Source organism: Rhodoferax sp. ZS1R8, from assembly GCF_056521325.1.
The window spans coordinates 339,519-395,354 of sequence record NZ_JBWMBA010000003.1 but is presented as its reverse complement, the minus strand read 5'-3'; the positions used below and the strand labels follow the sequence as shown (position 1 = coordinate 395,354).

Annotated in this window: 55 protein-coding genes (1 of these 55 cut by a window edge); 22 read left to right on the top strand and 33 right to left on the bottom strand. The window is 62.4% G+C overall.

Going from position 1 to position 55,836, the window contains the following annotated elements; genetic code table 11:
- A protein-coding gene (locus AC097P_RS12755) for a hybrid sensor histidine kinase/response regulator (protein ID WP_479610792.1) crosses the window boundary here: on the top strand, positions 1-668 show its final stretch. Its footprint begins 2,944 nt before the window's first position; only the last 668 of its 3,612 coding nucleotides appear in the window; its start codon lies off the left edge, out of view; its stop codon occupies positions 666-668.
- Positions 658-1,689 (top strand): response regulator, encoded by a 1,032-nt coding sequence (locus AC097P_RS12750; protein WP_479610791.1) that lies wholly within the window; start codon positions 658-660, stop codon positions 1,687-1,689. Before AC097P_RS12755 ends, AC097P_RS12750 begins: the two co-directional genes overlap by 11 nt.
- Before the next feature lie 65 nt (positions 1,690-1,754).
- Here AC097P_RS12750 and AC097P_RS12745 read toward each other — a convergent pair whose 3' ends face one another.
- Both AC097P_RS12745 and AC097P_RS12740 read right to left on the bottom strand, forming a co-directional pair.
- Positions 1,755-4,562, bottom strand: coding sequence for a GGDEF domain-containing protein (locus tag AC097P_RS12745; RefSeq protein ID WP_479610790.1), 2,808 nt, complete (start codon positions 4,560-4,562; stop codon positions 1,755-1,757).
- 67 nt (positions 4,563-4,629) lie between these two features.
- Complete coding sequence (locus tag AC097P_RS12740; protein ID WP_479610789.1) at positions 4,630-5,631, bottom strand: MerR family transcriptional regulator; 1,002 nt, start codon at positions 5,629-5,631, stop codon at positions 4,630-4,632.
- A gap of 91 nt (positions 5,632-5,722) precedes the next feature.
- On the opposite strand from AC097P_RS12740, the gene AC097P_RS12735 reads away from it, so the two are divergent.
- Genes AC097P_RS12735 through AC097P_RS12725 form a run of 3 tightly spaced genes read left to right on the top strand, consistent with a single transcriptional unit; the run spans position 5,723 to position 7,133 of the window.
- Positions 5,723-6,019 (top strand): hypothetical protein, encoded by a 297-nt coding sequence (locus AC097P_RS12735; protein ID WP_479610788.1) that lies wholly within the window; start codon positions 5,723-5,725, stop codon positions 6,017-6,019.
- Between the two features lie 44 nt (positions 6,020-6,063).
- Entirely contained in the window at positions 6,064-6,399 is a 336-nt protein-coding gene (locus AC097P_RS12730) for a high-potential iron-sulfur protein (protein ID WP_479610787.1), read from the top strand.
- A 32-nt stretch (positions 6,400-6,431) separates the two neighbouring features.
- A complete protein-coding gene (locus AC097P_RS12725) occupies positions 6,432-7,133 on the top strand; it encodes an SDR family NAD(P)-dependent oxidoreductase (protein ID WP_479610786.1) in 702 nt (233 codons plus the stop codon).
- 7 nt (positions 7,134-7,140) lie between these two features.
- Here AC097P_RS12725 and AC097P_RS12720 read toward each other — a convergent pair whose 3' ends face one another.
- From AC097P_RS12720 to AC097P_RS12700, 5 genes are read right to left on the bottom strand one after another with little or no spacing between them, the layout of a single operon-like run.
- Positions 7,141-8,301, bottom strand: a complete 1,161-nt coding sequence (locus tag AC097P_RS12720; protein WP_479610785.1) for an FAD-binding domain-containing protein — start codon at positions 8,299-8,301, stop codon at positions 7,141-7,143.
- Entirely contained in the window at positions 8,288-9,871 is a 1,584-nt protein-coding gene (locus tag AC097P_RS12715) for a cryptochrome/photolyase family protein (RefSeq protein ID WP_479610784.1), read from the bottom strand. Before AC097P_RS12715 ends, AC097P_RS12720 begins: the two co-directional genes overlap by 14 nt.
- Entirely contained in the window at positions 9,868-10,032 is a 165-nt protein-coding gene (locus AC097P_RS12710) for a DUF2256 domain-containing protein (protein WP_479610783.1), read from the bottom strand. Before AC097P_RS12710 ends, AC097P_RS12715 begins: the two co-directional genes overlap by 4 nt.
- A 17-nt stretch (positions 10,033-10,049) precedes the next feature.
- Positions 10,050-11,636 (bottom strand): FAD-binding domain-containing protein, encoded by a 1,587-nt coding sequence (locus AC097P_RS12705; protein WP_479610782.1) that lies wholly within the window; start codon positions 11,634-11,636, stop codon positions 10,050-10,052.
- 5 nt (positions 11,637-11,641) lie between these two features.
- The gene (locus tag AC097P_RS12700; protein WP_479610781.1) at positions 11,642-11,935 is read right to left on the bottom strand and encodes a TIGR03643 family protein; all 294 of its coding nucleotides are present in this window, start codon (positions 11,933-11,935) and stop codon (positions 11,642-11,644) included.
- Positions 11,936-12,096: 161 nt separating this feature from the next.
- Here AC097P_RS12700 and AC097P_RS12695 point away from each other — a divergent pair, with 161 nt between their 5' ends.
- Together AC097P_RS12695 and AC097P_RS12690 are read left to right on the top strand one after the other, a co-directional pair.
- On the top strand, positions 12,097-12,516 hold the full coding sequence (locus tag AC097P_RS12695) for a BLUF domain-containing protein (protein ID WP_479610780.1): 420 nt from the start codon (positions 12,097-12,099) through the stop codon (positions 12,514-12,516).
- 211 nt (positions 12,517-12,727) lie between these two features.
- Complete coding sequence (locus AC097P_RS12690) at positions 12,728-15,100, top strand: putative bifunctional diguanylate cyclase/phosphodiesterase (protein ID WP_479610779.1); 2,373 nt, start codon at positions 12,728-12,730, stop codon at positions 15,098-15,100.
- On the opposite strand, the gene AC097P_RS12685 is transcribed toward AC097P_RS12690, so the two are convergent.
- The 3 genes from AC097P_RS12685 to AC097P_RS12675 are packed head-to-tail and all read right to left on the bottom strand — an operon-like array spanning position 15,097 to position 18,485.
- A complete protein-coding gene (locus AC097P_RS12685; RefSeq protein ID WP_479610778.1) occupies positions 15,097-16,959 on the bottom strand; it encodes a M48 family metallopeptidase in 1,863 nt (620 codons plus the stop codon). The genes AC097P_RS12690 and AC097P_RS12685 overlap by 4 nt on opposite strands.
- A 39-nt stretch (positions 16,960-16,998) precedes the next feature.
- Positions 16,999-17,805 carry an MBL fold metallo-hydrolase gene (locus tag AC097P_RS12680; RefSeq protein WP_479610777.1) on the bottom strand — a complete coding sequence of 269 codons (807 nt, stop codon included), beginning with the start codon at positions 17,803-17,805 and terminating at the stop codon, positions 16,999-17,001.
- 17 nt (positions 17,806-17,822) lie between these two features.
- Positions 17,823-18,485 (bottom strand): DJ-1/PfpI family protein, encoded by a 663-nt coding sequence (locus AC097P_RS12675; protein ID WP_479610776.1) that lies wholly within the window; start codon positions 18,483-18,485, stop codon positions 17,823-17,825.
- A 190-nt stretch (positions 18,486-18,675) separates the two neighbouring features.
- On the opposite strand from AC097P_RS12675, the gene AC097P_RS12670 reads away from it, so the two are divergent.
- Both AC097P_RS12670 and AC097P_RS12665 read left to right on the top strand, forming a co-directional pair.
- Positions 18,676-19,614, top strand: coding sequence for a GlxA family transcriptional regulator (locus AC097P_RS12670; RefSeq protein WP_479610775.1), 939 nt, complete (start codon positions 18,676-18,678; stop codon positions 19,612-19,614).
- Positions 19,615-19,664: 50 nt separating this feature from the next.
- On the top strand, positions 19,665-20,144 hold the full coding sequence (locus AC097P_RS12665; RefSeq protein WP_479610774.1) for a pilin: 480 nt from the start codon (positions 19,665-19,667) through the stop codon (positions 20,142-20,144).
- A 27-nt stretch (positions 20,145-20,171) separates the two neighbouring features.
- Here the strand turns inward: AC097P_RS12665 and AC097P_RS12660 are convergent, their stop codons facing one another.
- Together AC097P_RS12660 and pdxR are read right to left on the bottom strand one after the other, a co-directional pair.
- Positions 20,172-20,741: a hypothetical protein gene (locus AC097P_RS12660; RefSeq protein WP_479610773.1), complete on the bottom strand. Its 570-nt coding sequence runs from the start codon at positions 20,739-20,741 to the stop codon at positions 20,172-20,174.
- Between the two features lie 114 nt (positions 20,742-20,855).
- Positions 20,856-22,319 carry a MocR-like pyridoxine biosynthesis transcription factor PdxR gene (gene pdxR, locus AC097P_RS12655; RefSeq protein WP_479610772.1) on the bottom strand — a complete coding sequence of 488 codons (1,464 nt, stop codon included), beginning with the start codon at positions 22,317-22,319 and terminating at the stop codon, positions 20,856-20,858.
- Positions 22,320-22,390: 71 nt separating this feature from the next.
- Between pdxR and AC097P_RS12650 the strand changes: the two genes are divergently transcribed.
- Genes AC097P_RS12650 through AC097P_RS12640 form a run of 3 tightly spaced genes read left to right on the top strand, consistent with a single transcriptional unit; the run spans position 22,391 to position 23,760 of the window.
- Positions 22,391-22,858: an OsmC family protein gene (locus tag AC097P_RS12650; protein ID WP_479610771.1), complete on the top strand. Its 468-nt coding sequence runs from the start codon at positions 22,391-22,393 to the stop codon at positions 22,856-22,858.
- A 30-nt stretch (positions 22,859-22,888) separates the two neighbouring features.
- Positions 22,889-23,530 (top strand): FMN-binding negative transcriptional regulator, encoded by a 642-nt coding sequence (locus AC097P_RS12645; protein WP_479610770.1) that lies wholly within the window; start codon positions 22,889-22,891, stop codon positions 23,528-23,530.
- Positions 23,527-23,760: a hypothetical protein gene (locus AC097P_RS12640; protein WP_479610769.1), complete on the top strand. Its 234-nt coding sequence runs from the start codon at positions 23,527-23,529 to the stop codon at positions 23,758-23,760. The genes AC097P_RS12645 and AC097P_RS12640 overlap by 4 nt, the downstream gene beginning before the upstream one ends.
- Positions 23,761-23,771: 11 nt before the next feature.
- Here the strand turns inward: AC097P_RS12640 and AC097P_RS12635 are convergent, their stop codons facing one another.
- The 3 genes from AC097P_RS12635 to AC097P_RS12625 all read right to left on the bottom strand — a co-directional run bounded on the left by AC097P_RS12635 (position 23,772) and on the right by AC097P_RS12625 (position 26,150).
- Positions 23,772-24,383, bottom strand: coding sequence for a class I SAM-dependent methyltransferase (locus tag AC097P_RS12635; RefSeq protein ID WP_479610768.1), 612 nt, complete (start codon positions 24,381-24,383; stop codon positions 23,772-23,774).
- A gap of 45 nt (positions 24,384-24,428) precedes the next feature.
- The gene (locus AC097P_RS12630) at positions 24,429-25,598 is read right to left on the bottom strand and encodes an HD-GYP domain-containing protein (RefSeq protein WP_479610767.1); all 1,170 of its coding nucleotides are present in this window, start codon (positions 25,596-25,598) and stop codon (positions 24,429-24,431) included.
- A gap of 111 nt (positions 25,599-25,709) precedes the next feature.
- Positions 25,710-26,150: a hypothetical protein gene (locus tag AC097P_RS12625; protein WP_479610766.1), complete on the bottom strand. Its 441-nt coding sequence runs from the start codon at positions 26,148-26,150 to the stop codon at positions 25,710-25,712.
- Positions 26,151-26,505: 355 nt separating this feature from the next.
- On the opposite strand from AC097P_RS12625, the gene urtA reads away from it, so the two are divergent.
- From urtA to urtE, 5 genes are all read left to right on the top strand, one after another.
- Positions 26,506-27,777, top strand: coding sequence for an urea ABC transporter substrate-binding protein (gene urtA / locus AC097P_RS12620; RefSeq protein ID WP_479610765.1), 1,272 nt, complete (start codon positions 26,506-26,508; stop codon positions 27,775-27,777).
- A 161-nt stretch (positions 27,778-27,938) separates the two neighbouring features.
- Positions 27,939-29,507 (top strand): urea ABC transporter permease subunit UrtB, encoded by a 1,569-nt coding sequence (gene urtB, locus AC097P_RS12615; RefSeq protein WP_479610764.1) that lies wholly within the window; start codon positions 27,939-27,941, stop codon positions 29,505-29,507.
- On the top strand, positions 29,504-30,628 hold the full coding sequence (gene urtC, locus AC097P_RS12610) for an urea ABC transporter permease subunit UrtC (protein WP_479610763.1): 1,125 nt from the start codon (positions 29,504-29,506) through the stop codon (positions 30,626-30,628). Before urtB ends, urtC begins: the two co-directional genes overlap by 4 nt.
- Positions 30,625-31,506: an urea ABC transporter ATP-binding protein UrtD gene (gene urtD, locus AC097P_RS12605; RefSeq protein ID WP_479610762.1), complete on the top strand. Its 882-nt coding sequence runs from the start codon at positions 30,625-30,627 to the stop codon at positions 31,504-31,506. The genes urtC and urtD overlap by 4 nt, the downstream gene beginning before the upstream one ends.
- A 2-nt stretch (positions 31,507-31,508) precedes the next feature.
- Positions 31,509-32,201 carry an urea ABC transporter ATP-binding subunit UrtE gene (gene urtE, locus AC097P_RS12600; RefSeq protein ID WP_479610761.1) on the top strand — a complete coding sequence of 231 codons (693 nt, stop codon included), beginning with the start codon at positions 31,509-31,511 and terminating at the stop codon, positions 32,199-32,201.
- Here urtE and AC097P_RS12595 read toward each other — a convergent pair.
- The 6 genes from AC097P_RS12595 to AC097P_RS12570 all read right to left on the bottom strand — a co-directional run bounded on the left by AC097P_RS12595 (position 32,198) and on the right by AC097P_RS12570 (position 39,450).
- Positions 32,198-33,856 (bottom strand): response regulator, encoded by a 1,659-nt coding sequence (locus AC097P_RS12595; protein WP_479610760.1) that lies wholly within the window; start codon positions 33,854-33,856, stop codon positions 32,198-32,200. The genes urtE and AC097P_RS12595 overlap by 4 nt on opposite strands.
- A gap of 82 nt (positions 33,857-33,938) precedes the next feature.
- Entirely contained in the window at positions 33,939-34,769 is an 831-nt protein-coding gene (locus AC097P_RS12590; RefSeq protein ID WP_479610759.1) for an urease accessory protein UreD, read from the bottom strand.
- Between the two features lie 6 nt (positions 34,770-34,775).
- Positions 34,776-36,002, bottom strand: a complete 1,227-nt coding sequence (locus AC097P_RS12585) for a M20 family metallopeptidase (RefSeq protein ID WP_479610758.1) — start codon at positions 36,000-36,002, stop codon at positions 34,776-34,778.
- Positions 36,003-36,034: 32 nt separating this feature from the next.
- Complete coding sequence (gene uraD / locus AC097P_RS12580; protein ID WP_479610757.1) at positions 36,035-37,846, bottom strand: 2-oxo-4-hydroxy-4-carboxy-5-ureidoimidazoline decarboxylase; 1,812 nt, start codon at positions 37,844-37,846, stop codon at positions 36,035-36,037.
- 6 nt (positions 37,847-37,852) lie between these two features.
- The gene (puuE, locus tag AC097P_RS12575; protein WP_479610756.1) at positions 37,853-38,803 is read right to left on the bottom strand and encodes an allantoinase PuuE; all 951 of its coding nucleotides are present in this window, start codon (positions 38,801-38,803) and stop codon (positions 37,853-37,855) included.
- Positions 38,800-39,450, bottom strand: a complete 651-nt coding sequence (locus AC097P_RS12570; RefSeq protein ID WP_479610755.1) for a GntR family transcriptional regulator — start codon at positions 39,448-39,450, stop codon at positions 38,800-38,802. The genes puuE and AC097P_RS12570 overlap by 4 nt, the downstream gene beginning before the upstream one ends.
- A gap of 79 nt (positions 39,451-39,529) precedes the next feature.
- On the opposite strand from AC097P_RS12570, the gene uraH reads away from it, so the two are divergent.
- A complete protein-coding gene (gene uraH, locus AC097P_RS12565; RefSeq protein ID WP_479610754.1) occupies positions 39,530-39,883 on the top strand; it encodes a hydroxyisourate hydrolase in 354 nt (117 codons plus the stop codon).
- A gap of 25 nt (positions 39,884-39,908) precedes the next feature.
- Here uraH and AC097P_RS12560 read toward each other — a convergent pair whose 3' ends face one another.
- Complete coding sequence (locus AC097P_RS12560; protein WP_479610753.1) at positions 39,909-40,199, bottom strand: hypothetical protein; 291 nt, start codon at positions 40,197-40,199, stop codon at positions 39,909-39,911.
- 95 nt (positions 40,200-40,294) lie between these two features.
- Here AC097P_RS12560 and AC097P_RS12555 point away from each other — a divergent pair, with 95 nt between their 5' ends.
- The gene (locus AC097P_RS12555; protein ID WP_479610752.1) at positions 40,295-41,263 is read left to right on the top strand and encodes a LysR substrate-binding domain-containing protein; all 969 of its coding nucleotides are present in this window, start codon (positions 40,295-40,297) and stop codon (positions 41,261-41,263) included.
- Between the two features lie 35 nt (positions 41,264-41,298).
- On the opposite strand, the gene AC097P_RS12550 is transcribed toward AC097P_RS12555, so the two are convergent.
- The 7 genes from AC097P_RS12550 to AC097P_RS12520 all read right to left on the bottom strand — a co-directional run bounded on the left by AC097P_RS12550 (position 41,299) and on the right by AC097P_RS12520 (position 48,083).
- The gene (locus AC097P_RS12550) at positions 41,299-42,570 is read right to left on the bottom strand and encodes a hypothetical protein (protein ID WP_479610751.1); all 1,272 of its coding nucleotides are present in this window, start codon (positions 42,568-42,570) and stop codon (positions 41,299-41,301) included.
- Between the two features lie 3 nt (positions 42,571-42,573).
- Positions 42,574-43,341, bottom strand: a complete 768-nt coding sequence (locus tag AC097P_RS12545; protein ID WP_479610750.1) for an outer membrane lipoprotein-sorting protein — start codon at positions 43,339-43,341, stop codon at positions 42,574-42,576.
- A 107-nt stretch (positions 43,342-43,448) separates the two neighbouring features.
- Positions 43,449-44,675, bottom strand: coding sequence for an ABC transporter permease (locus tag AC097P_RS12540; RefSeq protein WP_479610749.1), 1,227 nt, complete (start codon positions 44,673-44,675; stop codon positions 43,449-43,451).
- Positions 44,672-45,361 carry an ABC transporter ATP-binding protein gene (locus tag AC097P_RS12535; RefSeq protein WP_479610748.1) on the bottom strand — a complete coding sequence of 230 codons (690 nt, stop codon included), beginning with the start codon at positions 45,359-45,361 and terminating at the stop codon, positions 44,672-44,674. The genes AC097P_RS12540 and AC097P_RS12535 overlap by 4 nt, the downstream gene beginning before the upstream one ends.
- Positions 45,358-46,014, bottom strand: a complete 657-nt coding sequence (locus tag AC097P_RS12530) for a hypothetical protein (protein WP_479610747.1) — start codon at positions 46,012-46,014, stop codon at positions 45,358-45,360. Before AC097P_RS12530 ends, AC097P_RS12535 begins: the two co-directional genes overlap by 4 nt.
- A 250-nt stretch (positions 46,015-46,264) precedes the next feature.
- Complete coding sequence (locus AC097P_RS12525) at positions 46,265-47,482, bottom strand: alpha/beta hydrolase family protein (RefSeq protein ID WP_479610746.1); 1,218 nt, start codon at positions 47,480-47,482, stop codon at positions 46,265-46,267.
- Positions 47,483-47,567: 85 nt separating this feature from the next.
- Entirely contained in the window at positions 47,568-48,083 is a 516-nt protein-coding gene (locus AC097P_RS12520) for a hypothetical protein (RefSeq protein WP_479610745.1), read from the bottom strand.
- Between the two features lie 101 nt (positions 48,084-48,184).
- On the opposite strand from AC097P_RS12520, the gene xdhC reads away from it, so the two are divergent.
- The 3 genes from xdhC (at position 48,185) to AC097P_RS12505 (ending at position 52,438) form a co-directional block, all read left to right on the top strand.
- Complete coding sequence (xdhC, locus tag AC097P_RS12515; protein WP_479610744.1) at positions 48,185-48,985, top strand: xanthine dehydrogenase accessory protein XdhC; 801 nt, start codon at positions 48,185-48,187, stop codon at positions 48,983-48,985.
- A 68-nt stretch (positions 48,986-49,053) separates the two neighbouring features.
- Positions 49,054-50,289, top strand: coding sequence for a urate hydroxylase PuuD (locus AC097P_RS12510; RefSeq protein ID WP_479610743.1), 1,236 nt, complete (start codon positions 49,054-49,056; stop codon positions 50,287-50,289).
- A gap of 97 nt (positions 50,290-50,386) precedes the next feature.
- On the top strand, positions 50,387-52,438 hold the full coding sequence (locus AC097P_RS12505) for a M13 family metallopeptidase (protein ID WP_479610742.1): 2,052 nt from the start codon (positions 50,387-50,389) through the stop codon (positions 52,436-52,438).
- A 64-nt stretch (positions 52,439-52,502) separates the two neighbouring features.
- Here AC097P_RS12505 and modC read toward each other — a convergent pair whose 3' ends face one another.
- The 4 genes from modC to AC097P_RS12485 are packed head-to-tail and all read right to left on the bottom strand — an operon-like array spanning position 52,503 to position 55,769.
- The gene (gene modC, locus AC097P_RS12500) at positions 52,503-53,606 is read right to left on the bottom strand and encodes a molybdenum ABC transporter ATP-binding protein (protein ID WP_479611070.1); all 1,104 of its coding nucleotides are present in this window, start codon (positions 53,604-53,606) and stop codon (positions 52,503-52,505) included.
- A 5-nt stretch (positions 53,607-53,611) separates the two neighbouring features.
- Positions 53,612-54,301, bottom strand: coding sequence for a molybdate ABC transporter permease subunit (modB, locus tag AC097P_RS12495; protein WP_479610741.1), 690 nt, complete (start codon positions 54,299-54,301; stop codon positions 53,612-53,614).
- Entirely contained in the window at positions 54,298-55,050 is a 753-nt protein-coding gene (gene modA / locus AC097P_RS12490; protein WP_479610740.1) for a molybdate ABC transporter substrate-binding protein, read from the bottom strand. The genes modB and modA overlap by 4 nt, the downstream gene beginning before the upstream one ends.
- An 8-nt stretch (positions 55,051-55,058) precedes the next feature.
- The gene (locus AC097P_RS12485) at positions 55,059-55,769 is read right to left on the bottom strand and encodes a YebC/PmpR family DNA-binding transcriptional regulator (RefSeq protein WP_479610739.1); all 711 of its coding nucleotides are present in this window, start codon (positions 55,767-55,769) and stop codon (positions 55,059-55,061) included.
- Between the last annotated feature and the right edge of the window lie 67 nt (positions 55,770-55,836).

The following is a 55,836-nucleotide window of genomic DNA, read 5'->3' as shown; positions in this document are numbered from 1 at the left end:
GCTATGCCGGTGTGCGCCGCAAGATTCTGGTGGTGGACAACGAAGAGGCCGACCGCGACCTGCTGGTCAGCCTGCTGGAGCCTCTGGGCTTTGTGCTGCGCGTGGCCGCCAGCGGGCACGATTGCATGGACCTGCTGGCCGCGGGCTACGACCCCGACGTAGTGTTCATGGACCTGGCCATGCCGGGCATCGACGGCTGGGAGACGCTACGCCGCATCCGCGCCCTGGGCGACCGCCAGCCGCACGTGGCCATCGTATCGGCCAATGCATTTGACCGTGGTGCCGACAATGTGCTGGGTATAGAGCCGGACGACTTCATCGTCAAGCCCGTGCGCCACTCGGAGCTGCTGGACTGGCTGGAGCGCAAGCTGGCGCTGACATGGCAAGAGACGGCGGCCGTGGTGCAGGACGCATCCGCCGCGCCGATCCCCGCCACAGAAGACACCGCAGTCGTGCCCCCGCCGCGCACCGATTTGCTGGCCCTGCAAGAGCTGGTGCGCCTGGGCTTCTACCGCGGCATCACGAACAAGCTGGCGAGCATCGTTGCCGAGCACCCGGCCTGCGCCGGCTTTGCAAATGCCATGGGTGCGATGGCGCGGCAGTTCCAGTTTGAAGCCATGCTGGCCCAGTTGCAACAAGACCTGGATAGAGAAAACCATGCCCTTTGAATCCTTCGCCGTGCCATCGCAAGCTGACACCCCTGCAGCCCTGCACGGCACGCTGGACCGAGCCAACAGCGATGTGGTGCTGATCGTGGACGACGTGCCCGACAACCTGTCCGTGCTGCACGACGCGCTGGACGAATCCGGCTACACGGTGCTGGTCGCCACGTCGGGCGAGGCCGCATTGCAACGCGCCACGCAAGCCCTGCCCGACATCATTTTGCTGGACGCGATGATGCCCGGCATGGATGGCTTTGAAGTGGCACGCCGCCTGAAAGCCTTGGCGGCCACCGCGCATATTCCCATCGTCTTCATGACCGGCCTGACCGAGACCGAATACCTGATCGCCGCGCTGGAGTCAGGCGGCGTGGACTACGTCACCAAACCCATCAAACCCAAAGAAGTGTTGGCCCGCATGCAGGTGCATCTGAAGGGCGCACGTGAACGGCGCCAGACCCGCAATGCGCTGGATGCCTTTGGATACGCCACCATCACCGTGCGCGCCAGCGACGGTGCGCTGATGTGGCAGACGCCGCTGGCCCGTGAACTGCTGGAGCGCTACTGCGGCACGCAGGCCCCGCTGACACCCAAGCCGGTCTTGGGCTGGCTGCGCAGTTGCCTGGCCCTGCTCGCACAACCCCAGGCACCGGGCGCAGAGCCGCCGCGCTTCGCCATCGAGCAAGGTGCCAGGCGCCTGACGTTCCGTCTGCACCAGCAGATTGGCGACAGCGATGGCAGCGCCGAAGATGGTGACTGGCTGATCGTCATGCGCGAGGTGTCCGACACCGCCGTTATCGAGGCCATGAGCCTGTGCTTCAAGCTGACCGCCAAAGAGGCCGAGGTGCTGTACTGGGTGGTCAAGGGCAAAACCAACAAAGACATCGGCGATATTTTGGGCAGCAGCCCGATGACGGTGAAGAAGCACCTGGAGCGTATCTTCGTCAAAATGGGGGTGGAAACCCGCACCGCGGCGGCCGGCATGGCGATGACGCGCATACGCCAGCTGCATCCGCAGTTTGAGGGCTAGGCTTAAGCCATTTTTGGCTGTAGCCCTCGTGGGACGAGCGTAAGCAGCTACTATATTTATAGCAATCACGCGTGCACTGTGCCACGCTGGTCGCTCTGGACGATACGCAGTTCACCGGTCGCACGCACAGCGTTGGCATCCAGGCTGATGCGCTGAAACAGGTGGTCGGGGTCACTGGTGTCCGTGCCGTAGAACCCGATCCAAGCATCGCGGCCACCTCGCTTGGCCATGTACAGCGCCTGGTCCGCCAATTCCAGCACCTGTGACCACACCAGTTTGCCCGGGTGATGGGGGAGAAATGGAAAGCAGGCAAAACCTACTGAACACGTCTTGTGAATGGGCTGCGCCAAGCCGACATCAAAGGCTTGTTGGTTGACCGCCTGCCGTAGCCGTTCGGCCACCAGCGGTGCCTCTGTGCGGTTGGTATCGCGCGCAACGATGAGGAACTCTTCGCCGCCCCAGCGGATGATGTAGTCGCTCTCGCGGGCCACTGTTTTAAGGCGGTCCCGCATCTGCACCAGGACCATATCGCCCGCAGCGTGACCCCACTGGTCGTTGATTGCCTTGAAGTGATCAATGTCCACCATGAAAAATACCAGATCGGTATTGGATGGAGCGGTGATTGCTCCCGACTTTAAGTGCTTGCGGTAGCGCCGCAGTGTCATGGCGACGTCGGCCTCCGCATGCTTGAGCAGGTAGCGGCGGTTGTTCAACCCGGTTAATGGATCGGCCAGGCTCGCCCGCTCGTGCTCTCGGTAGGCCTCCTCCAGCAAGGCATTTTTGTCTCGCAGTTGTTGCTGTGCGTCACCCAATGCCGCCACTGTCGCATTCAGTTGGCGATACGCAAAGGCATTTTCCAGCCCAATGGCACCGTAGGCACATAACGTGCGAAAAACCAGGCGTTCGCGTTCTGCGTAGGCACGCGCATGGGGCGACTGGATCGTCATCGCTCCCAGCACCCGGCCACCAATCATCAGGGGCGCAAACAAGGAGCTCAGCGACGGCAGTGTGCCCGGGATGAGATTGGGGTCATCTGGCAGAGGCTTGTCGCGGCCGTGCACGATCTCGCGGCGTTCGCGCACGCAGCGCGCAATGCGCGATGTTGCGTTGTCCGCCGGGATGTGAACCGGTGGCATCGGTTTGCCGTCTTCCATGCCAAAAGCGCAGTCCAAGCCCGTGCCGTCCCTATCCCAAAGATATATCGAGAAGTGGGTGGCGTCCAGCAAGCCGTTGACGTGTCGGTTCAGGGTATGGAAGATCGCGTCGGTATCCAGGTGGGCCGTAATTTCCTGACCGATCAGACCAAGCCGTTCCAGCGTGTCGTTGGTGTTCTGCAAGGTCTGCGCACGGGCTGCTTCCGATGCGGCCAGTTCGCGGTGGTGTTCGCCCTCGGCGCGGGCACGCTCGGTCTCGTGCCGAATTTGCATGGCGATGGCGCGGTTGACGGCCTCCCTGCTGTTTGTGTTGGCTCTGGCGTCTATCGCCTTCAATGACATCTCGTAGGCACGTTGCCAGTCGCCCATGTGTCCGTACTCGCGGGCCACAGCGTCTAGCAGACTCCCAGGAATGATGTAGCCATCGACCGTGGCAGCCACCGCCATTGCCTTGTGCAAATAGTCCAGTGCGTCATGTTCGCTGGCACTGGGCTGGCCCTTCTTGTCGTCACGCTGCTTGGCAAGAATTTGCGCGATAACGACCAGTGCTTCGATTTGGTTGTAGGTATCGTCGTGGGACTCTGACAATTCCAACGCGTGCAAGGCGAAAGCCAACGCGTCTGCATGGCGGCCCAAGCCAAGTGACGCGGCCGCCACACCACGCAGCGCAGTCCGGCGCAGATCCAGGTGGTTGAGCGCTGCGGCGGTTTGCTCAAGTTGGGTAAAGGTGCGCAGTGCGTCATCAAAGCTGCATTGGTCCAGCAGCACAAAGCCTAGCGCTTCCAATGTAATGGCATAGCTGCGTGAGCCCTGGTTGACGCGGCCGTACTCTATGGCTTCCAGCAGCATTTGGTGCGCATTGTCAAGACGGCCCACCTGGCGCAACACATCAGCGGCTTGTCCCATGCTGCTGCCTATACACACGGGCCAACCGGTTGCGCGCGCAAGCACAAGGCCACGTTCCATCCATTCGAGTGCGGTCTGTGTGTCGTTCAAATTGGTGAACGCGCCACCGATGTTGGATGCACCAAAAATAGCGCGGTGTGTTTGTCCCGTGTCATTGAGCAAGTCGTACATCGGCAACCGGTATGACAGTGACTTGGCAAAGTCACCAGTCTGAGCCGCCACATTTCCCCAAAAATCGTAAATCCACGCCAGCAATCCTGGGTGGTATTGGCTGGTATCGGTAGAGAAGTGCTCTCCCCATCGCTCGCGGGCTGCGGGCACGCCTCTGAATACAGCCCAGCGTGCGCTGGCTGCATCGGCCAACCCGGCACGCAGCGGATCTCCAGCCCGACGGGCTTGATCGCCCGAGCGTTGCAGCTCGGCATCACGCTGATCGAGTTGACCCAGATCGATCATCAGTGAAGCCAGCAACCAGTGTGCATCGGCACATCCTGTCGCGTCATCGATGTCTTCAAAGACCGTTAACGCATCGTTCGCCATCTGTTGCGCACTATCAAATTGTGCAAACAACCATTTGGCTTCGCCCTCTATCAGCAAAAGCCTTCCATCGAGCTTCCTGCGATCAAACTCGGTGAGTCGCGCGCTTTCACCCGGGGATCGCGCTTGCTCCACCAGCGCAACAGCCCGTGCGGTGTTCCGCTGGCGCAAATGCCACGCCAGCGCCACAAGGGGCTCCAGCTGATCGGGGGCTTTTGCATTGGCCAACGCCGCCTCGAGTAAAGCTAACTCTGCGTTGGTTACCAAACTCTTCATGCGCGCGCGATCCGTTTGTAGGTATGCGAAACATCATATTCTGATTCGCCGCAGGGGTATATGCGGATCAACCATGCTGCAACAGATCGATGCCCTCGTGCTGGGCCACCTTTTCCAAGGCATGCTCAAACAGTGCGCGGGCCGATCCGGAAACCGAATGCAGGTACGCATGCAGGTGCGCATCTTCAGAACTTTTGTTGAGGCACTCTTGGCTGTATTGCTCAAAGCTGACCAGTTGCGCAATGATTTCTGCCACATGCCGCGGGCACTCGCACAGCACGCTGGTAGAAATACCGGCCATGCGTGCCAGGGTTGCGTCGTCGTATTTGCGCGGGGGAATGATGGCACCAAAGCTTTCCTGCCCCATGGCCCGGGGCGCATCCACCAGCAGCGATGCGCTCATCAGGTCGGCCAGTTCATAGTCCGACACCGGCTCGCGGCGCACCACCATGCCCGCGCGCTTCATGGATTCGACCACGTGCTCCTGGCCGAAGCGGTAGAGGACGATCGTCTGGGTAATGTTGCACTGGTCGATCAAACGGTGCAGATCCACCTGAACCAATACATGCAGCGAATTCACATGCACCAGCAGGAACTGTGGCTGCGCTGTGGGTGGTGCGGCCAGCGCAGCGTCCAGGTCTTGGAAGATGTCCGTGACCTGGACGGCATTGGCAGAAAAGATTCGCTTGAACTTATCCGTAGCGAGCCGTGCCGCCAAAGTAAGCCCCACCACTGCAGCGCTGACCGTGTGGGCTTCTGCATGTTTGGCAACATCGCGCCGGCGGGACGTGCTTTGCTGCTGCAGCAAGGCATTGAGTTGGCTCGCACCGTGGTTGGCAATGTTGCTGATGGTATGCCCCTGCTCCGTGAGGCGCCTCAACAAGGTGGCACGCAGCACGTCGTCATCGCTGTAAAGCCTCTGGCCCCCCTCGGTCATGCGCGGGCTGAAGGCGCCGTAGCGAATCTCCCAAACGCGCAGCGTGGGTACCGGCACGGCACTGAGCGCCGACACGGCCCCGATGCGGTGGCCCGCGGCCGGGCGCGTGTTGGTGTTCTTGGTGTTGGACATAGGTGGCTGTTTGAGTAGGTTTTGAATAGTTTAATCGCTATATTTTCAGTATTGAGTAGATATGTTCCGGTAATTTGGTTAAATTTGACGCATGAAGATCAGTTACATGCTACTCAACAAAACCGGCAAGGCCAGAAAGATCCCACCGGGCCAGGCATGGCAGTGGACCGTGCATGTGGAAGATGCGAGCCAATTGACGCGGGTGCTGAACCATCTCAAACGGGAAATACGGGACAACCGGTTGGCGCTGGCTAACCTACGCTTCGAGCGGCACACGCTGGACGAAGTCTCTACGCACGAAGTCGCATTTGCCTACAAGGGCCCCATCATTTACGACGGGGCCATACAGCCCCAAAGAATCATCAACCGGCACGCGGAGCCGGCGTGAGCCGCACAGCGGCGGCAACAGCCAACACAAACCAGGAGCAAGCCATGAAGACCCAAACCCAAGCCATACCAAACACAACCAACCGCCGCATATTCGTGTTGCAAAGCATCGTGGGGTGCACGGCGATTGGCCTTGCGTCGCGTGCAAAAGCGCAGGCCATGGTGGCAGAGAGTGACGCACAGGCCACCGCGCTTGGCTACAAGGCGGATGCCACCAAGGTAGACAAAGCCAAACAATCCAAATACGCGGCCGGGCAGGCCTGCTCCAACTGCACGCTGTTTCAGGGCACCGCTGGCGCGGCGGCAGGTGGCTGCCCCTTGTTTGCCGGCAAGCAGGTGGCGGCCAAGGGGTGGTGCAGCGCATGGGTGAAGAAGGCCTGATGGGCTACCAAGCCTCTTAATGCAGCGCCCACATGACGAGCCTCTTTGACAGTGAATACCGAGCCCTGGTGGTAGGCGCGAGCGGTGCCATCGGGCAAGCCTTTGTTCACGCGTTGCAAGATGATCCGCACTGCGTGCATGTACAGAGCGTATCGCGTACGCACAGCAGTGGGTTTGATCTGTTGGAGCCGGCCAGTGTGGCGGCACAGGCTGCGGTCAGTGCTGTTTTTGGCCCCTACTGTCTCATCATCGACACGACCGGCGCGCTGACGATTGATGGGGTGGGTCCGGAAAAGTCGCTGGCAGCGGTACAACCAGACGTTCTTGCCAAGGCTTTTCAGATCAATGCCATTGGCCCGTTGATGGTGTTGCGGCACTTTGGACCGCTGTTGGCCCCGGGGCCCAGCATCTACGCCAAGCTGTCGGCCCGCGTGGGCAGCATTGCCGACAACCACAAGGGTGGCTGGTACGGTTACCGTGCATCCAAGGCCGCGCTGAACATGTTTTTGCAGACGGCGGCCATCGAGTTGCAACGCAAGCAGCCCGCGCTGCGCGTGGTTGCATTGCAGCCCGGCACAGTGCGCTCCAAACTGTCACAGCCATTCTCGGCTGGTGTCGCCAAATTACTGGAACCCGCAGAGTCCGTTGCCGGCATGCTGGCGGCCATGCGGGGTCTGCCAAGCCGCACGGGCGCGCATTTCGTGGACTACCAGGGCAACACGGTCCCCTGGTAGGCGGCGTTCAGTCTGCAATACGGGTGCGCCGCCACCATTGCGCGAAGCTGGGGCAGTAGCTTTTCACCGCTTCAAACAGCGGCCTGGGTGCTTGCGTTTGCACGCCATTGAGCGCGGTGGCGACGTGCGGATCCGGCTGCCAGGTGACCGAGCGGGCTGCACGCAGAGCCTCGGCGATTTGCGCCGTGCTGCCCCACCAAAGGTGCGGAGTTTGCGTCTGCAGACCTTGGGTGGCGAAACGCCAGCGCTGCGCGCTCCAGGGTGTTGGCGCGTGTGCGTCGGCAAACCCTGCTCCCACTACCACGCCGCCCGTATGGAACGTTTGCGGAGCTGCGCCCATTGACCAGGGGTGCGCAAGCCACACATCTCGCCCGCTCACCAATTCACTGTCGGGCGCGGACCACGCATTACCCGGTGGCGATGCATGCAGTTCAGGCTGTGGAATGCCAGCTGTCACGCCAGCCGATGCGCCAGCGTTGCGCTGGCGGATGGGTGCGGTACTGCGCGCGATACGGTCCATCTCCTCGTAGCTGGTATCGATCACCGTGCCCGGGCTGTGCCACTGCGCGGGCGCGTACTTGGCCACGTTGTCGGCGTTAAACAAATAGGGCTTGGTGCTGCTGGTGCCCGCCACCCACTGCCAGCTCAGGTGGTTGCTGGCCACATCGCCGTCCAGCAAATGGCCCAGCATCCACTGTGCGCCGGCATGCCAGTGCACCTTGCGCAGGTGCACCAGGTAGCTGGCCAGCCACATGCGGGCGTGGTTGTGCACATAGCCCGTCGCGTACAGCGCGCGCACGGCGAGGTCGATGGCGGCAATGCCGGTGCGGGCTTCGAGCACATCGGCGGGCATATGCGGTTGGTAGGCGTCGTCCGGCAGCAGCCCGGCGTGGATGGATTGGTGAATGCCATCACCCAAGTGCGCCCACACGTGGCGGTAGTACGCGCGCCATCCCAGCTCGAAGACGAACTTGTGTTGCGTGTCCAAAGGATGGCGTGCGTGCACGGCCTCATATACCTCTCGCAGGCTCAGCAAACCGTGCGTCAGGTAAGGCGACAGGCGGGTGACTGCGCCGTCCAGCGCATTGCGGTTGCGTGCGTAGGCGGCGGGTTGCACGGCGGCCAAGCGGGCATGGGCGGCTTGCAGGGTAGGCTCAAAGCTGTGCATCGCGGTGTGCCTTGGCTTGGGTAGAGATGGCATCGCGCGCAGGGCCGTCCAGCCGCGCCAGGTTTTTCAGCTGCATCGCCATGCGCGGATTTTTCTTCAGCAGAACTTCGTGGCGGTTCAAAAAATCCCAGTACAGCGTGGTGTAGGGGCAGGCCTCTGGTCCCGCGGACTGCGCCGGATCGAACTTGCAGCCTTTGCAATGGTTGCTCATGCGCTGTATGTATTTGCCACTGGCCACGTAGGGCTTGCTGGCCATCAGCCCCCCGTCACCAAACTGGGACATGCCCAGCGTGTTGGGCAGCTCCACCCATTCCACCGCGTCCACATACACGCTCAGGTACCAGGCATGCACCGCCTGCGGCTTTACACCCAGCAGCAGCGCGTACAGGCCGGTCACCATCAGGCGCTGGATGTGGTGGGCGTAGCCATGCTCCAGGGTTTGGGTGATTGCATCTTTCAGGCAGGCCATGTCGGTCTGGCCCGTCCAGTACCAGGCGGGTAGCTCGGCTTGTGCGTCCAGCGCATTGCGCTCCAGGTAGCCTGGCATCTGCGTCCAGTAGATGCCGCGCACATATTCGCGCCAGCCGAGGATTTGGCGGATGAAACCCTCGACCGCCGGTAGCGGTGCGGCGCCCGCGCGGTACGCATCCTCAGCGGCTTGCACCACCTCACGGGCTTGTAGCAGTTTGAGGTTGAGCGCGCAGCTCAGGTGCGAGTGGTAGAGCCAGGCCTCGCCCGACCACATGGCATCTTCATATTGGCCGAACAGCGGCAGGCGCTGGTCTATGAATGCGTGCAGCGCCAGCAGTGCGTGTGCACGCGTGACCGGCCAGCCAAAGGTGTGCAGGGTACCGGGGTGATCGGTGAAACGCGTGTTGACCAGTGTGATGACTTCTTGCGTGATGGCGTCGGGTGCAAAGCGGGTGGGCGGGGGCACATCTTGCGGACCGGCCTTGCCAAAGGATTCGCGGTTGTCGGCGTCAAAGTTCCACTGCCCACCCACAGGGTCTTTTCCGTCCATCAGGATGCCGTGTTTCTGACGCAGTTCGCGGTACCAGTATTCGAGTCGGAGCTGTTTGCGGCCCTTGGCATGCGCAGCAAACTCGCGCACGGTGCTGAAGAAATGGGTGTCGTCGCGCAGGTCCAGCGGCAACTGGTGTTTTACAGCCACGTCTCGCAGTGCTTGCAGCACGCGCCAGTCGCCGGGCGCGGTTAACACCAACCCAGTGGGTTTGACTTGCGCGACGGCCCGTGTCAGTTGCAGGGCCAGCGCGCCCTGGTTGTTTGCATCGCTCAACCGCGTGTAGACCAGTGGCAGGCCCCGCGTCCGTAGTTCGTCTGCAAAGTGGCGCATCGCGCTCAGGAACACCGCAATGCGCTGCTTGGCTGACCATACGTGCGTGGATTCTTCCGCCACTTCGGCCATCCACACCACGTCTTGCGTGGCATCGAAATCCTGCAAGGCAGATGACTCGGCATCCAGCTGGTCGCCCAGCACAATGACCAGATTCCGGGTCTTGATGGGTAGCGGTGTTTGGATGGGTCGGCTGGTAGCGTTGGCTTGGGTCATGCGGCTTTCTTTGCAGTCTTTTGTGCGCGGCAGGCGTCCGAGCAATACAGCACGGCATCCCAGTTCTTGGCCCAGGCCTTGCGCCAGGTCATCGTGCGGCCACACACGGCGCACAGCTTGCTGGGTAAGGATTGCTTGTTGCCTTTGAAGTCGTTTTTCATGCTTTGAGTGCGACGGGTTATGCGAAAAGATCGCCCTGCGGGGGTGGTGGGGTGGGGTCCTTGAGCGTCCGCTTCTCAAGACGTCTGGATGCTGTCGAAGATGCGGTCTTGCGCGGCTGCCCAGTCTGGGGCAAACCACTTTTGCGCGAGCCATGTTTGGCCTGCACCGTAGTGGCCTCTGCGCGTGCCGCCTCGGTGGTGCGCAGGCCATACATGCGGTCCTTGGCTGCCTTCATGGCCAGCTTGTCGTCGACGACAGGGGCAGGGTAGTCCACGCCGATCTGGCACCCTGCCAGGTGCTGCACGCTGGCGTCCATCTTCCACGGCTCGGGCAGATACGGCAGTGGCACCTTGGACAACTCGGGCACCCACCGGCGTATGAACAGGCCTTGCGGGTCCTGGTCTTGCGCCTGCTTGGTCGGGGAGTAAATGCGCAGTGTGTTGATACCGGTGGTGCCACTTTGCATCTGCATCTGGCTCCAGTGGATGCCGGGCTCATAGTCCAGAAACTGGCGTGCCAGAAACAAGCCTGGCAGTCGCCAGTGCAGCCACAGGTGGTAGCTGGCAAAGCTGACCAGCATGGCCCGCATGCGGAAGTTGAGCCAACCGGTTGCCACCAGCGAGCGCATACAGGCGTCCACCATCGGGTAGCCGGTGCGGCCTTCGCACCACGCGGCAAAGTGTTCGTCGTTGAATTCGCTCTCACGCAGCCCGTCACAGACGCGGGCAAAGTTGTGGAACTCTATGCCCGGTTCGTCTTCCAGCTTTTGCATGAAGTGGCAGTGCCAGCGCAAGCGTCCCGCAAAGCCGCGCAGCGCGTAGGCCAAATCGCGGTCGGGCGTGTGGCCAATCGCCACCTCAGTGGCTTGGTGCACGGTGCGCATGGATACGGTGCCGAATGCCAGGTGCGGGCTCAGGCGGCTGCAGCCATCCTCGGCGGTCAGGGGGCTGGACAGCGCCTTGCGGTAGTCATAGCCGCGTACTTGCAAGAAGCTTTTCAGCGTGCTGCGCGCAGCTTTTTCTCCTGCGGCCTGCAGCTGCTTGCCGTGCTGCGCAAGCCCCAAGTCTGACAATGTCGGAAGATCGGGTTGGTCCAGCGGTGCCGCGGCAGTAAACCTGTTGTTGCCCAGGCGCTGCAGCGGCGCATCCATACGCGCTTGCCAGCGCCGCGCCCAACCCGCGCGGTCGCCCAGGCGGCGCACCACTCCGGTCTGTGTAAATTCCTGCCATTGCACGCGCTGCGATTGGCACCATTCGGCCACCTGCAGATCGCGCGTGTAAGACCATCCAGGACCTGTTTCCTCGTGGCTCAGCAAATGCGTGAAATCCACTTCCGCGTGTAATTGCGCCAGCACCGCTACGCAGGAGCCCACACGCACCAGCAGTGGCATGCCCCGCTGGGCCAGCGCGGCGCGCAACTCGGCCAGGCAGCGCAGCGCAAAGTCCACGTGGCTGGCGTCGCACTCGGGGCTTTGCAGCCACTCGGGTTCGACGACAAACACCGCGAGTGCACGCGGGTGCGATTGCGCGGCCACCAGCGCCGCATGGTCGTGGATGCGCAGGTCCCGCTTGAACCAGACCAGAGCACATTGCACGTCGGTCACGCTTGCTACTGCCGGGTATGGGTAGCGCAGTGGCGCAAAAACGCTGCACCGCGCAGCGCTGCGTGTTTGGTTACCCGGCCTGCCATCCGTTTACGCCACATCCGAAAGGACGAGGGTTTCATATGCAGCCGCATCAATGCCACCACAGCAGGTTCGTCCAGCCCGAACTGGACCGCAATTGCTTCAAACGCGGTGCGGTCTTCCCAGGCCATTTCAATGATGCGTGAGATGTCCGCGGCGCTGTGCGGAGGCGCGTACCAGGGTTGGCTAGTTTCGGTTTTGTTGCGACGTGAAGACATGCCAGATTTTGGCGTCTTATGCCAGACGCGGTGCAGTGATCGGAAATTGCCCAGTGAATAATGCTGGTACAAAGGCATTGCCGACGTTTTTGGTATCGTCCACGGCCCAACGGCAAAACCATGCTGGCTAGCGCCAGTTTTCACACACGAACTCCATAGCCATGCTCGTACAACTCACCTATGCCAGCAAGACAGCAACCATCTTGGGGCCGGGGGACGTCAAAGACATCCTGCAAAGCTCCGCCCGCAACAACCAGAACGCTGGCGTTACCGGAACCTTGTGCCTGGCCAACGGCATTTTTCTGCAGCAGCTTGAAGGCGATCGCCAAGCCGTCAACGCGCTGTACCACCGCATCCTGAAGGATCCCCGGCATAAGGAGCCGGCCGTGCTGGACCTCGCAGAGATCCCGGTGCGGCAGTTTGGCAGCTGGGCCATGGGTCTGATTGCCGCAACGCAGGAAAACCGTCAGCTGTTCCTCAAATACTCCAGCACGGCAGAATTCGACCCCTACAAGATGAGCACCTCCACGCTGCGGGCCTTCTTCTCCGAGGTGATCCAGAACGCGCGCTGGCTGTCTTGACCGAGATGTGAATCGGGCTGTAGCCCTCGTGCAGTAAGCGTAACCAGCTATGAATTGTGTAGCATCTAGGGGTCTTCGCTTGGGCGCGCGGTAGTCCCCGCTGCACGGCTGAAGGCACCACCGTGGCGCGCGCTGCACCAAAATAGGCCAAAGAAGCCAACAAAGGGCAGGGTGGTGCAGCCTTTGGCTCAATAGCGTGGCCTTCTGTGGCATGGAACGTGCTGCCGATGTGGGCATGGCCAACCTGAACGATTTCACGCAGACCATCCTCGGGGCAATGCGCATCGGGAATCCGCCGACAGCCCGAGTCCCCGGCGGGACCGCACTGTCGTACGCGCTGTCGCAGGCTCTCACCCAAGGCGCCTCACCCAGCGCGCTGGAAGAGGCGGCGGGTTTTGGCCGGTGGTGGTTTGACCCTGCGTCGTCGCATATCGTGTTGTCCGCGTTGGCTGCGCGCTACCTGCAGGTGGAGTCGCTGCACCATACCGGTTTGGACAGCTGCTTCATCCACGTGGTGTCCGACGACATGCTGGACCTGATTGCCCAGTTGCACCCCGCGGAACAGCGCTCAGAGCGCAATGATTTCCGCGTCATTAGCCCGGTGGAGGGCATGCGCTGGCTGCGTATGACGCACTTGCCACAAGACCCCGCCAACCCTGGCCTGGTCAGCGGCATTTTGGCCGATGTGACGCCACTCAAGCATGCCGCCATGCGGGAGCGCCTGGGCTTTGAGTTGACCGAGTTTCTGGTCGGCACGCACCCGCTAGGCGATGCCATCACCAATGTGATCCAGCTGATCTGCAAAAACCTGGGCTGGGATTGGGGTGCCTACTGGGCGGCCGAGCCGGCAGCAGACCCTTCGCCGCGCCTGACCTGCAAATACTTCTGGCACCAGCCTGAGCTGGACCTGGCCTCGTTCGGGGCCGAGAGTGCCCGCCTGTCGTTGGCCCCCGGTGAAGGTCTGGTGGGTGCGGTGTGGCACAGCGGCAAGCCGGATTGGGTGGAGGACATGGTCAATGACCTGCGCTTCTCGCAGCGCACCAATGACCGCGAATGCAAGCTGTGGTCGGGCTACGTGTTCCCGGTGACGTACGTGTCGGCCGATGGCCATACACACAGCCCCGGCGTGCTCGAGTTTTACAGTTGCCTGTCCCGCCAACCCGAGGCCCAGTTGCCCAAGGTGTCGGCCAGCATCGGTGCTTTCATCGCCCAGATGGCACAGCGCATTGAGCACCAGGCCACCGTTTTGTACCTGGCCCAGGTTGACACGCTGACCGGGCTGGCCAACCGCAACCATTTCCACGAGCTGGTGAGTCAGGCCTGTGCCGATGCAAGCAAGGACAACGGCGCCTTTGGGTTGGCCTTTATCGACCTGGACCGGTTCAAGCCCATCAATGATGCCTTTGGCCACGAGGCCGGCAACCAGGTGCTGCGCGAGTTTGCGCAACGTCTGCGTGCGCTGGCTCCGGACGGCAGCAAGGTGAGCCGGCTGGGTGGCGATGAATTCGCACTGCTGATACCCGCACATGCGCTCCCAGGGGCGGCCGACTTGCTGGAGCACATCCTGCAGGCCGCGCGCGCGCCGTTTGTCTACGAAGGCATTGAACTCACCGTGTCGGCCAGCGTGGGCGTCAGCACCTTCCCGCAGTGTGGTGAAACCTGCCCGGCGCTGCTGCAAAGCGCCGATGCGGCCATGTACCGTATCAAGAACAACGGGCGCAACGGTTGTCACTTCTCTTCCGTCAGCAACACGCATGCGCTGGCCCAGCAGCAGTCGTCCATCGCCCAACGCCTGGCGCTGGAAACCGAGCTGCACCATGCGCTGGATGCCAACGGCTTGTGCCTGGTCTACCAGCCGATATTCGACATTTCCAAAGGTCGGCTGGCTTCGGTTGAGGCGCTGGTGCGCTGGCGCAAGCCCGATGGCAGCATGGTGCCGCCCGATGTGTTCATCCCCATCGCCGAGCAAAGCCATTTGATCGTGCGCATTGGCAAGTGGGTGCTGGGGCAGGCCTGCCATGACCTGGCGGTGCTGGACGCAGCGGGCTTACATACGCTGAAGGTGCACGTCAACATGGCTGCACCCGAGTTCTCCAACAAGAGCCTGCCGGACGAGTTGCTTGCGCTGGTGGGCGCGCATGGGCTGGAGCCACACCGCCTGTCGTTGGAGCTGACTGAGGGCATGCTGATGACGCGACCGGACCAGGTGATACCGGTCATGCGTTCACTGCGCCAACTGGGCTTCGGCATCAGCCTGGATGACTTTGGCATGGGGCATTCGTCGCTGGCGCTGCTGAAGAACCTGCCGATTTCGTCGCTGAAGATAGACCGCTCGTTTGTGCGCGATCTGCCCCAGCAACGCAACGACCGCGCCATCGTCAAAACCATTGTGGACCTGGGGTGCCAGATGGGCCTGCAGGTGATCGCAGAAGGGGTGGAGACTGCGCCCCAGCTGGACATCCTGCGCCAATCGGGCTGCAGCCTGATACAGGGCTACCTGCTGGACCGCCCCATGGGCTTGGCTGAGTTGCTGGAGAAGTATCCGACCGACCGGCCCCAGGGTGCTGCTGCAGGTTCAGACTAGTTCAAGGCCCGCACATAGAGTGCGTCAAACGCATTCTTCTGTATGTCCTGCAGCGTCGGCGAATGTCCGGCCCATAGCACCAGCACCGGGCCTGGCAGGTCCAGTGTGCGTTCCAGGTTGCGGCACAGGTCATAGCGGTCTTCGTCGGCCATGCCGGGCAGCTCCACGAACAGGACGTAGCAGCGCCGGTAGGCAAACTCCTTGAGCGCCTTGCGCACCAGCCAGGCGCGCTGAACGGGCTTGCAGCGTGCCAGGTCGGACTGCACTTCACCCTTTTCAAAATCGTTGAGGTCGTGGCGCGTGATGGAGTGGAAGCACGGCGTGTCCGTCATCTCATTCCAGGCCCGCTGCTCGGCTTCGTCGGCCTGCCGCAGGCGTTCGCGCCACAGCTTCAGCGCCTTCTCATCGAGCTGGCCGGCGGCGACGCTCTTCTCCAGCATGCGCACGGCGGTGCGGCAAGCCCACCACTTGTGGGCGGCGCTGGTTTCAAACAGTTGTGTCAGGCACTGGATGCGGCCCGCGAAGTCGGTCTCGGGCAGGCAGTTCACCAGGCCGCGCAGGGCCGCAGCGTGACCGGGCGTGATCTGTAGCGCAAGCTCGTAGCAGCCGCGCACGTCGGCTTTGGCATCCAGGCGGCGTTGCAGGTCGCCCAGTTGCGCCATCTCGTCGGCATTGTTGCGGCGGATGCTGGCGGCCAAGGTGTCGATCTGCACCTGCACGCGCTGCAGGTAGGCATGGTGCAGCTTCCAGTCGGTGGCGTTGTCGCGGCACCATTCCCTGTCAAAGTGGGCCAGCCATTTGATGGCGCTAGGCCCCAGCAGTTCGACGGCAGGGCGGGTGGACCAGGCAGGTAGCTGCTTGGCCACCTTCAGCGCTTCCAGCCGGTCGCGCAGCACGGGGTGGGTGTCGTCCTCGTCGCTCAGTTGCACCAGAGACTGGCGCAGCGCATCGCGCGCAAAGTCGTCTGCCACCGGTTGCACCAGCAGTGTGCGCATGGCCGTGAAAGGGCCTACGGGCTGCGGGCTCTTGGCAGCAGCACCCCAGTGCAGGGGCCAGAACGCCGTGTTGAGCCACTGGCCCTTGATGGCGATCTCGGTCAGCGCGGCACCCGCCACATCACGCCCCAGCAGCTTGCCCGCAATGCGGTCGGCCTCGTATTCGTCCTGGCGCGCCAGCGCAAAGGTCTTGGCCATGAAGCGCGGAAAGTACCAGCGCAGAAAAGCCTGCGTGGCCGCGGCGACGACGCCGGAGTCATCGCGCATGCCGTGCTCCAGCTTCATCCAACTCAGCCGGGTGCGGTAGATCCACGCGGCAAACTGCCCGTGGCCGCCGCGCAGGTGGCCGTATTCATGCGACATCACGGCCAGAAACCGCGGCCGGTCTATGGCCAGTAGCAGCGGCAGGCCAATCGTCAGGTAATTGGTGGCGCCACCAAACAGGCCGTAGCGCGGCAGTTGGCTGATGCTGGCGTTGAAGCTGCCATCCAGCAGCACGTGGTCTATCGCCGGGCCTTTGGTCTTTTTGCGGATGCGGGCCAGTGCTTCAAACAGCGCGGGTGCATCGGCCGCCGTCAACTCCGTGCCTTTGGGCGCATCCAGGCGCAGCCACAGCGCGTGCAGGCTGGTCCACAACAGGCCGCCACCGGTGATTAGCAGCACGAAGTGAAAGCCCTTGAAGCGACCCTGGGCCATGGACGCCAGCGTCCACACCAGCATGGCAATGGACACGGCAAAGCAGCCCACCACCCACAGGTAGCCCAGCGCCACAAATCCCGCCACGCTGCGGCGGTAGGCGGCACTGTCTTCGGCGCTGGCATGTTCGCTCAGGCGTACCAAATGAATGAAATCAGCTCGTTCCACTGCGCCCCCTTTTTGAGGCGGTATCTTAGCCGCAGGGGCTCAGGCCGCCGCCGACTCAGTCTGGGTTTGTTGCAGCGCCATCCGTTGCCCATCCGCCGGCACGCGCAGGCGGTGGCTGACACCTGCCCGTCGCGCGGCGGCCATCAAATCCGTTCGTGTCACCGGGCAGTGGCTAATGGCCTCCAGATGGTTGGCCACCACGGTGCCGGTTGCGAGCCGCGTGAACGCGATCACATCCTCCACGCCCATGATGATGTCACCCCCGATGTCAAAGCGGGCGCCACCGGCCGGCACCACGCTGACATCGGGTTGGTGCTGGTGCACAAAGTCGCGCACCCGCTGCGTCAGTACCGTGTCGCCGGCCAGGTACAGGCTGGGCTCGCCCGGCATTTCCAGAAGATAACCGACACCGTGTTCCATCATGCGGCCCACCAGGCCCTCGCCGTGGGTGCAGCGCACGGTGCGGATGCGGCCTTCAAAGAACGGCTGGGGCTGGTCGTGGCCTTCCGGCAGGGACTGCACGTTCAGGCCGCGTTTGCGCAGATAGTCGGCGTCGTGCGGTGTGCAGATGACAGGCGTTTGTGTCTCGCGCAGCCACTGCTTGCCGTAGCCGTCCAGATGGTCAAAGTGTCCTTTCTGGCAGTGGGTGATCAGGCAATGTGTGACCTGGGCCAGCGCGGCGTCAGTTGCATCCGGCAGGTCCACGGTCGGGTTGCGCAGGCGCTTGCCGTCCAGCAGGCGCAGTGGTGGCAGTGCGCCGCGCGGTGCCAGCATGGGGTCCACCAGGATGTTGCGGCTACCCATGTGCACGATGACCGTAGCGTTGCGGAGTTGGGTGATGTGCATGGTGTGCTCTCCTGGCGTTAGAAGGCGGGCGCAAGCGCTGCAATGCGTTGCGGGCCATCCTCTTCAAATGCGCGGATCAGCGCTTGCGCTGCTGCGGACGCAGTGTCAGGCGTGCCGTTGCCAAAGGGCGGGTCCGGGTAGTACTCAATGCCAAGCTGGATGGTCTTGGCCACGTCTTCTCCGGCGATCAAGCCGGCCAGGTACAGACCCGCGTCAATGCTGGCCGACACGCCGGCGCCGGTGACGAGCTTGCCATCGCGCTGGTAGCGCGCCGTGCCCACCTTGGCACCATAGGCCGCGACACGTTCACGGGCAAACCAGTTGGTAGTGACGTTGAGCCCGTCTATCAGGCCCGCTGCACCCAGCAACTCCACACCGTTGCAGATGCCCACGGTCCAAGTGGACGTGGCGTGCAGGCGGCGAATGGTGTCTAAAACGGCAGGGTCGTGCAGGGCTTTCTCCACACCGGGGCCACCGGGTACATACAGGATTCCGGTATCGGTGGTTTCCGCCAGCGTGCGGTAGGCGTGCAGGGCCAGGCGACGGGTGTCGGCAAACACCGGTCCGGTACGCGCGGCAATGAACTCGGTGGTGATGCCGGGCACATTGGCCAGCACCTCATAACCGCCGACGATGTCGAGCGCGGTAAAGCCGTCAAACAGAACAATGGAGAGGCGCATGGTGTTTTCACTTCCTTCTTGGGGTGTGTGGAGCGGGGCGCTGCACCATTGCATTGTCAAATCGACAGGTGTTGGAGTAGCATGGCGCTATTGCCGTATTTAATGGTGTTATCGCCAAATGCCTGCCAAGCGTCCCTCATCTCCAAAAACCAGACCTCTGCGTATTGCCATCCTGGCGTATGCGGGCTGCATGGCAACCGAAATCTTTGCCGTGGCCGATGTGCTGCTGATCGCAAGCCACGTTGCACATGCGATGCGCAAGACGTCTGCACCACCGTTTGACGTGCAGGTGGTGGGCCTGGGTGGGCGCCACGTTGCGGTGGCGGGTGGCTTCTCAGTCGGTGCGCAGCGGCCGGTGGGCGCATACGATTTGTTGGTCGTGCCCGGGCTGGAGATTCGCCGGCTGGATGAATGGGATAGCAAGCTCGCCCCCCTGCGCCGGGAGCTGGCTTTTATCCGCAAAAGCTTCGCCAGTGGCACAGCGGTCGCGTCTGTCTGCATCGGCACGTTTCTGCTGGGCGAGGCCGGTCTGCTGGATGGCCGCAAGGCCACGACGGCCTGGCTGTGCGCCACAGAGCTTGCGGCCCGCTACCCCACAGCATTGCCCAGTGCCGACGCCGTGTTGGTGGAAGACGGTGCGGTCACCACCACCGGTGCCGTCAGCTCCGCATTTGATCTGGGTATTCATCTGGTGAAGAAGACGCTGGGCGCGGACGTTGCCACTGCCACCGCGCGGCTGGCCCTGTTGTCCCAGCCGCGCGCCAGCCAGGCACCGTTTGTGGACAGCGCGCTGTTGGGCCCGGCAAACCTGCCAAACTTTGCAAGCAGCGTGGCGCAGTGGCTGACCGTGCGTTTGACCGAAACCTACGATCTGGACCGCCTGGCCCAGGCCTTCCATGTCAGCACGCGCACCCTATTGCGCCGCGTTAAAGCGCAGACTGGTGGTTCGCCGCTGGCCCTGCTGCAGCAAGCCCGGGTAGACAAGGCCAAGCAGTTGCTCAGCGACAGCGACCGCAGCATTGCGCAGATCACCGAAGCCGTGGGTTATGCCGATGTGCCCACCTTTTCGCGCCTGTTTGCCAGCCGCGTGGGGGAGACCCCAGCGCGGTATCGGCGCAGGCAGGCGTGAGGGGCATGGCATAGCGGTGACAATATGCCAGCAAAACTGCAGGCTTCCGCATGAAAACACAAAACCAGGGATTTACGCTGATCGAAATGTTGATGGTCGTCGCCGTCATCGCGATCCTGGCGCTCATTGCCTTGCCCAGCTACCAGGGCAAATTGGTGCGCGACCAGATCGTCGAGGGCAGCGCGCTGGCCAACCTGGCCAAAGGCCCCATTGCCGCCGCCTGGGCTACCAGCAAAATGCTGCCGGTGGACAACACCAGCATCGCGCTGCCGGTACCGGACAAGATCGTCAGCAACCTGGTGCGTGCGGTTACCGTGCAGGATGGCGCCATCCACATCACTTTCGGCAACCGCGCCAATGGAAACCTTAAAGACAAGACGCTGACACTGCGCCCGGCGGTTGTCGAAGACGCGCAGATGGTGCCCGTCGCCTGGGTCTGCGGCGCTGCCAGCGCGCCAGACAAGATGACGGTGCATGGCGAGAACAAGACCGATATTGCCAAGGAGTATTTGCCGCTCAACTGCCGTTGATGTGGCCCAGTCGCAGACCTCCGCGGATCAATCGCAACGGCTGTGGTAATTCTCCTCAAAACGCCGCAAATCGGCCTTTTCACCGTCGGTCAGGTCGGTACGGGCTCGTTTGTTGTACAGAATGCGTTTGGATTCGCCACATTGCTGCTGCTGGATCAGCGTGCGCTCCTTGTTCAGGTTTTCCGCTTCCTTGGCCTCGGTGATTTTTTCCTTGCTGTCTTTGCGCTCTTGCCGAATCTTGGCATTGGCCTCGCTTTCTTCCTCTGCGCACTGTTGGGCGTATTCCCGTTGCATCTGGTTGATAGTGTCGTACTTCAGACCCTGTGTCGCTGCCGTGCGCATCGCGTCGTTGAGCGAAGCGCAACGAGCACTCAAATATTTGAGGGTGGCTGGCGCAGGGGGTGTTCTGGGGGGCGAGGGCTCATAGACTTTTTGCGTCGGCGCCGGACCGTAGTACACGATGTTATTGCTGGGGCAGGGCTGCGCGGACTGGTAAGTTCGCCCATTGGCGGTGCAGGAGTAGCGGGATTGCGCCTGCGTGCCGGTGCACACGCCTGCCAAGGTCGTGGCCAACACGATCAAATATGCGATTCTCACAACTTCCTTAAGCCTTTTCTTTTCCATTTGGGGCGTCAAATCTTAGCAGCATGGGTGCCGACGCACGCCCTGCGCCAGGTTCGCAGGCTGGCCTGATCGGTTCGTACCGGCGCGCTATGGATGCCGCAAAAGCCTTCCCAACGTTTTCGCCGCCGTCCGCAGCTCCGCTGTGTCATACCCCGCGTAACCGAACAACCACCCCCGGCGCTGTGAAGCGATGGTGTAGCGCGACAGTGGCGCCAGCAGAATGCCGGCTTCCTGCGCGCGGGCAGACAGTGTCTGGTCATCCTGGCCGGCGGGCAGTTCGTGCACCAGGTGCATGCCCTGGTCGCTGGGCTGCAGCACCAGCTGGCCCTTGCTGGCTTTGGCCAGGGCCTCGATCAGCACCTGCTGGCGCTGCGGGTACAGCTCGCGCATGCGGCGCAGGTGGCGCAGCAGGTGGCCTTCGGTGATGAAGCGGGCCAGCACGTCTTGCGCGTCCCCAGGCGCGTGGCGATCGGTCAGCGCGCGAGCCATCGCAAAGGCGCTGGCCAGTGCGTGCGGCAGCACGATGAAACCCAGGCGCAATCCGGGGTGCAGCGTTTTGGAGAACGTGCCCACGTACAGCACGCGCTGCGCATGCGGCAGGCTGCACAGCGCGGGCAGGCGGTGCGTGCCGTACTGGAATTCGCCGTCGTAGTCGTCCTCCACAATCCAAGCGTGTTGGGCATTGGCCCAGTCCAGCAGGGCCAGGCGCCGCTGCAGGCTCATGCGCACACCGGTTGGGAACTGTGACGTGGGTGTCACGACGACCATCCGCGCTGCAGGCCACACTGATGCGGCTTGCTCCACGATCAGGCCTTCGCCATCCACGGGCACCGGCCGCACCGTCACGCCGTGGCCCGCCAGACTGGCGCGTATGCCGGGGTAGCCCGGGTCTTCGACCCAGGCCTCGTCGCCCACATCGAGCAGTAGCCGCCCCACCAGGTCTATGCCCTGCTGCGAGCCCGAGCACACCACGACCTGCGCCGCCTCGCAACGTATGCCGCGCGACACCCACAGCCACTGTGCAATCGCATCACGCAGCGCGGGAGAGCCGGCAGGGTCCAGGTATTGGGCCTGGGCCATGCGCTGCTCTTTGGAAGCCTGGCGGGCGAGCCGATCCCACACGGCAAATGGAAACGTTGCGATCTCGGGCGCACCAATACGAAAGGGCTTGGCCGCGACCAGCGGCGGATTCCAGCGGGACACCGTGTCGGCCACCAACTGCCCGCGCTGCGACAGACCCGCCGCGACCGGTGGGCGCAAACCTTTGGTTGCCGCGCCGCAGGACACCAGGGCGCCAAGGTTGTCGGCCACATAGCTACCATCGCCGACCCGCGCAACGACATAGCCTTCGGACTGCAGTCGCTCCAGCGCCCACACCACGCTGTTGCGCGACACGGCAAGCAGGGCTGCCTGTTCGCGCGAAGCGGGTAGGCGCGCGCCGGGCTTGAACGTGCCCTGTTCGATGGCGCGGCGCAGTTCCAGGTACACCTTCTGGCGTACGGTCTCGGCATGGGGTTTTGGGCGCGGCGGATTGGTTCTTCGGATCACCATGAATTGGCCCCTTGACAACTGGAAAATATTCGTAAACTGAGGAACCACTCTACCAGTACAACCGTACCACCATGGCCCAACACAGCAGCACCATCCACTGGCAGCGCGACGCCGACGCAGCCTTCGTCGACCACCGCTACAGCCGCGCCCATACCTGGCACTTTGATGGCGGCGCGGTCGTACACGGTTCGTCATCGCCCCATGTCGTGCCCTTGCCGTATTCCGATGCCGCGGCGGTCGACCCCGAAGAGGCCTTTGTCGCATCGCTGTCCAGCTGCCACCTGCTGTGGTTTCTGGATATTGCCGCCCGCGCCGGCTGGGTCGTGGACAGCTACCGTGATGAGGCAACCGGCACGCTTGCGCGCAACGCACAGGGTCAGCAGGCGATGACCCAGGTTGTGCTGCGTCCAGCCGTACAGTTTGCGGGTGGCGAGGCGCCCACGGCAGAGGAACTGCAGGCCCTGCACCACCGCGCCCACGCGTCCTGTTTCATCGCCAACTCCGTGAAGACCGAGGTACTGTGCGAGCCCGTCCTCTGACCGACGCAACAAAGAAAGGCCCAACCACCCATGACCTATCTGCCACCCCATTTCGCCGAGACCGACGCCGCCACGCTGCACGCCCTGGTGCGCGCCCACCCGCTGGCCACCTGGGTGGTGCAGCATGAAGGCGAACTGCTGGTCAACCACATACCGATGCTGCTGGATGCGGAGCGCGGTGAGCACGGCACGCTGGTCGGCCACGTGGCCCGTGCCAACCCGGTGTGGCAGGCGCTGGCTGCCGGTGCGCCATCGGTTGCCGTGTTCGCCGGGGCGCAGGCCTATGTGTCACCCAACTGGTACCCCAGCAAGCACGCCAACGGCATGGCCGTGCCTACCTGGAACTACGCCACTGTGCATGCCCACGGCGTGCCCCAGGCCTTTGAGGATGCCGAGCGCGTGCTCGACGTGGTGACGCGGCTGACGCAAACGCATGAGGCCGGCCAGGCGCTGCCCTGGCAGGTGTCGGATGCGCCGGCCGATTACATCCACAAACTCTTGCGCGTCATCGTGGGCATCGAGATACCCGTGCAGCGCTGGATTGGCAAATGGAAGGTCAGTCAGAACCGCACTGCAGCCGACCAGCAGGGCGTTGCCGCAGGGCTGGCAGGCCAGAGTGGCGAGGGCGCGGCGCACATGGCCGCGCTGGTGCAGCAGAGGATCAAGGCATGACAACAACCGTCACCGTGGACGCCCTGCAGGCATTCGACTACGCAGCTTGGCAGCGTCTGGGCGAGGGCTACAACACATTTTACGCGCGCGCATTGCCGCAGGCCACCTACGCGCGCACCTGGGCACGCCTTATGGCGGAGACGGCTACGACTATGCCTTGGGTTAAAGCTTTATGCCAAATTGGTCTGCAGCCCCCGTACAGTGAGCGTAAGCAGCTATCGAAATCGTAGCATTTTTAGCACTAGGCCCGCCACACGCTGGCCAGCCAGGGCTGCTGTTCCAGCGGCAAACCCGGTGGCCGGTAGTAGTGCATCAGTTCCGTAAAGCCCGCCGCCACCATGTAGGCACGCCAGGCGGCGATGTCATGGTATGCGCCGTACCGTTCACCGTTGAAGCCCTCTTCGTTGTTCCCCCGCGGGTTAGAGCTGAACAAGACGCCCCCCGACTTCAGCGTGGCGTGCAATGCGGCCAGCACCCGCGGCAGTGCATGGCTGGGTACGTGGAACAGGGATGCGTTGGCAAACACGCCGTGAAAGCGCTGGTCGGGCAGTTCCAGTGCCAAAAAGTCCTGATGCCACACCATGCATCCGCTGTAGGCGCGCGCCATTTCAACGAAACGGGCCGCGCCTTCCAGCCCGACGGCGGTGTGGCCTAAGGCTGCAAAGGCTTGGAGATCTCGGCCTGGGCCGCAACCAAAGTCCAGAATAGTGAATGGTGGGGTGGCCGTAATGTGCCGCAACAGCGCGTCTATGTTCTGGCGTACATCGTGGTCGCGCGTTCCGGCAAAGAAGTCTTCGGCGTGCTGGTTGTAGTGGTTCAGCGTGCGCTGGCTGGTTCCATGGTCTTCGTGCATGCACCAGAGGATACCTGCCCCGAAACTATGTGGGTGCCATCCCTGTTACGTGTGGGGTGCGATGGAGTAGCCGTACAGACGCTCTGGCGCCAACCGTTTGAGCATGGATTTGTCGCCCACCGCTTCCAGAATGGCAAACTCGGCCGAGCCTGTATCGTGGCGCACGGTCTTGGCGACGGGATGCCCCAAGCGGTCAGTAATGGAGGCCACTATAGGCGCGCGGGCGTTGGTCGTTCGTTGCACCACGACGCCTAGTTCACCCGACGCGAGGCGGACAAAGTCACCCGGGGGGTAGATGCCGAATTCCTTTATCAGTGCGGTTGAAAGCGGTCCGCCCTTGTCTTCTTTATAGAGTTGGGCCACTGCCTCTTTGGGCGCCAATGCGGCGCGCAATGTGCGAGGACTGATCTTCGCGGTGAAGATGTCAGCCATACGCAGTACTGCAGCCGCAGTGGAAATATCGGTGCGGCCCTCTGGGTAGCCGGTGCCGTCTGCGTGCTCGTGGTGTTGCGCCACCGCGGCCAACCAGTCCTGATCGGTTACGCCGCTATTTTTCAAAGCCTCTACGGCTTGCGTTGGGTGCATCAGCAGAGCTTCTCTTTGCTTGTCACGGGGAGGGTGGTCTTGCGCCGCCATCTGTCCTTGCAATTCGAATATGGCCATGTTCATGGTCAACGCGGCCTTCACCAGGCTCATTTGTTGCGAAACGGGCCAATCCAGGTGGCGCGTAATCAAAACGCACAGAACTGCCGAGTACAAGGCATGGTTGTATCCGTAGTAAAAGTTTTGCGCGTGCTCTTGGCGGACCGCGCGGTAAATCGCGATGTCTGGATTTATGTCAAATATCTCGACGATATGCGTCGCAAACGCTTCCATGCGCTCAGCAAAGTTGGATTCGGGTGTTAGATCGGACAGCAGTGTTTTGAGACCCTCCGGCGTTTTAGCCCACAAATCAAAGACACTCGTCGGTACCTCTGGCTCGTTTCTCGGGTCTCCCGTGGAAACCAGAAGCTTTTCGCGGGCTGCTTCGACCAAAGCAGTGCGCACCTCTTCTTCGTCCACAAAAGCGCCTCGTGCTAGCAAGGCATCGAGTTGGTGGGCATCTTCAACCACATGCCCTTTGGACAGCAATAATGTGGTGTTTGAATCCCGAATGCTCCACGGCAAAGTCATGCCGAGTTGGACCTTGGAGCGGGGAAGTGGCAATAGCTTCATCAGGACACTATCCCACTGATCGGCGTGTGCCACTGCCGGAAATTGGATGGGTATCGCAGTCCATCTCCAGATACTATACCCTCGGTTATCATTTGTATAGCATCGAACCCCTCACTCAACGTCCTCTGCACGGCGGTTGCGGGATCGTTGCAGAAGCAAAGCCATCAGCAGCGCTGCGGCCGCAGAGCCGGCCATAACGGGCGATGCGCCCAGCATGTCGGTCAGCCCGTCTACGGCATGCATGCTGACTTGCTGCACATAGTCCACAAGCGTAATGACATCGCTAGGCTGTACGCTCTGCGCGTCTTCCAGTCGCACATGCAGGTCAGACCAACCACTACGAAAACGGATGTTGGCAAAGATACCGTTGGCCACGGCCACCACGGACAGGACACCCAAGGGCTTGAGCAGATGCTCCAACAGGCGGCGGCGCTCGGCCGGCGGAGCGATCGCATAGACCTGACCCACAAGTTGCGCAATGGTCGCTTCGGACGCGGTGGTTTTGGACGAGGAGAAGACGGCAGACGCCGGGGGCGGAGTTTCGCGGTTCATGTTTTTCCTTCAATGGGAGCACAGCTGCCGGAGGCGCCAACTCCAGAGTTGGTTTCAAAACAGGAGGGTGCAAGAGTAACCCAGAGTAGGCCTCTTGAAAGTATCAATTTATTGTTGAAATGCAACGCCGTGTAAACGCCGTGAAGAGTGTCTGTACGTTGACAAACGCACGGCTCGCAAGCGCGAGTTCAGATGCCGGCGCTTCTGTGATGAGGGTGCACCCATACGCCACTCGGCGTATTCCGCTTCCCCCCGTCCTTCCCTACAGTGAAGCCATCGTTACGCAAAGGCCTGTGCTTGTCGCAGCCGCCGCGCAGCGAAGCTGGTTTCTCTTTAACTTCGGAAGGTCACATCCATGCAGTCTACGAACTCACGCCGGTTTACCCTGAAGGCGCTTACCGCTGCCGTCGCTCTCACCACGCTGACCGCAGTGCCAGCGTTTGCCGCTGACACCATCAAGGTTGGCATTTTGCACAGCCTGTCGGGCACCATGGCCATCTCCGAAACCGTGTTGAAAGACACCGTGCTGATGGCGATCGACGAAATCAACGCCAAGGGCGGCGTGCTGGGCAAGAAGCTCGAACCCGTGATCGTCGACCCCGCGTCCAACTGGCCGCTGTTCGCTGAAAAGACCAAGCAGTTGCTGGGCCAGGACAAGGTCTCGGTGATCTTTGGTTGCTGGACATCGGTGTCGCGCAAATCGGTGTTGCCTGTGGTTGAAGAGATGAACGGCCTGCTGTTCTACCCCGTGCAGTACGAGGGTGAAGAGCTGTCCAAAAACGTGTTCTACACCGGTGCCGCGCCTAACCAGCAAGCTATCCCTGCAGTCGACTACCTGATGAGCAAAGAAGGTGGCGGCGCCAAGCGCTGGGTGCTGCTGGGCACCGACTATGTGTACCCCCGCACCACCAACAAGATCCTGCGTGCTTACCTGAAGAGCAAGGGCGTGAAGGAAACCGATATCGATGAAAAGTACACACCGTTCGGCCACTCTGACTACCAGACCATCGTGGCTGACGTGAAGAAATTCGCGGCCGGTGGCAAGACCGCTGTGGTGTCCACCATCAACGGTGACTCCAACGTACCCTTCTACAAAGAACTGGGCAATGCCGGCCTGAAGGCCAAAGACGTGCCCGTGGTGGCATTCTCCGTGGGTGAAGAAGAGCTGCGCGGCGTGGACACCAAGCCACTGGTCGGCCACCTGGCGGCCTGGAACTACTTCCAGTCCATCAAGAACCCCGACAACACCGCCTTCATCAAGAAGTGGTCTGACTATGCCAAGGCCAAAAAGCTCCCTGGTTCTGACAAGCCTTTGACCAACGACCCCATGGAAGCCACCTATATCGGCATCAACATGTGGAAACAAGCGGTTGAAAAAGCCAAGTCCACCGACACCGACAAGGTTATCGCAGCCATGGCTGGCCAGACCTTCAAGGCACCCAGCGGCATCGTGAGCAAGATGGATGAGAAGAACCACCACCTGCACAAGAGTGTGTTCATTGGCGAAATCAAGGCCGACGGCCAGTTCAACGTTGTGTGGAAGACCCCCGGCCCTGTGAAAGCCAAGCCATGGTCTCCATACATCGAAGGTAATGACAAGAAGCCCGACGAACCGGTAGCAAAGTAAGGCGTTAGCCTACTGCGCGGCCTGATCTGAAGCCTTGCAGTGCTCACCGTACAGCAGTACGGTTCCGCGCTTCAGGCCCCACCTCAGGTCGCTCGCTACGGCTACCACCTCACTTTGAGAGGGCGCCTTATGAGATTACAGGTTCAGTCATGCCACATCGAATGTCCAGATTGCTTGCAGCTGCTGCTATTTTTATAGCAGGTCACGCTTATTCCTTAACGGCTGAAACCGCAAAAGCCATCGTCGCTGGCGAAAGTGACGACCGCGTTGCAGCCCTGCGCGCAGCGGTAGCTGGTGCCGATGAAAAGACGGTGCAATTCATCCAGGCCTTGTCGGATGACGCGGTCAAGGTCGTGGCAGGCAAGCCGATGGTAGTAAAGGACGACAAGGCAGTAGACCCCGTGACGGGTGCTGAGTCCGCATTGCCGGACACCGCCGAAGACGTGATGAACAACAACCGCATGCGCGGTGAACTTGACAGCGCGTTGGCCACGCTCAAGCTGCTGTCGCCTGATGTGGCGGTGCGTGCCGAGGCCATCAAGACGCTGCAGGGCGAGGTCGAAGAGAGCAAGCTGCTGATGCTGGACAAGGCCTTTGCGCAGGAGACCGTGCCCGAGCTGAAGGACCGCCTGGGCCTGCTGCGCGCCGCTGCACTGCTGAGCAGCGCGGATTCCGCCAAGCGCCTGGAGGCGGCCAAGCTGCTGGCCGACAGCCCGCAGGCTGCCACCAAAACGCTATTGATTGAACGCCTGCAGGTGGAGGCCGATGCTGGCGTCAAAGCCGCCTTGCAGATGAGCCTGGGCAAGGTGGAATCACGCCTGGCCTGGGGCGACCGCCTGGGCGCCATCTTCAGCGGCATCAGCCTCGGGTCGATCCTGCTGCTGGTGGCCCTGGGTCTGGCCATCACGTATGGGCTGATGGGCGTGATCAACATGGCCCACGGCGAGCTGATGATGATTGGTGCCTACGCCACCTATGTGGTGCAGGGCCTGTTCCAGAAATATTTGCCGGGAGCATTTGACTGGTACCTGCTGGCCTCCGTGCCGGTAGCATTTTTGGCATCTGCCCTGGTAGGCGCCGCGCTGGAGCGCAGCGTGATCCGCTTCCTGTATGGCCGCCCGCTGGAGACGCTGTTGGCCACCTGGGGCATCAGCCTGATGCTGATGCAGCTGGTTCGCACGATCTTCGGCGCGCAAAACGTGGGCGTGGAAAACCCGAGCTGGATGAGCGGTGGTGTGCAGTTGATGGGCAATTTGTCTCTGCCCTACAACCGGCTGGTGATTGTGGGCTTTGCGATTGCGGTGCTGGCAGGGGTGTGGTTCCTGATCGAGAAAACCCGGTTGGGCCTGTTTGTGCGCGGCGTCACGCAAAACCGCCCCATTGCCAGCTGCATGGGCGTTAACACCGCGCGCATCGACACCTATGCCTTTGCACTGGGCTCGGGCATCGCAGGTCTGGCCGGCTGCGCGCTGAGCCAGGTGGGCAATGTGGGGCCGGACTTGGGACAGGGCTACATCGTCGATTCCTTCATGGTGGTGGTGCTGGGTGGTGTGGGCCAATTGGCCGGCACTGTGTATGCGGCGCTGGGGTTGGGCATCTTGAATAAATTTTTGGAGGGCTGGACCGGTGCGGTGCTGGCCAAGATTGCCGTGCTGGTCTTCATCATCATCTTCATCCAAAAGAGACCCCAGGGCATTTTTGCGATGAAGGGCCGGAGCGCAGAAGCATGACCGCAAGCACACTTACTTTGATGCTGCCTTCCCGAGCACCGTTGTTGACGCGTACCGGCTGGGGTGCATGGCTGGTCGCGCTGATCGTGCTCTGCGCGCTGGTGCCGGTGCTGAACCTGGTCGTGCCCGCTACCAGCATCTTTCACCTAAGCGACTTCGCCGTGGGGCTGGCCGCCAAGATCATGTGTTACGCCATCTGCGCGCTCGCCATGGATTTGATCTGGGGCTACACCGGCATCCTGAGCCTGGGCCATGGCCTGTTCTTCGCGCTGGGTGGTTATGCGATGGGCATGTATTTGATGCGCCAGATCGGTACCGACGGCAACTACAAAAGCAATTTGCCGGATTTCATGGTGTTCCTGGACTGGAAGACCTTGCCCTGGCACTGGACGCTTAGCGACAGCTTCATCGCCACGCTGTTCCTGGTGGTGGCGGTGCCGGGGCTGGTGGCTTTTGTGTTCGGCTACTTTGCCTTCCGCTCGCGCATCAAGGGGGTGTATTTCTCCATCATCACGCAGGCCATGACCTTTGCCGCCATGCTGCTGTTCTTCCGTAACGAGACCGGTTTTGGTGGCAACAACGGCTTCACCGATTTCAAGCGGATTCTGGACATCCCCATTGCCACACCGAGTATGCGCATGGTGCTGTTTGTGATGACTTCCATCACCTTGTTGTCATTCTTTTTGCTGGGCCGCTGGCTGGTCAATGCCAAGTTTGGCCGCGTGTTGCAGGCCTTGCGCGATGCTGAAACACGCGTCATGTTTTCCGGCTACAACCCCATTGGCTACAAGCTCACCATATGGACCATATCCGCCATGATGTGCGGTGTCGCGGGTGCGCTGTATGTGCCGCAGGTCGGCATCATCAACCCCAGCGAGATGAGCCCGGCCAATTCGATCGAGATTGCGATCTGGGCCGCCGTGGGTGGGCGGGCCACGCTGATCGGGCCTATCGTTGGCGCCTTTATCGTCAACGGCGCCAAGAGCTGGTTGACCGTGACCTACCCCGAGTTCTGGTTGTACTTTTTAGGCGCACTGTTCATTGGTGTCACCCTGTATCTGCCGGATGGCGTAGTGGGCCTGGTGAAGAAGCTCAAAGGCATGAAGGGGGCGGCCAAATGACGCCCGGGCTGTTGGAACAAGGCGCCAAGCGGGTAGAGGCGCACAAGGTAGCGCTGGCGGCACGCACCGGCCAAACCGAGTCTGGTGGACGCACTGCAGGTATTGGCCGTGTGGTGAAGGACCGCGAGGTCGACATTACCCACGGCCGCATTTTGTATCTGGAAGATGTGCACGTCAGCTTCGACGGCTTCAAGGCCATCAACGGCCTGTCGCTGGACATTGCGCCGGGCGAGTTGCGCTGCATCATCGGCCCCAATGGGGCTGGCAAGACCACGATGATGGACATCATCACCGGCAAGACGCGGCCCAACAGCGGCACCGTGTTCTTCGGCAGCACGATAGACCTGCTGCGCTACACCGAGCCCGAGATTGCGCAACTGGGCATAGGCCGCAAGTTCCAGAAGCCCACGGTGTTTGAACAGCTCACGGTGTTCGAAAACTTGGAGCTGGCGTTGCACACCAACAAGGGTGTGAAATCGTCGATATTCTTCCGCCTGGATTCGGCGCAGGGGGACCGCCTGGCCGAGGTGCTGCACACCATCCACCTGGCGGACAGCGTAACGCGCCAGGCCGGCAACCTGAGCCATGGCCAGAAGCAGTGGCTGGAGATCGGCATGCTGCTGATGCAGGAGCCCAAGCTGTTACTGCTGGACGAGCCGGTGGCCGGCATGACAGACGAAGAAACCGAGCGCACCGCTGAACTGTTCTTGACCCTGAAGGGCAAGCATTCGCTGATGGTGGTGGAGCACGACATGAGCTTCATCCGCACCATCAGCGACATCGTCACCGTGCTGTGTGATGGATCGGTTCTCGCCCAGGGCACGCTGGACCAGGTGCAGTCGGATGAGCGCGTCATCGAAGTTTATCTAGGGCGCTGATTATGTTGAACGCGAAAAACATCAACCAGTATTACGGCGGATCACACATCCTGCGCGACGTCAGCATCGAAGCCCAACTCGGCAAGGTCACGGTCATCCTGGGCCGTAACGGCGTGGGCAAGACGACGCTGCTCAAGTCACTGATGGGCCTGGTGCCCATCAAGACGGGCTCTATCGAACTGGGTGGCAAGGCGATCCAGAAGGCCACGCCGTATGAGCGCGCGCGTGCCGGTATAGGCTTTGTGCCACAGGGCCGCGAGATCTTTGGCCGCCTGACGGTGGAAGAAAATTTGCAGATGGGCCTGGCCTACAAAAGCGCCAGCACGCCGATACCACCCGAGCTGTATGAACTGTTCCCCGTGCTCAAACAGATGCTGGGCCGCCGCGGTGGTGATTTGTCGGGCGGGCAACAACAGCAGTTGGCCATCGCCCGCGCGCTGGCGGCCAAACCGCGTGTGCTGATTCTGGATGAGCCCACCGAAGGCATACAGCCCAGCATCATCAAAGACATTGGCCGTGTGATCCGCATGTTGGCCTACCGGGGCGATATGGCGATCTTGTTGGTGGAGCAGTACTACGACTTTGCGCAAGAACTGGCCGACCACTATGTGGTGATGGAGCGTGGTGCGGTTGTTGCGAATGGATTGGGCAAGGACATGGAAGCCAACGGCGTGCGCAGGCTGGTGGCGATTTAAACCATCTGGTCGACGGGCTTGGCAGGCCCGCCGGTGCGCAGCACCAGCCCGCCGGTCTGTCGCCGTTGCTCACCCATGGCCGCCTTGACACTTTGGTTGCCGTATTGGGCGCGCAACTGCTGCAGTTCTGCGGCCAGTGCGTGTGCATGGGGGATCTTTGCCTGGTGCTTCAACAACACCTGGTGTGCGTTGTCGATCAGGCGGGCGTTCAGTGTGGTGCGGCCATGTGATACCAGTTTCTCCACCGCGGCTCCGGGGTCGCCCGCCAGGCTCAGCGCCATGGCGGACTCCGCTATCTCCAGCACTTGGGCATGGCAGGTCTGTATCTGCTGGGCATAGGGTGGATGCACTTTGGCGCAGGCGGCCAGCAGCTCGGTTTGTGAACGGTTGCTGCAAAAGCGCAGGCCAATTTTCTCCACCACCGCCTCTACCTCGTAGAGTTGTATGGTTCGTTTGGCCAGCTGTGCCACCAGGGCCAGCACATTGGTGGCAGATTCAAAATCGAACTCGCTGTTACCCACCGTCTTGGCCAGGGCGCGCACGGCATCCACTGCAGGCGCAAACTGGTTTTGCTGGATCAGACCCAGCGCCAGCACAATATCCGCCAGGCGTTTGAGGCGGGGGCTCTCCGGGCTTTTCTCGATCAGGCGGTTGAAGTCATCTGTGCAGCGCTGCAAACCCTTGCGGTCGCCACCCTCCAGCCGGGCGAAGGCCAGCAGCACCAGGCACTGGCTGTCAAACATCTTGGATTCCAGCCCCAGGCGCACGGTGCGGTCCAGCAGCTTTTCGGCCTCCACATGGTCACCGGCGTAGTAGGTCATCATGGCCAGGTTCTGCAGCCGGGTGATGGACGCCGGCGTGAGCGTGGCGGCCATCTTGTAGGTCTCCAGCGCTTTGTCCAACCGGCCCAGTTCAAACTGGGCGCGGCCCATCACATCGTATGCATCCACAAAACTGGGCTCTTCGCTGATTAAATTTTCCAGCGTGCTGGTGGCCTGGCTCACCTGGCCTGCGTCCAGCTGCGCGCGTGCCACACCCAGCCGCGCCCAGGGCAGGGTTTTGGCTGCGATGACCGCGCGGTAGACCTTTTGGGCGTCATTGGGCCGGCCCACGCGCAGCAGCAGCTCTGCGCCAACGCGTGCCGCGTATAACCAGAACTTGCCCTTGGTCTCGAAACGCTCCATGCACAGCGCAGCCGCTTCTTCAAAGCTTTCGTTCTCTATAGCAGTGAAGATGTCTTGCAGTGAGACCTTGCGCACGCGCGCCTGCAAAAGCCGGTCGCCCAGGTCTATCGCCCGGTGCGGTTTGAGCAAGTACCCATCCAGTGCCGATTCAGCAGCCTCGGCCACCCGTGCATAGGTGGCCTCACCGGTGACCATGATGAAGATGGTGGAGTAGGGCAGTAGCTGGTTACGTCGCAGGTCGTCCAGCAGGTCTTGGCCAGAGCTGGCTTCGTCGGCGAAGTGCAGTTCGCACAGTACGAAATCGAAAGCGCGAAACTCCAGTTGGCGCCGTGCATCGGCCACCCGGGAGCACTGCACAATGGCACCTACGCCAAACTCCCGCAGCTGCGACACCAGGATGGAGCGGGACGTCGGATTACTGTCCACCACCAGGGCGGAGCAGTTGGTGAAATCGTCTTCCAGAGTGTCCATCAGATCGGCACAGTGTGCTCCATAACCCTGCGAAATGCCGGGGCGCCGCGGGTGCCCCGCCGTTGTTATCAAAAGGATAGCACTACATGGACCAAATACGAGGGCTGGAGGCCGATTTGGCCCAAAGCTCTTGGCGCCAGGTGTTGCGCAACGTGCGCAGCAGCGCCATGGCAGGCTCCACCACCGGCGCCAGCACGCGTACGACCAGCACCTGCGGATGGGGGCTGGTGGCACCCGCCGTGCTGGCCAGTGCATGCTGCGCGATGACGGCGCGGGCGCTGTCCAGAGCGCGTTCACGCCGCTCGCGCGTCAGCGGCTGGCCGGCGATGAAGAAGAACGATGCCATGCACTTATGCCCGGCCAGGCCTGCGGGGCTGTCCAGCAGCCGCCGGTCGCTGGCGGCAATGGTCCCCCGTTCCAGCCAGATGCCGGGCACCTCGATGTGCTGCAGCAACTGGCCTTTGTCAAAGGCTTGCTTTGCCAGCGGCAGGCCCAGCGCGGTGACATCCCAGCCCATTAGCTCAGCGCAGGGCGCCAGCTCCATCGTGATGCGGTTTTCGGCCAGGCAGGCGCTGTAGCAGATGGCTTCCAGTGGCAGCCACTCCAGGCGGGCGCCATCCTCCACGCGGAGATGGGTTTGTTGCAAGGCCTTCTGTCCGTCGGATCGGTAGAAGCGGCTCGCGCCCGGTGTTGTGATCAGCGCATGGCTGCCGGCCTGGGCATGCACGCGGATCTCCAGCGTGTCGCCACCCACCAGGCCACCGGGTGGGTGCACCAGCACGTTGTGGCAGATGTCGTCCCCCTCGGGGTACAGGCTTTGCAGGATGCGCAGCGGGCCGCTGTGGCTGTGGCGGGCGACCGTGCGGCCGGCTTCAAAGGTGTAGTCCAGCTTAAGCTGGGCGTGCCATGGCATGTAGGTCTACGCGAGGAGGTCGCTGAGCGTGCGCGCCATGACCTTGGTGGCGCGGCGCAGGTCTTGCAGGTCCAGGCGCTCGTCGGCGCGTTTGGCGTGCGACTCCAGCACGGTGCGTGGGCCTGCACCGTAGATCACGCCGGGAATGCCGGCCTCGCAGAACAGGCGCACATCGGTGTACAGCGGCGTGCCTAAAGCGGGAATGGGTTCTCCAAACACTTGCTCTCCATGTTTCTGGATCGCGTCCACCAGCGGACGGTTCCCCGCCAATGGTTGCAAGGCGCGTGCCAACAGGATGCGTTTGATGTCCACCGTGATGCCGGGCAGCGCGGCGGCGGTGTCCTGAATCAGCAGGCGCAGTGTGGCTTCAACTTCGGTGGGGTTTTCTTCGGGGATCATGCGGCGGTCCAGCTTGAAGCTGACGCGGCCGGGCACGACATTGGTGTTGGTGCCGCCTTCTATCGTGCCTATGTTGAGGTAAGGGTGGGTGATGCCTTCGACCTTGGACGTGATGGCCTGGTACAGCGTGTTCTGTTCGTAGAGCTTGGTCAGGATGCGGTTGGCGGCTTGCAATGCGTCCACACCCGATGCGGGAATCGCCGCGTGCGCCATCTTGCCGTGCACGGTCACTTCCATCTGCAGGCAGCCATTGTGCGCGGTGATGACCTGGTAGCTGAAGCCTGCCGCCACCATCAGGTCTGGTTTGATGATCTTGTGCTTGAGCAACCAGGCCGGGCCGACCTCGCCACCAAACTCTTCGTCGTAGGTAAACAGCAGTTCCACACTGCCCTTGCTCGGCTTGGCCACGGCTTCCAGCGCGCGCACGGCAAAGGTGTAGGTCGAGAAGTCGCACTTGCTGACGGCTGCCGCGCGACCATAAATCTTGCCGTCTTCAATCTCGCCGCCATAGGGATTTTTGGTCCAGCCTTCACCGGGCGGCACCACGTCGCCGTGGGCATTCAGCAGCACGGTTTTGCCTGCGCCGTATTTGCGCCGCATAACCAGGTTGGTGATGGTTTCCAATCCGGCAGCGCGTACTTCGGCTTCGGGCACGGCGTGCTTTTCCACGTCAAAGCCAAAGCCGTGCAGCAGCTCGGCGGCGCGTTCGGCGTGTGGCGCGTTGTTGCCGGGTGGCGTGTCGGTGGGCACGCGTATCAGCTCCTGCAAGAAGCGCACTTGTTCGTCAAAGTGCGCGTCTATCCAGGCGTCGAGTTGTTCGTAGGTTGTATTCATGGATTGTCGGATGGGAATGGGTGTTGCGCAGTTCAGTCGGCGGGCGACTGAGCAAGGTCTGCCAGCAGATGCGCAAAGGCGTCGATGGCCAGTTGCATGTCGTCGTTGGTTGTTGATTCCAGCGGGTTGTGGCTGATGCCGGAGTTCAGGCCGCGCACAAATAGCATGGCCTGCGGCATGATTTCGTGCAGCTTCATCGCGTCGTGTCCTGCCCCGCTGGGCATGCGGTGCAGCGGCACGCCCAGGGCGGCCACGGCGCGTTCCCATCGTGCCTGCCACTCGGGCGCACTCGGTGCGGCGCTGGCGCGCATGGTCTCCGTCACGCTGTGGTGCACGCCGCGGCGCGTGCAGATGGCGGCCAGTTCGGTAAGCACATTGTCCGCCAGCTTGTCGCGCTGCGCGTTGTTGGGCGCACGCAGGTCCAGCGAAAACAGGCAACGCCCCGCCACGACGTTGATGGAGCCATGGGGCACCTGCAGCATGCCAACGGTGCCGACCGAATCTCCGTCGGCGGCCGCGCGGCGTTCGACAAACAAGATCAGCTCGGCCACGGCCGCGGCGGCATCGCGCCGGCGGTTCATGGGCGTGGTGCCCGCGTGGCTGGCCATGCCGGTTACCTCGCACTGGTAGCGCACACCGGCGTTGATGGAGGTGACGATACCCAGCGGGATGTCCAGTTCATTCAGCACCGGACCTTGCTCGATATGCACCTCGACGAACCCTTGGTAGTCGTCGGCATTGCGTTTCAAACTGGGGATGTCGTCCACACACAGGCCGGCGTGTTGCATGGCGCTGCGCATGCTGATGCCGTCAGCGTCCACCTGGTCCAGCCACGCCGGGTTGAAGTGCCCCGTCAACGCACCTGAGCCGAGGAAGGTGGCCTTGTAGCGCTGGCCTTCTTCTTCGGCAAAGGCGACGATCTCCACGTCAAACGGCAAGCGTTTACCGGCCTGAGATAGCATTTGCACACACGCCAGTGGCACGTAGATGCCCAGACGTCCGTCGTACTTGCCGCCGTTGCGTACCGTGTCGTAATGGCTGCCTGTCAGCAATGTCTTATGCAAAATCGGGCTGTAGCCCTCGCCGGATGTGCGTAAGCCGCTATCTTTGTTGTAGCGCCCTATGACGTTGCCGACGGCGTCGATATGCACGGTGTCACAGCCTGCGTTGCGCATGTCCATGCTGATACGCTGCGCGCAGGCGCGGTGGGCGTCGCTCAGGTAGGTGACTGTCAGCTGGCCCAGCTCGGCATAGCCCGGGTCAGTGTGCTGGGCCAGGGTCTCTTGCCAATCCCATACCGTGTTGCCCAACTCGGGCGTGTAGCCAAACAGGTCGTTGAGCCGGATCTCGGCAATGCGGTGGATGTTGCGCAGGCACTCCTGGCGCTCAAAGTCGGGGTGGCCTTGCAGGCGGCGCTCGAACGTGGCGATGATCTCGGCCTTGCTCAAGCCCTTGCCGCGCGGTCCACGCACGGCCAGGATGAAGGGGAAACCAAAGCGCGCGTTGTAGTCGCGGTTGAGCTGCTGGATTTTCTCGAACTCTTGCGGCGTGCAATGCGTCAGGCCCGCTCTGCTCTGCTCGTTGGTCGATTCGGCCGTCAGGCTTTTGTCCACCATGGCTTTGCCGGCCAACTCGGGGTGGGCGCGTATCAAGGCCAACTGTAGCTCGATGCCGGCCGCGTTCAGCACGCCGACCATCGCGTATTTGAGTTGGGCCAGGCTGGTGAACGGACGCTGGGCCAGGGCCGCCTGGGGAATCCACGGCGAGTGTTCGTACAGGCCGGCCAGCCATTGCGTGGCTTCTTCCAGGCTGGCCTGGTTCAGTTGGGATAGGGTCAGTGCCATGGCGTTTTAGGCTTTGAAAGGATGGGTGGCTTTCCAGTGCCGGGCAATGTCCACCCGGCGCGCGACCCACACATGGGAGTGCTGGCCAATATGGTCCAGAAAACGCTGCAGCGCGGTGATGCGCCCTGGTCTTCCCAGCAGGCGGCAGTGCATGCCAATGCTCATCATCGCAGGGCGGTTATGACCGGCCGGATCGCCCTCGGCATACAGCACATCGAACGTGTCCTTCAGGTACTGGAAGAACGGGTCGGCGTGTGAATAACCCTGTGGCAACGCAAAGCGCATGTCGTTGCAGTCCAGCGTATAGGGCACGATGAGTTGCGGCACCACCGTGCCATCACTCTTTTGCACCTGCATCCAGAACGGTAAATCGTCGCCGTAGTAGTCGCTGTCGTATTCAAAGCCGCCGTAGTCGGCAACCAAGCGGCGCGTGCGGGGGCTGTCGCGGCCGGTGTACCAGCCCAGGGCTCTGGTGCCAGTGAGTTGTTCGATGGCGGCCATGCCCAATTGCATGTGTTCGCGCTCGGTGGCCTCGTCGATATTTTGGTAGTGGATCCAGCGCCAGCCATGGCAGGCAATCTCGTGGCCCAGCTCGACAAAAGCCGTGGTCAGCTCCGGGTGGCGTTCCAGCGCCATGCCCACGCCAAACACGGTCAGCGGCAGTCCACGTTTTTCGAATTCGCGCAGGATGCGCCATACGCCTGCGCGTGAGCCGTATTCGTAGATTCCCTCCATGCTGATGTGGCGATCCGGGTAGCTGGCCGGGTTGAACATTTCGGATAAAAATTGTTCCGAACCCGCGTCGCCATGCAGCACGCTGTTCTCACCACCTTCTTCGTAGTTCAGCACGAACTGCACGGCGATGCGGGCACCGTTGGGCCATTGCGCGTGGGGCACATCTTTGCCGTAACCGACCAGGTCGCGCGGATAGCTTGCAGTGGAGTCGTAGTTTTTCATAGTGGTGTGGCGTTGGCAGTGGGGGCCAGCATCAGCGAGGCTTCCACGTGCTGCAGGTGTTCGTCCATCAGACGCAAGGCCCGTGCCTCATCGCGTGCCTCCAGCGCGTCCACGATGGCGCGGTGCTCTTCGTGCGAATGCTCGGCGGCGCCGGCGCTCTGGTACATCAGCGTGATCAGCGCGCAGCGCGACAACAGGTCCATCAGCAAATGCGCCAGTACCTCGTTGCCCATCAGCTGCGCCATGCGCACATGGAAGTCGCCCAGCAATGAGGTACGGCCTGGCACGTCACCGCGCATGACGGCGGCCTCTTCTTCGGCAATATGCTTTTTCAGCGCGTCAAGATGTTCCTGCGTGGCGCTGCGGATAAAGGCCTGCGTCATGCCGGCCTCCAGCATGCGGCGCACGGCAAACACCTGTTGCGCTTCGGCAATCGACGGCGCGGCCACAAAGGCACCGCGCGCCGGCTCCATGCGGATCAAGCGGTTTTGCGACAGCTTGAACAGCGCCTGGCGTATCAGCGTGCGCGACACGCCGAACTGGTCGGCCAGCGTCTGCTCTACCAGTTTTGCGCCCGGCTGCAAGCGGTGCTCGATGATGGAGCGGGTCAGCGCTTCGACGATGAAGCCAGTGGTGGTGGAGTCCATGCGGCCATGATAGCCATAAAGCCCAAAAGTGTATACACTTTGAAAATTACCGAGCAGATGACCAACCAAGGATGCCGATATGGGCCTGAGCACACACGTACTGGACACCATGCACGGCACGCCCGCCGCGGGCATGCAAGTGGCGCTGTACACCACCCAAGGCGAGCAGGCCACGCTGGTCAAATCCTTTGTCTTGAATGCCGATGGCCGCAACCCCGACGGCATGCTGTACGACCACGCCAGCCTGCGTGCCGGCACCTACCGGCTGGTGTTTGATGTGGCGGCGTACTTCAAAGCGCGCGGTGTGGCCTTGCCGGAGCCCAATTTTCTGAACCGCGTCAGCCTGGATTTTGGCGTGGCACATGCCGACCAGCACTACCACGTGCCGCTGCTGGTCAGCCCGTGGAGCTATTCCACGTACCGGGGGTCGTGACCCACGGGCCGGGTAGGCCACAAGTTCAATACCGAATGCGTGACATGGCCTTGATGAATTCGTAGGACTCCTGCGCCCGGCGTACCGCGGCCTCCCGCTGCAGCCAATCGGGCGCGCCTATGTCCTGCAACTGGTGTGCGTTCATGTTGCGAAGAGCGTCAAGCTGCCCCCGTTGGGCGTAGCGGTCCCGAATGCTGTGGGAAGCCCAGACACCTAGCCGGGCCAGCGCCTGCCAGACGTTGAAAGCTGGCCAACGCACAGCAGCGGGGAGGGCAGTGTTGATGGCGGGGTGCGGGTGGGTGCAGGTGGTGGCCATGGTGAACTCCTTAACGGTCTGGGTAGATTAACTATCCAGAGGCGGCGCGTATATCAATGTTTTCCGTGCAGATTGGTTAGATATACTTACCAGTCATGAGCCGCATACCCCTGCAAACCCTGCCCACCTTTCGAGCGGTTGCGCAGCTGTCCAGCCTGCGCGCGGCGGCCGAACAACTGCACCTGACCCACAGCGCCATCAGCCAGCAGATACGCCTGCTGGAGCAGCAACTGGGGTTCGAGTTGTTCGAGCGGCGCGGGCGGCGCGTAGTGCTGAATGCGGCCGGCGCTGTGATGCTGGCAGCCGTGGAATCAGCGCTGGCGCAACTGGATGAGGCGGTGCGTGTGGCCGCCGCGCCGCAAACTGAGCAGCGCTTGCGCATCACGATGCTGTCGTCCTTTGCACAACATTGGCTGCTGCCCCGCATGCCGCGCTGGCGTGCGCGCCACCCGTCCATTGCGCTGGAAATACACACCTCGCACCAGGTCATGGACCTCAAGCGTGACGGCTTCCATGCCGCTCTGCGTCAGGGCAGCGGCCCTTGGCGGGGGCTGGAAGGCACCTGCATGATCGACACGCCGCTCATCGTTGTGGCTTGCCCCTCGCTGGCGCAGCGTCTCGCCGGCAGTGATGCCGCCACGCTGGCAGAGGAGCCGCTGCTGGGCGAAGCCGACCGATGGGAGCGCTGGTTTGCGTTGGCAGGGTTGCACGCGCATGGCCGCGCCAATCCAGTGGCCGTCTTCAGCGACATGGGCATGCTGGTGCAGGCCGCGGAACAGGGCATGGGAATTGCGCTGTGCCGTGAGTTGGTGGCGGCCGATGCGCTGCGCGACGGTCGTCTGGTGCGACTGTCGCCCTTGGCCCTGAGTGAACCGGGTTCCGACACCTATTGGCTGATCCATCCACCGGAGTTGACTGATTGGCCGCCGATACGGGCGCTACGGGAATGGATGCTGGACGAAATGCTGGCATCCGAGCAGGAGATGCACCGCCGACTGGCCCAATCCACAGCAGCCCCCGCCGCGGCCAAGGCTGTGCGCAAGTCAAGGCGTATCTCTAAGTAGGCACGCCGGCGCGTGTTGAACCCGGGGCTATAGGCTTAAAAAGCCCAGGTTGCCACGACATAGCCCTGGCGCTGCACCGGCAGCTGGCGCACGATGGCAGTGTCCGGCCCGCTGTTCGCACGCAGGCCCGCTTCCAGTTTGACGTGGTCGCCGGACCATAGCAGCGACGCAGTGGCAATCAATCCCTGATCGGCCGGTGTGTACAGCGCATCCAGTGCTGTCTGCCAGCGCTCATGCTGCCAACTCAGGCGCATCAACACATTGTCCTGGCGCAGGCTGTTGGACACACCAAACGCATTACCCTGCCAGGCCAGATTGCCTGCCACGGCAGACATCGGTACGCGCCGGTTCAACCACAGTGGCAGGGCCTGGTTGCGCGCGGCCCAGTCGTTCCACTGCGCATCACCCAGCGCCGTGTCGTCATGCCAGGCTTCCACCATGACGCCGATCTGGCTCTCGCTGGTCCACGTGCCGCCCACCAGCAGCTGCTGGCCGGCACCGGACACCGTGGCTTGCCAGGGGTTGGTGGTGGACAAGCCTGCGCCGGTGTTCGTGCTGGCCAGGCTGTCGGCGCGCTGGTAGGCGCGCACCGATGCATGCAACTCCACCGCGTCACTGGCTACCCACGATGCGGCTGCGCCCACGCTGGTGCCGGTGTGCTCACCCTGGCGGGCAAAGCCGTGCCAGTCCACGGCGCCAGCGCGCTGGTAGACGCGGGCGGCCAGCGCGGCTTCTTTCGCACCGGTGGCGGGCTGGGCCTCCAGTGGGTTGACCCAGACCAGCGACCAGGCCGTGTCGGCGTCAAAGTGTTCGGCCATCAGCAGCGGCTTGCCGGTCAGCGCCTCGGACGCCAGCGTGCGCCGCACCTCCTGCTGCACGATGTCGTTGGGCCGGAAGGCATAGCCCACATCCCACGACACGACTTTCTTGCCCGCGCTCCACTGCCAGCCCATTGCCTTGCCCGAGGCATAGGCTTCGTTGAACCAGCCATCGCTGGTGGTGCGGGCCGCCCCCTGCACGCTGCGCAGTTGCAGCGTAGCGACGGCGTTGAATGTGACCGCCTCAACAGTTGCCGCACCGCGCAACTCTGCCTGCACCGTGGCAGCCGATGGTTCCACGTTGGCCGTGCCGGGCTGCAGGCGGTTGGCATCGGCCAGTGGTCCGGCATCTGCCACCTGGCGGTCAATCCATGCACCGCGGACTTGACCAGAAGTTTCAGCAGCCAGCGCGACCGCAGAGAAAGAGCCTGCTCCAATGAGTGTGCAGAGCATGGTCGGAATTGGGCGGCGCAGTAGAAAAGTGGCCATGCTCTACTCCAACGTGGGGTTGCGCGAGAGGAACATGGGGTTCAGCCACTCTGCAGGCACCGTGCGTTCCTTGCGGCCCAGGTACTTGATGCGGGTTTCTTTCTTGTTGCTGAGCTGGTCCACCAGCACCATCTCAGCCACCGTGGTGGGGCTGGCGGGTTTGTCCATCACGAAGCGGGCTTGTTTGGCCAGTTTGTCAGACTGCACAAACAGGTCGGCGCGCACCGGCTCGTGCCGGGTCTTGCCCATCCACAGCTCGATGCGCTGGTAGGTCACGCCCTTGCGGTTGGCCTGCAGGCTCAGATGCAGGCACATGGCTTTACTTTCTGCCTTGCTGTCGGCAGCACACGGCTCCTCACCGACCACGGTGCCGCTGTAGTCGCCGGCCCAGTTCATTGTGGCGATGTCGCCGGTGGACGCATCACCCAGCAGCTTTTGCATCGGCGTGATGCGCATAGGGCGCTGTGTGTTGGGCATTAGCAGCCAGAAGTCGTCGGCCAGCATCAGCACCTTCTGGCCTTTCTCGACCGGGCTTTGCATCAGCACCAGAGACTTGCGCTCGGACTGTGCAAACACCGTGTAGCGGCGTTCCTTGTCCGGGCTGCCGTCGGCGTTGAAGACGGTAACCTGGGTCTCGACCTGCAGGTTCTCGGCACTCATGCGGTAGCGGTCGGTGTCCTTCAGCAACGCGGTGATGTCCTGTGCCCAGGCAGGGGCCATTGCGGCGGTGCCAAGGGCTAGAGCCAGCAGGGTTTTGTGTGAGCGTTTCATGGATCGTTTTCCTTCGAATCTATATGGCGAATTGGCCTGTAGCCCCCGTGGGACGTGCGTAAGCAGCTATCAAATCAAGAGCGACTTTTTGAGGCAACGGTGTGGGTTCAGGTGTGGGCTAGCGCATCCACCACCGGCATGTGCACGGTCCTGCGCGCCACCCAGCTCGATGCCAGCATGGTCAGCAGCACCATGGCGGCCAGCGTGGCGATGTACATCGTTGGGTCTATGGAGATGTTCAGCGGATAGCCCACTGAGCGGCCGGGTGGCGGCGGCATGTTCACCGGCACCACGTAAAGCATCAGCGAGATGCCCAGCGACAGCGCTGCACCCGCAAACGCACCCACACCACCCAGGACCATGCCTTCGAGCGCCAGCGTGCGCAGCAATTGGCCGGGCAGCGTGCCCATGGCGCGCAGCGTGCCGATCTCGCGGGTGCGCTCGATGATGGCCATGGCCATGGCGTTGGTCACGACAAACACCACGATGACCCCAATGATCATGCCCAGAGCGCCGAAGATGCGGTTGTACAGGTCACGCACCGACTTGTAGAAAAAGGCCTGATCCATCCAGGTCTGCACCGTCATCTGCGGGAACTGCGTGCTCAACCGTTGTTGCACGGGCGCGGTGGATTCCATGCGGTCCAGGAAGATACCCAGGCTGGACACGCGTTGGGTCACCAGTAACTTCTGCGCAGTGACGATGTCGGTGTAGACCAGGCGCTTGTCCACCTCCGGCACGCCGGTGGAGAAAATCCCCTTGACGCGCACATCCATGGCGTTCATTGCCCCATCGGTCGTGCTGGCCAGCAGGGTCAGGCTGCTGCCGGGCGTGGCCTTCAGGCTGCGGGCCAGACCCGCACCCAGCATGACTTCGGCGTCCGGGCTGCCAGACACCAGTACCTTGCCTTCGGTCATGGTCAGGAAGGGGCCTTTGACGGCGAACTCGTTGTCAGGGTCCACACCCGTGGCCATCATTACGGTGGATTTGTCGCCGTTGCTGATCAGGCCGCTGAACTCCACTTTGGGCAACACCTGCCGCACGGCGGGGTCGGCCAGCAATTGCGTGCGCAGCGCGGCCACGTCTTCCAGGCCGTGTTGCAGCGGCACGTCTTCATCCTTGGAAAAATGGTCGGCCCGGCCCAGGATCAGGTGGCCGGTGTTGCGGGCTGCGGCCTGGGCCAGGGCCTGGTAGGTGTACAGCGCAAAACCACCGGCCAGCAGAATCGCGGCCGTGCCCAGCGCTGCGATGGATACGGTTACCAGCGAGCGGCGGCGGTTACGCAAGGTGTTTTGTATGGCGAATTTGAGCCACATATTCATTGCGAGATTCATTGGATTTTTCCGTCCAAAAGAGCCACCACGCGGTCACAGCGGCGGGTCAGGCGGCTGTCGTGGGTGGCAATGACAAAGGCCGCGCCTTCGGCGTGGCCGCGTTCGCGCATCAGGTCCAGCACCTGGTCGGCGGTGTGCGAGTCCAGGCTGGCCGTGGGCTCGTCGGCAATCACCAGACGTGGGCGCTTGATCAGCGCGCGGGCAATCGCCACACGCTGGCGCTGGCCGCCAGACAAGGCGTCAGGGCGGTGGTGGGCGTGGTCTTGCAGGCCGACTGCTTTTAACTGTGCAGCGACCCGCGCCCGGCGCTCGGCAGCTGGCACGCCGGCCAAAAACAGCGGGTAGTCCACGTTCTCTGCCACCGTCATCACCGGCACCAGGTTAAAGCTCTGGAACACAAAGCCCAGTGCGTCACGGCGCAGCAGCGTGCGCTGGTTCTCGTCCAGTCCACCGATACTTTGGCCCCCCAGCGCGATATCGCCAGAGTCCGGCGTATCGATCAATCCGCACAGATTGAGAATGGTGCTCTTGCCGCTGCCCGATGGTCCGGTCAGTGCCAGCAACTCGCCGCGCTGCACGGTCAGGTCCACACCTTGCAGCGCGGGGATCACGTGTTGGCCCAGGCGGTAGGTCTTGAACACGCCCTGCATGGCCACCACCGGGTGGTTGGTGCTGGTGGTGTTCACGATGCCATGCCTTTCAGCAGGGCTTGGGCTTGTGGGGCCTGGGGCGCGTGTTGGTCCACGATCAAATCCAGGTAGCGCTTTGCCTCGGTGGTGTTGTTGGCCTTGCTGGCTTCTTTGGCGGCCTTCATCCAGACGCTGCCCTTGAAGCCCAGCGGCGCAGTTGCAAACAGTGGGTGTGCAACCACTTCGCCCAGCAGCTTGGCGCCGCGTTCGTTGCGGTTCATGAAGCCGGGCACTGCCAGAAAGGTATTGGCCGCCACGTATTTCACTTCCAGCACGCCGGGCGTACCGTTTTGCACGGGCGCGTCATGGCTGGCGTTGAGCATGGACAGGGCCTTGTCCAACTGCGACAGGCCGTCTTCGGCATAGCCCATCTTCTTCCACGGCAGCATCGTCGTGGAGGCCTTCATCGCCGTTGCCGCGCCGGTGTAGGCCATCAGCACCGGGTTGGCCGGCTCGCCCTTTAGGAGACCGGAGAAGGCTTCAGCGGCCTGCTCGATGGCGGCCGTGTCGCCCGCGCTGGCCTGCATGAATTGTTTGAAGGCGGTCTGGAATTGCGCGTCGGGCACGGCAAGGGCGGCTGCGCCCAGGCTGAGCAGGCTGGTGGCCAGGGCGATATGGCCCATGCGGCGGATAAATGCGGTGCGGTTCATGAAGCTGACTCCTCGAAAATTGAATGAGGAGTGCAGTGTCTGGATTCACTGCCGGCGGCGCAGCCGCTTTGAGACGAAATGGCGCAACGCGGCGCGAAATGCTTTTGCGCGGCGCGAAATTGTGAAAGGCAGCAGCTACCTCGCTACGGTAGAGCACCGGGGGCTAAATTTCCCGCCGGGCCGCCCCAAGGGAAATTGGCCCCCTCGGGGGCAGCGACCCGCAAGGCGGCGGAGCGTGGGGGCTACGTCTTTAGAACCCGGCTTGGCCCGCCGTGCCAATGTAAGTGGACAGCGCGCCCGCATCGGTGATGGCGCCGCCGGGTACCAAGTAATAGCCGCGACCGTCCTTGGTGCCTATATAACTATTGGTGCCGCTGTAGTAGCGGTAGAAGTAGCCCTGCGCCTGCTGCGAGGCTGGAACGGCCGGTGCGAAGCTGCTCGGGTACAAGGTCTCTGCCCAGTTGAACACGCGGTCGGAGTCCGTCAGGCTGAAGGCCTTCATGAAGTTCCACGCATTCAGCAAAAAGTCGTCGTTGATGGCGTGGCCTTTGCCTGCATGCACCACCCGCACCTGGTAAGAGGGGGATGCGGGCAGTGCCTGGGCCAGGTTGCAGGTATTGGCAAACGATACCGTGTCGTCATCGTCATTGGCCTCCATAAAGGCGGGCGGCACGCGCACTGCCAGCGCAGGCGCCAGCGGGCGAGCAACGGCGCCCGCTGCGGTGCAGACACCCGGCGTCCAGCCTGCTGCGGCACAGCTGCGCACACTGCCACTGGCCACAGGTGTACCGCGCAGGTTGCAAGGTGTCGGATCGCCCGACGTGGTGTTGCTCATCACCAGGCCGCCGCCGGTCTGCGCAAAGGCGGCAATGCGGTTGCTCAAGGTGCTGGCCACAAAGTACGAGAAAAAGGCACCGTTGGAAAAGCCGTTGGCATACACGCGGGCCAGGTCTGCGCCATAGGCACGCGATGCCTCCTGGATGATGGCGCGCACAAACATCAGGTCTGCATTGGCATTGGGGTCGGTGCTGGCGGCGCTCGTAATGGATGCGCCTACTGCGGTCTCCCAATAGGGGGTGCCTGCAGAGTGGTTGTCCCAGTCGCCAACATTGAGCACCCGCTGTATGGGCACAACGACGATAACGTTCTGTTGGTCGGCAAAGTTGCGCAGCGTCTCTAGGCCGATATCGTTGGCAATGTTGTAGGCCAGCGTGCCACCAGTGCCGCTAAACAGAATCAGCACCGGCTGCCCCGCAGCGTTGGCAGGCCGGTACACCAACAGCTGGCGGCTGGTGCCACCCACCGTCAAAGTGCCGTTGGTTAGCCCGCTGGACGTATTGACCGGAAAGCTGCCCTGGTAAGTGATGGTGTCGCTGGCCGCTGCGCCTGCGCCCAGTGCCCAACAGGCCAGGCCTGCTGCGACCAAGCTGTGGCGTGTCCACAGTGTGATGCGGTGTCTAAAACCCATGGCCTTGCTCCCTGTGCGCTGGATGGTGGTGTTTGCAATCCTAGGCGCTTTATGGCGGGGCAACAAGTGCTGTTGCGGTGTTGGGCTAGAGCTGCCCTTCGGTCAGCGTGTCTAGTTGGAAGCGGCCGCTCTTGTCCCACAGCCAGGTATCGGTATAAGTCACGCGGCCCAGTTTGACCGGTGCCGGGAAGGGTGCCGCTGCGCGCACCGAGCGTTCAATTTCCGCTATGACCTCGGGCGCGTGCTTGGGCGCCCGCATCCAGCGCAGTCCGGTGACCGCGCCTTTAGCGTTGATGTCCACCTGCAACACGCCGATGGCGTATAGCAGCGGCGGCATCTTCCCGGGGAAGACGCGCTTGCCATATTTCGCGTACAGGTGGGTTGCGCCGTCACGGCGGTACTCTCGCGGCGTCTCTGCATTGGACACATCGGGCGGGATGGCGGCGGGCGGTGACACAGGTGGTGCAGGGGGCTGCCCCTTGCTCGCTCCCGGCACGGGCGCCGAGGCAGACGGCGCAACTGGCGACGGATTTCCACAGGCCACCACGAGGCCGGCGATACTCGCCCACAGGCTGGAGCGATACAACTTTTGCAATAGCATGGTTACGGTTTTTAGGTGCGGCGTGCGAGGAGGGCGATGCATACTGGTACCCAATTGTGTAGTTTGCATCAGCAAGTAATCGATGGAAAAGGTATCTGAATGTGAGTTTGCTTTTCCGCTTGTTTGACCAGTTGCGGCGGGAGGCCGGGGTGCTGGTCACCGTGCAGTCTACCCGCGGCTCTGCGCCGCGCGAGGCCGGCACGTGGATGGCCGTGTTTGCCGGGGACACCGTGGCCACGATTGGTGGCGGGCGCCTGGAGTTTGACGCCATTGCCCACGCGCGGACGCTGCTGCTGCACGGCTTTGGCGAGCCGCTGGTGCGCTATGCCCTGGGCCCCAGTTTGGGTCAGTGCTGCGGTGGCGACGTGGTTTTACATTTTGAAAAGATTGGTGTGGACGACGTGGTGCCACTGCAGCAACGTCTGGCACCCATGCTGACACCGGTGGCGCTGTTCGGTGGCGGCCATGTGGGCCGGGCCGTGGTGCAGGTTCTGGCCAATCTGCCGATCGACCTTTTTTGGGTCGACAGCCGCGACGAGATATTCCCTACCGCGTTGCCAGCCAACGTGCAGTGCGAACACTCCGACCCCGTGCACGCGTCGGTGGCTGATCTGCGTGCGGGTTCACGCGTGCTGATCATGAGCTTCAGCCACGCAGAAGATCTGGATGTGGTCGCCGCCTGCCTGACCCGTCAACGCGCGCAGGCGGATCTGCCGTATGTGGGCTTGATCGGAAGCAAGACCAAGTGGGCGTCGTTTCGCCAGCGCCTGGAGGCGCGCGGCTTCACCGCCGCGGAGATGGGCCACGTTACCTGCCCGATCGGTGTGCCGGGCATCGCCGGTAAAGAGCCTGAGGTGATTGCGGTGGCGGTGGCGGCGCAAATCTTGCAGACAGGTGTGTAGGCGCTGCATTGGGACATCACTCCGCGGAAAACTGTATACACTTTCCTAAACTTAACGGAAACATGCGCATGGAAAGCTATTACCTCGACTGGGCCAATCTGCTGTTGCGCTGGGTCCACGTCATCACCGCCATCGCCTGGATCGGTTCCTCGTTCTACTTCGTGTTTTTGGACAGCAGCCTCACGCCGCCGGAGGACGAAGACCTGAAACGCCAGGGCGTCAGCGGTGAGCTGTGGGCCGTGCATGGCGGTGGCTTCTACCACCCGGTCAAGTTCGCCGGCGCACCACCGCAGTTGCCCAAGCACCTGCATTGGTTCTACTGGGAAAGCTACAGCACCTGGCTCAGCGGCTTTGCGCTGTTCACTGTATCGTACCTGTGGAGCGCGGGCACCTACCTCATCGACAAATCGGTGATGGAGTGGTCGCCCGGCGCGGCCATTGGCGTGGCCCTGGCCTTTCTGGCCGTTTTCTGGCTGGCGTATGACGGCGTGTGCCGCATCTTTGGCCAGCGCAAGAACGGCGATTTGATAGTCGGCGCGCTGGTGGCCGTGCTGGTGGCGGCGGCCGCGTGGTTGGCTTGCCACTGGTTTGCCGGGCGCGCTGCCTTTTTGCTGGTGGGCGCGATGATGGCCACGGCCATGACAGCCAATGTGGCGCACTGGATTATTCCCGGTCAGCGCAAGATGGTGGCCAGCATCAAGGCTGGCGAGCCCGTCGACCCCATCCACGGCAAGCGCGGCAAGCAGCGCAGCGTGCACAACACCTACTTCACGCTGCCGGTGCTGTTTGCCATGCTGAGTGGCCACTACAGCTTTACCTACTCGCATCCGCAGAACTGGCTGGTGTTGGTGGCCATGATGTTTGCCGGCGCCGCCATCCGCCAATTCTTCGTACTGCGGCATGGCTTCAAGCTGGGCCGTAACGGCCACCCCTGGCCCTATGCGCTGGCGGGTGTGGTGGTCCTCTTGTCGGTGATCGTGTGGCTGAAGCCAGCACCGGCAGTGGCGGGGTCTGCTACAAATTCAGGAGCTGCTTACGCGCGCCCTGCGGGGGCTACAGGCCAAATTGGCTACAAGAGCTTACAAGTGGTGCTGGAGCAGCGCTGCCATATGTGCCACGGTGCACAGACCCAGATGAAGAACGTGCGGCTGGACTCGAAAGAGGGCGTGAAGCTGCACGCACAGGCCATCTACCAGCAGGCCGTTGTCACCAAAGTCATGCCGCTGAACAACGCGACCAACATCACCGATGCCGAGCGTGCAGTCATCAAACAGTGGTTCGAGGGCGGCGCCCCGACCGAGTGAATGTCCGGCATATCTGTGTGCCGCCCCACCGCGGAAAATATGCGCGGCATCATAATCGTCTGACAAGCTAGTTCAAACCCTCTACCGGTACCGTCTCATGCGCTGCTCTCTCATTGCTCTGCTGATCTCTCAAGCCCTGTGGGTGTGTACCCCCAGCATGGCCCAGGATGACAAGCCGTTGACCGACTTTCCGTACACCCCGGGCCTTGACGTGTCGTCCATGGACACCACGGCCAACCCGTGTGAAGATTTCTACCAATACACCTGCGGCGGCTGGGTCAAGAACAACCCGATACCGGCCGACCAGTCCCGCTGGAGCGTGTACGGCAAGCTGTACCAAGACAACCAGCGTTTCTTGTGGGGCATTCTGGACGCGCTGTCGCGCAAGCCCGAAGGCAACACAGCCAACCAGCAGAAGATTGGCGACTACTTCGCCGCCTGCATGAATGAGGAAGCCGTAGAGCAGCGCGGTGCCACCCCCATGCAGCCGGTGTTGAACAGCATTGCCGCCATGCGCAGCAAGGCCGACCTGCCCGTGGTGCTGGCCCAGCTGCACAACACGATTGCCGACAACGGCCTGTACTTCGGCTTTGGCTCCGACCAGGATTACTCCAATTCATCCAACGTGATCGCCTTCGCCACCGGGGGCGGCCTGAGCCTGCCCGAGCGCGACTACTACACCAAGATGGACGCCAAATCGCGGGAGCTACGCGCCAAGTACCTGGCCCATGTGGCCCGCATGTTCGAGTTGATGGGCGACACGCCGGCGCAGGCCCGCCAGCATTCCATCACCGTGCTGCAGACCGAGACCACATTGGCCCGTGCCACGCTGTCGGTGCTGGACAAGCGCGACCCCTACAAGCTGTTCCACAAGATGGACCTGATCCAGCTACAAGCTTTGACACCCGGTTTTGATTGGGGCGTGTATATGCAGGCGGCGGGCCTGGCAGACATTCAGACGCTGAATGTGACCGAGCCCAAGTTCTACCAGGCCCTGGCCCGCCACTGGAAGGCCAGCAGCCTGGACGACATCAAGGTCTACTTGCGTTGGCATGTGGCGCACGCGCAGGCGGCTGCGCTGTCCAGCGCCTTCGTCACCGAGAACTTCAACTTCTTCAGCAAGACGCTGCGCGGCACACCGCTGCAGCAGCCGCGCTGGAAGCGCTGCGTGGCCCTGGTGGACGCGCAATTGGGCGAGGCGCTGGGCCAGGAGTTTGTGGACCGCGCCTTTGGCCCCGAGCTGAAGAAGCGCACCCTGGTCATGACCGAGCAGATCGAGCAGGCCATGCACGACGAGCTGCAGCACCTGGACTGGATGAGCCCGGCCACCAAGGTCAAGGCCACTGAAAAGCTCAAGGCCATCGTCAACAAGATCGGCTACCCCGACCAATGGCGCGACTACAGCAGCGTGGCCATAGACCGCAACGATTTCTACGGCAACGTCACCCGCGCCATGCAGTTCGAGGTGCGCCGCCAGCTGGGCAAGATTGGCAAGCCGCTGGATCGCGGCGAGTGGGGCATGACACCGCCCACGGTCAACGCCTACTACAGCGCGCAGATGAACGACATCAACTTCCCGGCTGGCGTGCTGCAGCCCCCGCTGTTCGACCCCAAGATGGACGACGCGCCGGGCTATGGCAACACGGGCGGCACCATTGGCCACGAACTGATCCACGGCTTCGACGACGAAGGTCGCCAGTTTGACGCGCAAGGTAATTTGAAGAACTGGTGGACGACACAGGACAGCACCAAGTTTCAGCAACGCGCGCAGTGCATCGTCAACCAGTACGCCAAGTACACGGTGGTCGACAACATCAAGATCAACAGCAAACTGACGCTGGGTGAAGACATGGCCGACCTGGGCGGCATGGTGCTGGCGTGGACCGCCTGGAAGGTGCAGTCCAGTGTCGTCAAACCCGAAACCCGTGACGGCTTCACGCCGGAGCAGCGCTTTTTCATCGGCTTTGCGCAATGGGCTTGCGAAAACAATCGCCCTGAGTCGTTGCGTGTGCAGGCAGCTACCGACCCACATTCGCCAGGCAAGTATCGCGTGAACGGTGTCGTGGTGAATCTGCCGGAGTTTGCGAAGGCTTTTGCGTGCAAGCCGGGGGCGGCGATGACGTCAGCGAAGCCGTGCAGGGTCTGGTGATTGAGAGGCGAATCGGCCGCTAGCCCTCGTCGGACGTGCGTAAGGCGCTACTGAAAATGTAGCGTTACTCGACCAGTGCCGCCGCCTTCACCTGCGCCCACACCGCCATGCCGGGCGCCAGTTGCAGCGCGTCCACCGCCCGCGCAGTAACCCGAGCCAGCAGGACGCTGCCACCGCACACCATGCGGACCAGGGCTTGAGACGGATGCGCGTCTGCAGCGATGGATTGCACCACGCAAGGCAGCAAGTTCTGAATACTGGTCTGCTGCGGCTCCCGCGTTGCCACGCTGACATCGCGCGCCAGTACACGTACGCGCACCCTTCGCCCAAGCGCCAGACCCGTGTCGCGCAGCCAAAGGCTGCCGCCGTTGAAGGCCAGCCGCGCCATGTGCCAGCGCGTGTCGCGCTCGGCTACGGTGGCATCCAATAGCGCGCCAGCATCGTCGCCCAGCACCGCGGTGGCGTCGGTTGCGGCCAGCACGCCAGCCACCGGGCCGCAGGCCTTGACCTTGCCAGCATCCAGCACCACCAGCGTGTCGGCCAGGCGGGCCACTTCGTCAGAGGAATGGGTGACGTACAGCATCGGAATCTTCAGCTCGTCGCGCAGGCGCTCCAGCCACGGCAATATGTCCTGGCGACGGGCCTGGTCCAGCGATGCCAAAGGCTCGTCCAGCAGTAGCAAGCGCGGCTGCGTGGCCAGAGCGCGGGCGATGGCGACGCGCTGGCGTTCGCCGCCCGATAGCTGGCCGGTGCTGCGGTCCAACAGGCTGGCGATACCCAGCAGGTCAATAGCAGCGTCCAGCGCGGCGGCGTTGTTGGCCACATGGGAAGAGGACTGCGACCGCTTCAAACCAAACTGCAAGTTCTTGCGCACGTTCAGGTGCGTGAACAGGCTGGCTTCCTGGAACACATAGCCCAGCGGGCGTTGCCAGGTGGGCAGGTTGATGCCTGCAGCGTCGTCTTGCCAGGTTTCCCCGGCGATGTTGATCAGCGCACCCGGCGTGCGCTCCAGGCCGGCCACGCAGCGCAGCAGGCTGGTCTTGCCGGAGCCTGATGCGCCAAACAGCACGGTGATGCCATGGCCGGGCAGGTCCAGGTCCACATCCAGCGTGAATGCGGGGCGCGAGAGGTTCAGACGGATATGGCTGCGGCCTGCGGATGTTTGCATCGTGCTCATGGCATGACCCGCGTCGTCTTGCGGTTCAGCAGGTTCAGGCCCAGCAGCACGGCGAATGAAAACACCAGCATGCCGCCCGCCAGCCAATGGGCCTGGCTGTATTCCGAGGCTTCTACGTGGCCATAGATTTGCGTGGAGACCACGCGCGTCTTGCCGGGAATGTTGCCGCCGATCATCAGCACCACGCCAAACTCGCCGACCGTGTGCGCAAATGTGAGAATGGCGGCAGTGATGAAACCAGGCCGTGCCAACGGCAGCGCTACGGTCAAGAAGGCATCGAGCGGTTTGGCGCGCAGCGTGGCGGCCACTTCCATGGGGCGCTCGCCCATGGCCTCGAACGCATGCTGGATGGGTTGCACGGCGAAGGGCAGTGAATAAATGACCGACCCAATCAACAGCCCGAAGAAGGTGAACGACAAGATGCCCCAGCCCATAGCCTGAGTCAGCTGGCCCATCGGCCCGTGCGGCCCCAGTGCTACCAGCAGATAGAAGCCCAGCACCGTGGGCGGCAACACCAGCGGCAGCGTAACGACAGCTCCCACCGGCCCGCGCCACCAGGAACTGGTGCGCGCCATCCACCAGGCAATCGGCGTGGCAACCAGCAATAGCAGCACGGTGGTCAGGCTGGCCAATTGCAGCGTCAGTACGATCGCGCTGCGGGCATCAGCGTCCAGCAAGCTGTTCATAGGCCGTAGCCGAAGGCCCGGATCAGGGCTGTGGCCTTGTCGCTGCGCAGATAGCTGAGCAACGCCAGCGCAGCCGGATTGTCCTTGCCGTTGTTGAGCAGCACGGCGTCTTGACGGATGGGCTGGTGCAGATCTGCGGGAACAATCCAGGCCGAGCCTTCGCGGACGCGGCCATCGGCCACCACCTGCGACAGCGCCACAAAACCCAGTTGCGCGTTTTCTGTGGCGATGAACTGGTAGGTCTGGGTGATGTTCTCGCCCTGCACAAACTTGGGTTGCAAGCTTTGCAACAGGCCGAGCCTGGTCAGGGTTTCAACCGCGGCCAGGCCGTAGGGCGCGAGCTTGGGGTTGGCGATGGCGATGCGTTCGAATTTGTTGCTGCGCAGTACATCGCCCTTGTCATCGACCAGGCCGGGCTGCTTGCTCCACAGCACCAGCTTGCCGGTGGCATAGGTGAAGCGGGAGTTGGCTACGCCCAGGCCTTCTTTTTCGATACGGGCCGGTGTCTCGTCGTCGGCAGCCAGCAGGATCTGGAACGGCGCGCCGTTCTTGATCTGTGCGTAGAAGTTGCCGGTGGAGCCAAAGGCCAGCAAGGCCTTGTGCCCGGTGTCCTGCTCAAAGCGCTGCGAAATTTTCTGCATGGGGGCTGTGAAATTGGCAGCCACAGCCACGGTGACTTCTGCGGCAAAGCCCGATACACCGGCGGCCCAACCCAGCACAAGGGCCAGGCCACGCAAGAGATGGCGCATGGGTGTCCTCAGCCGGCCAGTCCTACGTAGACGTTTTGCACGTCGTCATTGCCGTCAATGGCTGCCAGAAAGGCTTCCACTTCTTCCAGGTCTGCGGCGCTCAGGCTCGCAGGGTCGATGGGGTTCTTGGGCTTGTAGCCCAGCTTGGCCGACAGCACGGTAAACCCGTGGGCGGGCAGGGCGCGGCTGACGATGTCCAGATCGGTCGCATCTGTCAGGAAAAGGGTGGTGCCTTCTTCACCGGCCTCAAAGTCTTGCGCACCGGCCTCGATGGCGGCTACTTCTGGGTCTGCGTCCTTGTTCGCGGGTTCGGCTTCAACCATACCGACGTGGTCAAAGTCCCACGACACGGAGCCGGACGTGCCGAGCTGACCCTTGCGGAACAGCACGCGCATCTCGGGTGCGGTGCGGTTGACGTTGTCGGTCAGGCATTCGACCATGACAGCTACGCGGTGCGGTGCGAAGCCTTCGTAGATCACATGGTCAAAGTGCACTGCCTCACCGGTCAGGCCAGCGCCTTTCTTGATGGCACGCTCCAGTGTTTCCTTGGGCATGGAGACCTTGCGGGCCTGCTCCAGCACCAAGCGCAGGCGGGAATTGCCAGCCGGGTCAGCACCCGCGCGCGCGGCAATCATGATGTCTTTGGCCAGGCGGCCAAACAGCTTGCCCTTGGCATTGGCTGCCAGTTCCTTACCTTTTGCTTTCCACTGCGCGCCCATGTCGTTCTTCCTTGGAGTTCGTTGGTTATCTTGACAGGGTGTTGGTTATACACCAGCCCGCTGCGCA

Coding starts and splice junctions, on each gene's coding strand:
- AC097P_RS12750 (WP_479610791.1), top strand. CDS start 658: ATGCCCTTTGAATCCTTCGCCGTGCCATCGCAAGCTGACACCCCTGCA.
- AC097P_RS12560 (WP_479610753.1), bottom strand. CDS start 40,199: ATGGCCACCACCTGCACCCACCCGCACCCCGCCATCAACACTGCCCTC.
- uraH (WP_479610754.1), top strand. CDS start 39,530: ATGGGCCTGAGCACACACGTACTGGACACCATGCACGGCACGCCCGCC.
- AC097P_RS12725 (WP_479610786.1), top strand. CDS start 6,432: ATGACGAGCCTCTTTGACAGTGAATACCGAGCCCTGGTGGTAGGCGCG.
- modB (WP_479610741.1), bottom strand. CDS start 54,301: ATGAACAGCTTGCTGGACGCTGATGCCCGCAGCGCGATCGTACTGACG.
- AC097P_RS12730 (WP_479610787.1), top strand. CDS start 6,064: ATGAAGACCCAAACCCAAGCCATACCAAACACAACCAACCGCCGCATA.
- AC097P_RS12640 (WP_479610769.1), top strand. CDS start 23,527: ATGACAACAACCGTCACCGTGGACGCCCTGCAGGCATTCGACTACGCA.
- AC097P_RS12540 (WP_479610749.1), bottom strand. CDS start 44,675: ATGAATCTCGCAATGAATATGTGGCTCAAATTCGCCATACAAAACACC.
- urtD (WP_479610762.1), top strand. CDS start 30,625: ATGACGCCCGGGCTGTTGGAACAAGGCGCCAAGCGGGTAGAGGCGCAC.
- modA (WP_479610740.1), bottom strand. CDS start 55,050: ATGCGCCATCTCTTGCGTGGCCTGGCCCTTGTGCTGGGTTGGGCCGCC.
- AC097P_RS12680 (WP_479610777.1), bottom strand. CDS start 17,805: ATGCACATCACCCAACTCCGCAACGCTACGGTCATCGTGCACATGGGT.
- AC097P_RS12715 (WP_479610784.1), bottom strand. CDS start 9,871: ATGACCCAAGCCAACGCTACCAGCCGACCCATCCAAACACCGCTACCC.
- AC097P_RS12545 (WP_479610750.1), bottom strand. CDS start 43,341: ATGAAACGCTCACACAAAACCCTGCTGGCTCTAGCCCTTGGCACCGCC.
- AC097P_RS12595 (WP_479610760.1), bottom strand. CDS start 33,856: ATGGACACTCTGGAAGACGATTTCACCAACTGCTCCGCCCTGGTGGTG.
- urtE (WP_479610761.1), top strand. CDS start 31,509: ATGTTGAACGCGAAAAACATCAACCAGTATTACGGCGGATCACACATC.
- pdxR (WP_479610772.1), bottom strand. CDS start 22,319: ATGGTGATCCGAAGAACCAATCCGCCGCGCCCAAAACCCCATGCCGAG.
- AC097P_RS12525 (WP_479610746.1), bottom strand. CDS start 47,482: ATGGGTTTTAGACACCGCATCACACTGTGGACACGCCACAGCTTGGTC.
- urtB (WP_479610764.1), top strand. CDS start 27,939: ATGTCCAGATTGCTTGCAGCTGCTGCTATTTTTATAGCAGGTCACGCT.
- AC097P_RS12570 (WP_479610755.1), bottom strand. CDS start 39,450: ATGGACTCCACCACCACTGGCTTCATCGTCGAAGCGCTGACCCGCTCC.
- modC (WP_479611070.1), bottom strand. CDS start 53,606: ATGCAAACATCCGCAGGCCGCAGCCATATCCGTCTGAACCTCTCGCGC.
- AC097P_RS12510 (WP_479610743.1), top strand. CDS start 49,054: ATGGAAAGCTATTACCTCGACTGGGCCAATCTGCTGTTGCGCTGGGTC.
- AC097P_RS12520 (WP_479610745.1), bottom strand. CDS start 48,083: ATGCTATTGCAAAAGTTGTATCGCTCCAGCCTGTGGGCGAGTATCGCC.
- urtC (WP_479610763.1), top strand. CDS start 29,504: ATGACCGCAAGCACACTTACTTTGATGCTGCCTTCCCGAGCACCGTTG.
- puuE (WP_479610756.1), bottom strand. CDS start 38,803: ATGAAAAACTACGACTCCACTGCAAGCTATCCGCGCGACCTGGTCGGT.
- AC097P_RS12710 (WP_479610783.1), bottom strand. CDS start 10,032: ATGAAAAACGACTTCAAAGGCAACAAGCAATCCTTACCCAGCAAGCTG.
- AC097P_RS12485 (WP_479610739.1), bottom strand. CDS start 55,769: ATGGGCGCGCAGTGGAAAGCAAAAGGTAAGGAACTGGCAGCCAATGCC.
- AC097P_RS12630 (WP_479610767.1), bottom strand. CDS start 25,598: ATGAAGCTATTGCCACTTCCCCGCTCCAAGGTCCAACTCGGCATGACT.
- urtA (WP_479610765.1), top strand. CDS start 26,506: ATGCAGTCTACGAACTCACGCCGGTTTACCCTGAAGGCGCTTACCGCT.
- AC097P_RS12740 (WP_479610789.1), bottom strand. CDS start 5,631: ATGTCCAACACCAAGAACACCAACACGCGCCCGGCCGCGGGCCACCGC.
- AC097P_RS12585 (WP_479610758.1), bottom strand. CDS start 36,002: ATGAATACAACCTACGAACAACTCGACGCCTGGATAGACGCGCACTTT.
- AC097P_RS12735 (WP_479610788.1), top strand. CDS start 5,723: ATGAAGATCAGTTACATGCTACTCAACAAAACCGGCAAGGCCAGAAAG.
- AC097P_RS12695 (WP_479610780.1), top strand. CDS start 12,097: ATGCTCGTACAACTCACCTATGCCAGCAAGACAGCAACCATCTTGGGG.
- uraD (WP_479610757.1), bottom strand. CDS start 37,846: ATGGCACTGACCCTATCCCAACTGAACCAGGCCAGCCTGGAAGAAGCC.
- AC097P_RS12625 (WP_479610766.1), bottom strand. CDS start 26,150: ATGAACCGCGAAACTCCGCCCCCGGCGTCTGCCGTCTTCTCCTCGTCC.
- AC097P_RS12650 (WP_479610771.1), top strand. CDS start 22,391: ATGGCCCAACACAGCAGCACCATCCACTGGCAGCGCGACGCCGACGCA.
- AC097P_RS12675 (WP_479610776.1), bottom strand. CDS start 18,485: ATGCGCCTCTCCATTGTTCTGTTTGACGGCTTTACCGCGCTCGACATC.
- AC097P_RS12720 (WP_479610785.1), bottom strand. CDS start 8,301: ATGCACAGCTTTGAGCCTACCCTGCAAGCCGCCCATGCCCGCTTGGCC.
- AC097P_RS12665 (WP_479610774.1), top strand. CDS start 19,665: ATGAAAACACAAAACCAGGGATTTACGCTGATCGAAATGTTGATGGTC.
- AC097P_RS12690 (WP_479610779.1), top strand. CDS start 12,728: ATGGAACGTGCTGCCGATGTGGGCATGGCCAACCTGAACGATTTCACG.
- AC097P_RS12505 (WP_479610742.1), top strand. CDS start 50,387: ATGCGCTGCTCTCTCATTGCTCTGCTGATCTCTCAAGCCCTGTGGGTG.
- AC097P_RS12530 (WP_479610747.1), bottom strand. CDS start 46,014: ATGAACCGCACCGCATTTATCCGCCGCATGGGCCATATCGCCCTGGCC.
- AC097P_RS12745 (WP_479610790.1), bottom strand. CDS start 4,562: ATGAAGAGTTTGGTAACCAACGCAGAGTTAGCTTTACTCGAGGCGGCG.
- AC097P_RS12590 (WP_479610759.1), bottom strand. CDS start 34,769: ATGCCATGGCACGCCCAGCTTAAGCTGGACTACACCTTTGAAGCCGGC.
- AC097P_RS12670 (WP_479610775.1), top strand. CDS start 18,676: ATGGCAACCGAAATCTTTGCCGTGGCCGATGTGCTGCTGATCGCAAGC.
- AC097P_RS12635 (WP_479610768.1), bottom strand. CDS start 24,383: ATGCACGAAGACCATGGAACCAGCCAGCGCACGCTGAACCACTACAAC.
- AC097P_RS12645 (WP_479610770.1), top strand. CDS start 22,889: ATGACCTATCTGCCACCCCATTTCGCCGAGACCGACGCCGCCACGCTG.
- AC097P_RS12700 (WP_479610781.1), bottom strand. CDS start 11,935: ATGTCTTCACGTCGCAACAAAACCGAAACTAGCCAACCCTGGTACGCG.
- AC097P_RS12550 (WP_479610751.1), bottom strand. CDS start 42,570: ATGGCCACTTTTCTACTGCGCCGCCCAATTCCGACCATGCTCTGCACA.
- AC097P_RS12555 (WP_479610752.1), top strand. CDS start 40,295: ATGAGCCGCATACCCCTGCAAACCCTGCCCACCTTTCGAGCGGTTGCG.